Source organism: Natroniella sulfidigena, assembly GCF_023223645.1.
In the GTDB taxonomy this organism is placed as follows: Bacteria; Bacillota; Halanaerobiia; order Halobacteroidales; family Halobacteroidaceae; genus Natroniella; species Natroniella sulfidigena.
This window is the reverse complement of sequence record NZ_JALKBY010000004.1, coordinates 57,672-115,342: the sequence shown is the minus strand read 5'-3', so window position 1 is coordinate 115,342 and position 57,671 is coordinate 57,672. Positions and strand designations below refer to the sequence as shown.

The 57,671-nt window shown below is 35.0% G+C and carries 62 protein-coding genes (2 of these 62 cut by a window edge); all 62 read left to right on the top strand.

Annotated features, from left to right (window positions below):
* Nucleotides 1–983, top strand: the 3' portion of a protein-coding gene (gene cls, locus MWH28_RS04070) for a cardiolipin synthase (RefSeq protein WP_248618009.1). 499 nt of this gene lie to the left of the window's left edge; 983 of the gene's 1,482 nt are visible here — the last part of the coding sequence; its start codon lies beyond the left edge, outside the window; its stop codon occupies nucleotides 981–983.
* A 14-nt stretch (nucleotides 984–997) separates the two neighbouring features.
* Entirely contained in the window at nucleotides 998–2,119 is a 1,122-nt protein-coding gene (gene dprA, locus MWH28_RS04065) for a DNA-processing protein DprA (RefSeq protein ID WP_248618008.1), read from the top strand.
* 15 nt (nucleotides 2,120–2,134) lie between these two features.
* Nucleotides 2,135–2,635: a DUF494 family protein gene (locus tag MWH28_RS04060; protein ID WP_248618007.1), complete on the top strand. Its 501-nt coding sequence runs from the start codon at nucleotides 2,135–2,137 to the stop codon at nucleotides 2,633–2,635.
* 23 nt (nucleotides 2,636–2,658) lie between these two features.
* Nucleotides 2,659–4,734, top strand: coding sequence for a type I DNA topoisomerase (topA, locus tag MWH28_RS04055; RefSeq protein WP_248618006.1), 2,076 nt, complete (start codon nucleotides 2,659–2,661; stop codon nucleotides 4,732–4,734).
* A gap of 33 nt (nucleotides 4,735–4,767) precedes the next feature.
* Nucleotides 4,768–5,292: an ATP-dependent protease subunit HslV gene (hslV, locus tag MWH28_RS04050; RefSeq protein WP_248618005.1), complete on the top strand. Its 525-nt coding sequence runs from the start codon at nucleotides 4,768–4,770 to the stop codon at nucleotides 5,290–5,292.
* 16 nt (nucleotides 5,293–5,308) lie between these two features.
* Nucleotides 5,309–6,697, top strand: coding sequence for an ATP-dependent protease ATPase subunit HslU (hslU, locus tag MWH28_RS04045; RefSeq protein WP_282580118.1), 1,389 nt, complete (start codon nucleotides 5,309–5,311; stop codon nucleotides 6,695–6,697).
* Nucleotides 6,698–6,783: 86 nt separating this feature from the next.
* Entirely contained in the window at nucleotides 6,784–7,563 is a 780-nt protein-coding gene (gene codY, locus MWH28_RS04040) for a GTP-sensing pleiotropic transcriptional regulator CodY (protein ID WP_248618003.1), read from the top strand.
* Between the two features lie 348 nt (nucleotides 7,564–7,911).
* Nucleotides 7,912–8,313 carry a flagellar basal body rod protein FlgB gene (gene flgB / locus MWH28_RS04035; protein WP_248618002.1) on the top strand — a complete coding sequence of 134 codons (402 nt, stop codon included), beginning with the start codon at nucleotides 7,912–7,914 and terminating at the stop codon, nucleotides 8,311–8,313.
* A gap of 2 nt (nucleotides 8,314–8,315) precedes the next feature.
* Nucleotides 8,316–8,741: a flagellar basal body rod protein FlgC gene (flgC, locus tag MWH28_RS04030; RefSeq protein ID WP_248618001.1), complete on the top strand. Its 426-nt coding sequence runs from the start codon at nucleotides 8,316–8,318 to the stop codon at nucleotides 8,739–8,741.
* A gap of 19 nt (nucleotides 8,742–8,760) precedes the next feature.
* The gene (gene fliE / locus MWH28_RS04025; RefSeq protein WP_248618000.1) at nucleotides 8,761–9,051 is read left to right on the top strand and encodes a flagellar hook-basal body complex protein FliE; all 291 of its coding nucleotides are present in this window, start codon (nucleotides 8,761–8,763) and stop codon (nucleotides 9,049–9,051) included.
* 31 nt (nucleotides 9,052–9,082) lie between these two features.
* Nucleotides 9,083–10,651 carry a flagellar basal-body MS-ring/collar protein FliF gene (gene fliF, locus MWH28_RS04020; protein ID WP_248617999.1) on the top strand — a complete coding sequence of 523 codons (1,569 nt, stop codon included), beginning with the start codon at nucleotides 9,083–9,085 and terminating at the stop codon, nucleotides 10,649–10,651.
* Between the two features lie 15 nt (nucleotides 10,652–10,666).
* The gene (fliG, locus tag MWH28_RS04015; RefSeq protein WP_248617998.1) at nucleotides 10,667–11,671 is read left to right on the top strand and encodes a flagellar motor switch protein FliG; all 1,005 of its coding nucleotides are present in this window, start codon (nucleotides 10,667–10,669) and stop codon (nucleotides 11,669–11,671) included.
* A 45-nt stretch (nucleotides 11,672–11,716) separates the two neighbouring features.
* Nucleotides 11,717–12,460 carry a FliH/SctL family protein gene (locus tag MWH28_RS04010; RefSeq protein WP_248617996.1) on the top strand — a complete coding sequence of 248 codons (744 nt, stop codon included), beginning with the start codon at nucleotides 11,717–11,719 and terminating at the stop codon, nucleotides 12,458–12,460.
* Nucleotides 12,453–13,778, top strand: coding sequence for a flagellar protein export ATPase FliI (gene fliI, locus MWH28_RS04005; protein ID WP_248617995.1), 1,326 nt, complete (start codon nucleotides 12,453–12,455; stop codon nucleotides 13,776–13,778). The genes MWH28_RS04010 and fliI overlap by 8 nt, the downstream gene beginning before the upstream one ends.
* 8 nt (nucleotides 13,779–13,786) lie before the next feature.
* Nucleotides 13,787–14,248, top strand: coding sequence for a flagellar export protein FliJ (gene fliJ / locus MWH28_RS04000; protein ID WP_248617994.1), 462 nt, complete (start codon nucleotides 13,787–13,789; stop codon nucleotides 14,246–14,248).
* A gap of 17 nt (nucleotides 14,249–14,265) precedes the next feature.
* Nucleotides 14,266–14,811 (top strand): MotE family protein, encoded by a 546-nt coding sequence (locus tag MWH28_RS03995; protein WP_248617993.1) that lies wholly within the window; start codon nucleotides 14,266–14,268, stop codon nucleotides 14,809–14,811.
* 224 nt (nucleotides 14,812–15,035) lie between these two features.
* On the top strand, nucleotides 15,036–16,493 hold the full coding sequence (locus tag MWH28_RS03990) for a flagellar hook-length control protein FliK (protein ID WP_248617992.1): 1,458 nt from the start codon (nucleotides 15,036–15,038) through the stop codon (nucleotides 16,491–16,493).
* Nucleotides 16,494–16,505: 12 nt separating this feature from the next.
* Nucleotides 16,506–16,979 carry a flagellar hook capping FlgD N-terminal domain-containing protein gene (locus MWH28_RS03985; protein WP_248617991.1) on the top strand — a complete coding sequence of 158 codons (474 nt, stop codon included), beginning with the start codon at nucleotides 16,506–16,508 and terminating at the stop codon, nucleotides 16,977–16,979.
* Between the two features lie 15 nt (nucleotides 16,980–16,994).
* Nucleotides 16,995–17,372, top strand: a complete 378-nt coding sequence (locus MWH28_RS03980; RefSeq protein WP_248617990.1) for a TIGR02530 family flagellar biosynthesis protein — start codon at nucleotides 16,995–16,997, stop codon at nucleotides 17,370–17,372.
* A 202-nt stretch (nucleotides 17,373–17,574) separates the two neighbouring features.
* Nucleotides 17,575–18,894 carry a flagellar basal-body rod protein FlgF gene (flgF, locus tag MWH28_RS03975; protein ID WP_248617989.1) on the top strand — a complete coding sequence of 440 codons (1,320 nt, stop codon included), beginning with the start codon at nucleotides 17,575–17,577 and terminating at the stop codon, nucleotides 18,892–18,894.
* Nucleotides 18,895–19,258: 364 nt separating this feature from the next.
* A complete protein-coding gene (locus MWH28_RS03970) occupies nucleotides 19,259–19,456 on the top strand; it encodes a flagellar FlbD family protein (protein ID WP_345894747.1) in 198 nt (65 codons plus the stop codon).
* Between the two features lie 10 nt (nucleotides 19,457–19,466).
* A complete protein-coding gene (locus tag MWH28_RS03965) occupies nucleotides 19,467–20,273 on the top strand; it encodes a motility protein A (RefSeq protein WP_248618076.1) in 807 nt (268 codons plus the stop codon).
* Nucleotides 20,260–20,982 carry an OmpA/MotB family protein gene (locus MWH28_RS03960; RefSeq protein WP_248617987.1) on the top strand — a complete coding sequence of 241 codons (723 nt, stop codon included), beginning with the start codon at nucleotides 20,260–20,262 and terminating at the stop codon, nucleotides 20,980–20,982. The genes MWH28_RS03965 and MWH28_RS03960 overlap by 14 nt, the downstream gene beginning before the upstream one ends.
* A gap of 3 nt (nucleotides 20,983–20,985) precedes the next feature.
* Nucleotides 20,986–21,438: a flagellar basal body-associated FliL family protein gene (locus MWH28_RS03955; protein WP_248617986.1), complete on the top strand. Its 453-nt coding sequence runs from the start codon at nucleotides 20,986–20,988 to the stop codon at nucleotides 21,436–21,438.
* Between the two features lie 147 nt (nucleotides 21,439–21,585).
* Nucleotides 21,586–22,593, top strand: a complete 1,008-nt coding sequence (gene fliM, locus MWH28_RS03950) for a flagellar motor switch protein FliM (protein ID WP_248617985.1) — start codon at nucleotides 21,586–21,588, stop codon at nucleotides 22,591–22,593.
* Nucleotides 22,586–23,788 carry a flagellar motor switch phosphatase FliY gene (gene fliY, locus MWH28_RS03945; RefSeq protein WP_248617984.1) on the top strand — a complete coding sequence of 401 codons (1,203 nt, stop codon included), beginning with the start codon at nucleotides 22,586–22,588 and terminating at the stop codon, nucleotides 23,786–23,788. Before fliM ends, fliY begins: the two co-directional genes overlap by 8 nt.
* A 16-nt stretch (nucleotides 23,789–23,804) precedes the next feature.
* Complete coding sequence (locus tag MWH28_RS03940; RefSeq protein ID WP_248617983.1) at nucleotides 23,805–24,134, top strand: flagellar biosynthetic protein FliO; 330 nt, start codon at nucleotides 23,805–23,807, stop codon at nucleotides 24,132–24,134.
* Complete coding sequence (gene fliP, locus MWH28_RS03935) at nucleotides 24,124–24,882, top strand: flagellar type III secretion system pore protein FliP (protein ID WP_248618075.1); 759 nt, start codon at nucleotides 24,124–24,126, stop codon at nucleotides 24,880–24,882. The genes MWH28_RS03940 and fliP overlap by 11 nt, the downstream gene beginning before the upstream one ends.
* Nucleotides 24,883–24,900: 18 nt before the next feature.
* On the top strand, nucleotides 24,901–25,170 hold the full coding sequence (gene fliQ / locus MWH28_RS03930) for a flagellar biosynthesis protein FliQ (RefSeq protein ID WP_248617982.1): 270 nt from the start codon (nucleotides 24,901–24,903) through the stop codon (nucleotides 25,168–25,170).
* A 15-nt stretch (nucleotides 25,171–25,185) separates the two neighbouring features.
* On the top strand, nucleotides 25,186–25,971 hold the full coding sequence (gene fliR / locus MWH28_RS03925) for a flagellar biosynthetic protein FliR (RefSeq protein WP_248617981.1): 786 nt from the start codon (nucleotides 25,186–25,188) through the stop codon (nucleotides 25,969–25,971).
* 4 nt (nucleotides 25,972–25,975) lie between these two features.
* Nucleotides 25,976–27,037: a flagellar biosynthesis protein FlhB gene (flhB, locus tag MWH28_RS03920; RefSeq protein WP_248617980.1), complete on the top strand. Its 1,062-nt coding sequence runs from the start codon at nucleotides 25,976–25,978 to the stop codon at nucleotides 27,035–27,037.
* Nucleotides 27,038–27,039: 2 nt separating this feature from the next.
* Nucleotides 27,040–29,115 (top strand): flagellar biosynthesis protein FlhA, encoded by a 2,076-nt coding sequence (gene flhA / locus MWH28_RS03915; protein WP_248617979.1) that lies wholly within the window; start codon nucleotides 27,040–27,042, stop codon nucleotides 29,113–29,115.
* A 1-nt stretch (nucleotide 29,116) separates the two neighbouring features.
* The gene (gene flhF / locus MWH28_RS03910) at nucleotides 29,117–30,199 is read left to right on the top strand and encodes a flagellar biosynthesis GTPase FlhF (RefSeq protein ID WP_248617978.1); all 1,083 of its coding nucleotides are present in this window, start codon (nucleotides 29,117–29,119) and stop codon (nucleotides 30,197–30,199) included.
* A complete protein-coding gene (locus MWH28_RS03905; RefSeq protein WP_248617977.1) occupies nucleotides 30,196–31,104 on the top strand; it encodes a MinD/ParA family protein in 909 nt (302 codons plus the stop codon). The genes flhF and MWH28_RS03905 overlap by 4 nt, the downstream gene beginning before the upstream one ends.
* A 15-nt stretch (nucleotides 31,105–31,119) precedes the next feature.
* Nucleotides 31,120–31,842 carry a flagellar brake protein gene (locus MWH28_RS03900; RefSeq protein ID WP_248617976.1) on the top strand — a complete coding sequence of 241 codons (723 nt, stop codon included), beginning with the start codon at nucleotides 31,120–31,122 and terminating at the stop codon, nucleotides 31,840–31,842.
* A 21-nt stretch (nucleotides 31,843–31,863) separates the two neighbouring features.
* Entirely contained in the window at nucleotides 31,864–32,547 is a 684-nt protein-coding gene (locus tag MWH28_RS03895; RefSeq protein ID WP_248617975.1) for a flagellar brake protein, read from the top strand.
* A gap of 35 nt (nucleotides 32,548–32,582) precedes the next feature.
* Entirely contained in the window at nucleotides 32,583–33,218 is a 636-nt protein-coding gene (locus tag MWH28_RS03890; protein WP_248617974.1) for a chemotaxis protein CheC, read from the top strand.
* Complete coding sequence (locus MWH28_RS03885; RefSeq protein ID WP_248617973.1) at nucleotides 33,208–33,693, top strand: chemotaxis protein CheD; 486 nt, start codon at nucleotides 33,208–33,210, stop codon at nucleotides 33,691–33,693. The genes MWH28_RS03890 and MWH28_RS03885 overlap by 11 nt, the downstream gene beginning before the upstream one ends.
* A 16-nt stretch (nucleotides 33,694–33,709) precedes the next feature.
* Nucleotides 33,710–34,093, top strand: a complete 384-nt coding sequence (locus MWH28_RS03880; RefSeq protein ID WP_248617972.1) for a hypothetical protein — start codon at nucleotides 33,710–33,712, stop codon at nucleotides 34,091–34,093.
* Between the two features lie 12 nt (nucleotides 34,094–34,105).
* Complete coding sequence (locus MWH28_RS03875; RefSeq protein WP_248617971.1) at nucleotides 34,106–34,885, top strand: FliA/WhiG family RNA polymerase sigma factor; 780 nt, start codon at nucleotides 34,106–34,108, stop codon at nucleotides 34,883–34,885.
* A 21-nt stretch (nucleotides 34,886–34,906) separates the two neighbouring features.
* Entirely contained in the window at nucleotides 34,907–36,703 is a 1,797-nt protein-coding gene (locus MWH28_RS03870) for a FapA family protein (RefSeq protein ID WP_248617970.1), read from the top strand.
* Nucleotides 36,704–36,717: 14 nt separating this feature from the next.
* Complete coding sequence (locus tag MWH28_RS03865; protein WP_248617969.1) at nucleotides 36,718–37,023, top strand: hypothetical protein; 306 nt, start codon at nucleotides 36,718–36,720, stop codon at nucleotides 37,021–37,023.
* A gap of 14 nt (nucleotides 37,024–37,037) precedes the next feature.
* Nucleotides 37,038–37,556, top strand: a complete 519-nt coding sequence (locus tag MWH28_RS03860; RefSeq protein WP_248617968.1) for a hypothetical protein — start codon at nucleotides 37,038–37,040, stop codon at nucleotides 37,554–37,556.
* The gene (locus tag MWH28_RS03855; RefSeq protein WP_248617967.1) at nucleotides 37,556–38,188 is read left to right on the top strand and encodes an endolytic transglycosylase MltG; all 633 of its coding nucleotides are present in this window, start codon (nucleotides 37,556–37,558) and stop codon (nucleotides 38,186–38,188) included. The genes MWH28_RS03860 and MWH28_RS03855 overlap by 1 nt, the downstream gene beginning before the upstream one ends.
* Before the next feature lie 223 nt (nucleotides 38,189–38,411).
* Nucleotides 38,412–39,149 (top strand): 30S ribosomal protein S2, encoded by a 738-nt coding sequence (gene rpsB / locus MWH28_RS03850; protein ID WP_248617966.1) that lies wholly within the window; start codon nucleotides 38,412–38,414, stop codon nucleotides 39,147–39,149.
* A gap of 82 nt (nucleotides 39,150–39,231) precedes the next feature.
* Entirely contained in the window at nucleotides 39,232–39,882 is a 651-nt protein-coding gene (tsf, locus tag MWH28_RS03845; RefSeq protein WP_248617965.1) for a translation elongation factor Ts, read from the top strand.
* Between the two features lie 119 nt (nucleotides 39,883–40,001).
* On the top strand, nucleotides 40,002–40,715 hold the full coding sequence (gene pyrH / locus MWH28_RS03840; RefSeq protein ID WP_248617964.1) for a UMP kinase: 714 nt from the start codon (nucleotides 40,002–40,004) through the stop codon (nucleotides 40,713–40,715).
* A gap of 27 nt (nucleotides 40,716–40,742) precedes the next feature.
* On the top strand, nucleotides 40,743–41,300 hold the full coding sequence (gene frr, locus MWH28_RS03835) for a ribosome recycling factor (RefSeq protein ID WP_248617963.1): 558 nt from the start codon (nucleotides 40,743–40,745) through the stop codon (nucleotides 41,298–41,300).
* Between the two features lie 103 nt (nucleotides 41,301–41,403).
* On the top strand, nucleotides 41,404–42,198 hold the full coding sequence (gene uppS, locus MWH28_RS03830) for an undecaprenyl pyrophosphate synthase (RefSeq protein WP_248617962.1): 795 nt from the start codon (nucleotides 41,404–41,406) through the stop codon (nucleotides 42,196–42,198).
* Between the two features lie 6 nt (nucleotides 42,199–42,204).
* A complete protein-coding gene (locus MWH28_RS03825; protein ID WP_248617961.1) occupies nucleotides 42,205–43,017 on the top strand; it encodes a phosphatidate cytidylyltransferase in 813 nt (270 codons plus the stop codon).
* A gap of 12 nt (nucleotides 43,018–43,029) precedes the next feature.
* Nucleotides 43,030–44,085 (top strand): sporulation integral membrane protein YtvI, encoded by a 1,056-nt coding sequence (ytvI, locus tag MWH28_RS03820; protein WP_248617960.1) that lies wholly within the window; start codon nucleotides 43,030–43,032, stop codon nucleotides 44,083–44,085.
* A gap of 303 nt (nucleotides 44,086–44,388) precedes the next feature.
* Nucleotides 44,389–45,543, top strand: a complete 1,155-nt coding sequence (locus tag MWH28_RS03815) for a 1-deoxy-D-xylulose-5-phosphate reductoisomerase (RefSeq protein ID WP_248617959.1) — start codon at nucleotides 44,389–44,391, stop codon at nucleotides 45,541–45,543.
* Nucleotides 45,544–45,545: 2 nt separating this feature from the next.
* Complete coding sequence (gene rseP / locus MWH28_RS03810) at nucleotides 45,546–46,610, top strand: RIP metalloprotease RseP (RefSeq protein ID WP_248618074.1); 1,065 nt, start codon at nucleotides 45,546–45,548, stop codon at nucleotides 46,608–46,610.
* A 16-nt stretch (nucleotides 46,611–46,626) separates the two neighbouring features.
* A complete protein-coding gene (locus tag MWH28_RS03805; RefSeq protein WP_248617958.1) occupies nucleotides 46,627–47,043 on the top strand; it encodes a hypothetical protein in 417 nt (138 codons plus the stop codon).
* Nucleotides 47,044–47,054: 11 nt separating this feature from the next.
* Nucleotides 47,055–47,609, top strand: a complete 555-nt coding sequence (locus MWH28_RS03800) for an HD domain-containing protein (protein WP_248617957.1) — start codon at nucleotides 47,055–47,057, stop codon at nucleotides 47,607–47,609.
* 8 nt (nucleotides 47,610–47,617) lie between these two features.
* Nucleotides 47,618–48,670: a flavodoxin-dependent (E)-4-hydroxy-3-methylbut-2-enyl-diphosphate synthase gene (gene ispG / locus MWH28_RS03795; protein ID WP_282580117.1), complete on the top strand. Its 1,053-nt coding sequence runs from the start codon at nucleotides 47,618–47,620 to the stop codon at nucleotides 48,668–48,670.
* A 95-nt stretch (nucleotides 48,671–48,765) separates the two neighbouring features.
* Nucleotides 48,766–50,472, top strand: coding sequence for a proline--tRNA ligase (locus tag MWH28_RS03790; RefSeq protein ID WP_248617955.1), 1,707 nt, complete (start codon nucleotides 48,766–48,768; stop codon nucleotides 50,470–50,472).
* Between the two features lie 18 nt (nucleotides 50,473–50,490).
* Nucleotides 50,491–51,135 carry a glycosyltransferase family 2 protein gene (locus MWH28_RS03785; protein ID WP_248617954.1) on the top strand — a complete coding sequence of 215 codons (645 nt, stop codon included), beginning with the start codon at nucleotides 50,491–50,493 and terminating at the stop codon, nucleotides 51,133–51,135.
* A 56-nt stretch (nucleotides 51,136–51,191) separates the two neighbouring features.
* Nucleotides 51,192–51,872: an MgtC/SapB family protein gene (locus MWH28_RS03780; RefSeq protein WP_248617953.1), complete on the top strand. Its 681-nt coding sequence runs from the start codon at nucleotides 51,192–51,194 to the stop codon at nucleotides 51,870–51,872.
* A 13-nt stretch (nucleotides 51,873–51,885) separates the two neighbouring features.
* On the top strand, nucleotides 51,886–56,184 hold the full coding sequence (locus tag MWH28_RS03775; protein WP_248617952.1) for a PolC-type DNA polymerase III: 4,299 nt from the start codon (nucleotides 51,886–51,888) through the stop codon (nucleotides 56,182–56,184).
* A gap of 170 nt (nucleotides 56,185–56,354) precedes the next feature.
* Entirely contained in the window at nucleotides 56,355–56,813 is a 459-nt protein-coding gene (gene rimP / locus MWH28_RS03770; protein WP_248617951.1) for a ribosome maturation factor RimP, read from the top strand.
* A 24-nt stretch (nucleotides 56,814–56,837) separates the two neighbouring features.
* Nucleotides 56,838–57,671, top strand: partial view of a transcription termination factor NusA gene (gene nusA / locus MWH28_RS03765; protein WP_248617950.1) — the 5' portion only. Its footprint extends 222 nt past the window's final position; only the first 834 of its 1,056 coding nucleotides appear in the window; it begins with the start codon at nucleotides 56,838–56,840; its stop codon lies beyond the right edge, outside the window.

Sequence of the window (57,671 nt, the reverse complement as noted above, 5' to 3'; positions counted from 1 at the left end):
ATATTATTCGGGATGATCAGATAGGACAAAAATTCAAGGATTTATTGATCAAGAAGGCAAAAGATGGTGTTGAGATAAGGATTATTTATGATAGATTAGGTAGCCATCAGTTAGGTCAAAAATATAAGGGAGAATTAAGAAAAGTAGGAATAGAGATTGAAGCTTATAACGATTTAGTTACTTCTATATTAAGAGGAAAACTCAACCACCGTAATCACCGAAAGAATGTAATTATAGATGGTAAGGTTGCTTTTATTGGAGATGTAAATTTAGGAGATGAATATATAACAGGAAATAAAAGAGAGAGCATTCAAGTTAAAATTGAAGGTGAAGCAGTTAGTTGGATGCAGAAAGTCTTTTTACTTGATTGGTATTATGTTACTGGTGATCAAATTTTAGAAAGAAGATATTTTCCTGAGCAAAATATGAAAAATAGATTGCCAATTCAATTAATTACTACTGGATTTGATACTCCTTGGTCTGAAATGAATAAAAGTTATTTTGCATTGATTACAGCAGCACAAGAAGAGATTTATTTAGTTACGCCTTATTTAGTTTTGAATGATAATATTTTAACTGCATTGCAGACGGCAGCATTGAGAGGGATAGATGTTAATATAATAACTTCTAAAAAGACTGATAGTATATTACTTAGTTGGAGTAATATGTCTTTTTTTAAGAAGTTATTAAAAGCGGGAGTGTCTGTCTATCATTATCAAGATGAATTTTTACACTCTAAAATGTTATTGGTAGATAAGGAGATTTTATCAATTGGCTCTGCTAATTTTAATACAAGAAGCTTGTATCTTGATTATGAGTTGAATATAGTGATTTTTGACCAGGATTTTTCTAACAAAATAATGGAAGAAATAACTTTGAATCTAGAACAAAGTAAGAAGTGGAAGTTAGAGGATTATCAGCAATTGGGGATTTTAGATAAATTGAAGTTGTTAATTGGGAGATTGGTAACACCAATTAATTAATAGGAGGTTGCAATATGGAAGGTAAAGGCTATTGGATCTGGCTAAGTAAAGTTGATGGCTTAGGGCCAAGGCGAATAAAAAAACTATTAGATTATTTTGGTGATGCACAAGGGATTTGGCAAGCAGATAAAGAAATATTTGATAATATAAGTGGGATTGGTAAGGTAGTCAGTCAAAAGATTATTGATTCTAAGAAGAACTTTGATTTTAAATTTGAGCTAGAAAGATTGAATAAATTTGGAATTAAGGTTGTAACTTTACAAGATACATGTTATCCTAGATTATTAAAGGAGATTTATGATCCACCCCCTATTTTGTATTATAAAGGAAGTATCGAAAGAATTAATAAGCCTTGTATTGCTGTAGTTGGTTCTAGAAAATGCACTCAATATGGAAAAAGAATAGCAAGCAAATTAAGTCAAAGATTAGCAGAAAAAGGACTTAATATTGTTAGTGGTTTAGCTTATGGGATAGATACATCTGCTCATCAGGGGGCTTTAAAGTCTGGTATAACTTATGCTATTTTAGGATCGGGAGTAGATGTCATATATCCTAAAAAGAATAAAGGGTTGGCCAAAAAAATAGAAGCTCAAGGGGCAGTTATCAGCTCTTTTCCATTAGCTACTGAGCCAGGGGGTAAAAATTTTCCTGTTAGGAATAGAATTATCAGTGGACTTTGTTTAGGAACGATAGTTGTTGAAGCAACTAAGAAGAGTGGTTCGTTGATTACTGCTAATCTAGCTTTAAATCAAGGAAGAGAAGTTTTTGCTATTCCTGGAGATATAACGAGAAAACAGAGTGTAGGAACTAACCAACTAATTCAAGTTGGAGCTAAATTAGTTCAGGACTTAGATGATATTTTAGAAGAGTTGAATTTGTTAGAAGTTGATAACAGGGATGATGAATCGAATTTAGAGTACAAAAGTAATCCTAAAATAAATGAAACTTTGAATGAACAAGAGCAGATAGTTTATAAAACATTGACAGTTAACTCTCAACAATTTGAATATTTACTTGATGCTGTTGAATTGACTTCTGCTCAATTAAATTCAGTTTTATTAGAACTAGAAGTAAAAGGTATTATAGAACAATTACCAGGAAGAAAATTTAGATTACGAGATGATGTTAAGCTTTGAAAGGGGGGCTATAAAATGAATAATAATGTATTTAAGATAATCAGTTATTTAGTTAAAAACCTATTACATGAAGAAGAATTAGTTGAAGATGAAGAAAAATTGATTACTTTTTTGCGAGATGAAGGTTATGGTTTAGAAGAGATCAATCAAGCCTTTGAATTTATTTTTGCTTCTTCGGAAAGAATAAATTCAACAGATGAATTATTAAGTGGAAAATATATTGAACAACAAGATGATTGTAAACATCGTGTTTTTAGCTTTAGAGAAAAGTTTAAATTTGATCTTAAAATGCAAGGAGTCATCTTAAAATTGAATTGTTTAAATTTAATTGCTGAGGAAGAATTAGAAGAGTTGATTGCTGAGTTGTTTAAGATGCATAATGAGTATCTTAATATTGAATATTTATGGGAAGTATTACAGCAGGTTATTGAAGATGAATTGCGATTAAGCTTTATAGTTCAGCATATTTCAGAATTTGAGGTTATAAACGATTCAGCAGCAGAATACATTAATTAATGTAAGGTTATGGAGGTGAGAAAGTGGCTAAAAAAAAGAATAAATTAGTAATTGTAGAATCTCCTGCTAAAGCTAAGACAATTAATAAATTTTTAGGTTCTGACTTTAAGGTGCAGGCTTCAATGGGGCATGTAATTGATTTGCCAAAAAGTCAATTAGGAGTTAATACTGAAGAAGATTTCAAACCTAAGTACATAACTATTAGAGGGAAAGGAAAAATACTACAAAAATTAAAACGGGGTGCTAAAAAGAGCAAAGAGGTATTATTAGCAACTGACCCTGACCGAGAAGGTGAAGCGATCTCTTGGCATTTAGCACGTGCTCTTGATATAGATGAATCTGCAAAGTGTAGAATTGAATTCAATGAAATTACTAAAAAAGCAGTGCAGAATGCTTTAAAAGAACCTCGTTCGATTGATGAGAATAGAGTCGATGCTCAGCAAGCAAGAAGGGTACTTGATCGACTGGTAGGGTATAAGTTAAGTCCTCTGTTATGGAAAAAAGTAAGAAGAGGATTAAGTGCAGGGCGAGTTCAGTCTGTAGCTGTTAAGCTGATTTGTGAAAAAGAGGAAGAAGTTAAGGCTTTTGAACCACAAGAATATTGGACGGTTGATGTTGAAGTTAAAACTGAAAATAAAGATAAGTTTAAAGCAAAATTATATAGAATCAATAATAAAAAATTCAAGTTAAAGAATAAAGAAGAGACTGATCAAGTAGTCAAAGAGTTGAAGCAGACAGATTTAAAAATTAGTAAGATCAAGGAAAGTAAAAGAAGAAGGCACCCTTCTGCTCCATTTACAACAAGTAGTTTACAACAAAAGGCTTCCACGAACCTCTATTTTAGCACTAAAAAGACAATGTATTTGGCCCAACAATTATATGAAGGAATTGATTTAGGATCTGAAGGGGCGATAGGTTTAATTACCTATATGAGAACTGATTCTACTAGAGTTTCTAAAGAAGCTCAAAATGAATTAAGAGGATATATAACGGATGAATTTGGAGAAAAGTATTTATCCAACCAACCTAAGAAATATAAGACTAAAAATAAATCCCAAGATGCTCATGAAGCTATTAGACCAACATCAGTTTATAGAACGCCTAATAAAATAAAAGAACATTTAAGTAAGGAAGAATATAAATTATACAAATTAATCTGGGAGCGGTTTGTAGCTAGCCAGATGAGCCCTGCTGTTTATAAAACCTTAACAGTTGATATAACTGGAGGAAAATATAAATTAAGGGCCAAAGGATCACAAGAGTTGTTTCCAGGTTTCTTAAAAGTTGATACTACTAGACAAAGTAAAAAGGATGAATTATTACCCGATTTAGCAGAAAAAGAGAAGGTTGATTTAAGTGAAGTCACTCCTGATCAACACTTTACTAAACCTCCACCTCGTTATACTGAAGCTAAATTAGTTAAGACATTAGAGCAAAAGGGGATTGGACGTCCAAGTACTTATGCTCCAGTAGTTAGTACAATTCAAAAGAGAAATTATGTTGAAAAAGAAAATGGAAAGCTGATACCAACTGAATTAGGAGAACTAGTTAATAAATTATTAGTTGAACATTTTCCTGATGTAACCGATGTGGAGTTTACGGCTCAATTAGAGAAAAATTTAGATAAGATTGAAGCAGGAGAAAAAGAATGGGTAGAATTGTTAGGAGAGTTTTATGAACCTTTTGCTGAAAGGTTAGAATCTGCTCAGGAAAATATGGAAAAAGTCGAGTTGGAAGAGGAAGTAACTGATGAAATATGTGAAAAATGTGGTAAAAACATGATTGTTAAGCATGGTAGATATGGTAAGTTTTTAGCGTGTCCAGGATTTCCTGATTGTAAAAATACAAAGCCTATTTTAGTTAAGATGGGCGTTAAGTGTCCTGAATGTGAAGATGGTGATGTTATTGAACGGAAAAGTAAAAAAGGAAGAGTTTTTTATGGTTGTAGTAGTTATCCAGATTGTGAATTTATGACTTGGCATAAGCCAACTAAAGAAGAATGTCCTGAATGTAAGCAGTTTCTTGTTGAAAAAAAGACTAAAAAAGAAACAAAGCAATACTGTATTAATTCAGAATGTGATTATGAAAAAATACTATAAATACTCAATTTAAAAATTGATTAGGGGGATAAAATGTTTGATGCAACGACGGTTATAGCGGTTAAAAAGGGAGAGAATGTTGCTGTTGCTGGGGATGGGCAAGTAACAATGCAGCATACTGTAATGAAACATGGAGCTAATAAGGTCAGACGGATTAATGATGATGTATTAGCTGGGTTTGCAGGAACTGCAGCTGATGCTTTTACATTATTTGAAAAATTTGAAGGTAAGTTAGAGGAAGCTCATGGCAACTTAAAGAGAGCTGCAGTAGAGTTGGCTAAAGAGTGGCGAACAGATAAAATGTTAAGAAAGTTAGAAGCTTTATTAGTTGTAGCTGATCAAAATTGCTTGTTAGTTGTATCAGGAACAGGAGATGTAATTGAACCAGATGATGGAATAACTGCTATTGGATCTGGAGGTTCTTATGCTTTAGCTGCAGCACGCTCTTTGGCTGAATTTACTGATTTAACTGCTGCAAAAATAGCTGAAAAATCTTTAGAGATAGCAGCAGATATTTGTATTTATACAAATGATCAAATTACAGTAGAAGAGATATAAATAAAGGGGGAGCATAATGGAGCAATTTACTCCACAGCAGGTAGTAGAAAGTTTGGATGAATATATAGTTGGTCAAAGTGAAGCTAAAAAAGCGGTAGCAATAGCTATTAGGAATAGATATAGAAGAAAGAAGCTATCGGATAAATTAAAAGAAGAGGTTGTACCTAAAAACATTTTGATGATCGGGCCAACTGGTGTAGGAAAAACAGAGATAGCAAGAAGATTGGCTAAATTAGTTAAAGCACCATTTATTAAGGTTGAAGTAACTAAATTTACTGAGGTAGGTTATGTTGGGCGTGATGTAGAATCGATGATTAGAGATTTAGTACAGACTGCTATTAGAATGGTTAAGCAAGAAAGGATGGAAGGAGTAGAGGATAAAGCAGAAGAGTTGGCTCAAGAAAGAATTTTAGATGCTTTATTTCCTCGTCCTAAAAAGAAAGGTAATAATTTATTCAATAATATGTTTAACAATTTTGCTGAAGAAAAAGAAACTACCGATGAGACTGAGAAAGAAGAAAGATTTGAAAAGCATCGGGAAAAATTACGCCATCAATTAGAATTAGGAGAGTTAGAAGATAGAATAATTGAGGTAGAAGTAGAAGATAATAATTCACAAATGGTTGAAATTTTTTCTGGAGCTGGAATAGAGGAGATGGGGGTCAATTTTCAAGATATCTTTGGCAATATGTTTCCTAATCAAAAGAAAAAAAGAAAGGTAACAGTAAAGGAAGCCAGGAAAATATTGAAAGAAGATGAAGCTCAAAAGCTAATAGATATGGATGAGGTTAGTCGAGAAGCTATTAGTCGAGTGGAAGAATCAGGGGTTATCTTTTTAGATGAGATTGATAAAATAGCTGAAGGTAAATCCGGTTCTAATCCTGATGTTTCTAGAGAAGGGGTTCAACGTGATATTTTGCCAATTATAGAAGGTTCGACGGTGATGACAAAGTCTGGGCCAGTCAAGACAGACCATATATTATTTATTGCAGCTGGAGCATTTCATGTCAGTAACCCTACTGATTTAATTCCAGAATTACAAGGAAGAATTCCAATTAGAGTAGAGTTGAATAGTTTGTCTAAGGAAAACTTCAAAGAAATATTAATCGAACCACAAAATGCTCTAACCAAGCAGTATAAAGCTTTATTAGAAACTGAAGGGCTAGAGATTGAATTTGCTGCTGAAGCAATTGATGAATTAGCAGAAATAGCTTTTACAGTTAATGAGCAAACTGAAAATATAGGGGCAAGAAGATTGCATACTATTTTAGAGAAGCTGTTGGAAGAAATTTCATTTAAAGCCCCAGAAATTTCAGAATCTAAAATAGTAATTGATAGAGATTATGTCAAAGATAAATTAGAAGATGTTGTTAAAGATAAAGATTTAAGCAAATATATTTTATAAGATTTGAAATATCAATAAGACTAATGTATAATTTAACTGTTCTAACAAATAATCAATTAAGAGTAATAAGTTAAGGAGGAAATTTAATGGAAGAATTGTTACAAAAGACTCGCAAAATAAATAGGTTGCTGCAACGTTCTGCAGGACAAGCGGTTGATTTTAGTGAAGTATCTAATGTATTAAGTAGGAGTATCCAGTCTAATATTTATTTAGTTGATAAAGAAGGGGAAATTTTAGGCTATAGCTTAATTAATAGATTTGAGTGCGACTTGATGATGGAAGAAGTTCTTGATAAAGGAGAATTTCCTGTAGATTATAATGAATGGTTGCTAGAACATTATGACACCCAACCTAATTATGAACAACCGAGTGGAATGTGTGTCTTTAAAGATGAAGATTGTATTTTTATGGATAAACTGACTACAGTTGTTCCGATTAATGGTGGAGGAGAACGATTAGGAACCTTAATTTTAGCTCGCTTTGGGGAAAAATTTAATAACGATGATTTGATTTTGGCGGAATATGGTGCTACTGTAGTAGGAATGGAGATTTTACGGCTTAGAAGTGAAAAAGCAGAGAAAGAAGCTAGAAAAAGGGCTGCTGTACACATTGCTTTAGAAACATTATCTTATTCGGAATTAGAGGCTATTGAGCATATTTTTGCTGAGTTAGATGGGACTGAAGGATTATTAGTAGCTAGTAAAATTGCTGATAAAGTAGGAATTACTCGTTCAGTAATTGTAAATGCGTTACGTAAATTTGAGAGTGCAGGTGTAATTGAGTCTAAATCATTAGGAATGAAAGGTACGTATATTAAGATCTTAAATGATCATCTGTTAAAAGAGTTAGAGAAAGTAAAAATATAACTCTAGTAGTTATTAAATATTAAATTAGATAAACTAGATTATAATAGCGTTGGGAATATTCCCAACGCTATTATAATGTGAGCAAAGAATTATTTCATCCATTGGAAGAAGTGGAAAATAAAAACAATGAATACCTACTATATGCTATGTATAAGTAACTACTATTGCAATTTTAAGGCTGAGCTTGATATAATAAGATTATAAAATAATCATACCAAAAGATGGAACTATTACCATCTTAAAATTATGGGGGCTTTTGCAGGATTTTCAGTTAAAAAGGTGAAATGATTAATTAAGTGTGTAATTTTTGTTAAGCTGTAAATTGTAACAAAGGGGGAATAAAATAAAATGTTTAATAATAAAGGCTTTGGAGTCTTAGAAAAGTCATTAGATGGTTTGAATAAACGTCATCAAGTACTCTCTAATAATATATCTAATGTAGATACGCCTGGATATAAAAGGCAAGATGTATCATTTAAAGATGAAATGGCAAAGGCTTTAGGCGGTGAAAGTAAATTAAATACAACTAATACAAGGCATATTTCTGTAGGAGCTTCTGATCTCAATGAGGTTAAACCGCAAGTTCATACTATAGATAGTACTAATGTTAGGAATGATGAAAACAATGTTAATATTGATGCAGAAATGTCTAAGTTGTCCCAAAATACTTTAGAATATCAAACGGTATCACAAAAACTTGCAAGTCAATTCCAGAGATTAGATTCAGTAATTCAAAAAGGAGGTAGATAAAAATGGGTGTGTTTGATGGAATGAATATTAGTAGCTCTGGATTAACAGCACAAAGAGTGAGGATGGATTTGATTTCTAACAATATAGCTAATGTTAATACTACTAGAACAGAGGATGGGGGGCCATATCGTCGTCAAGTACCTGTTTTTGCAAGCAGATTAAAAGATGAAATGGCCAAATTTGATGGTAAGAACCAAGAAGGAGAAGGGGTTAAAATAAAAGAGATTGCTGAAAGTGATGAACCAGCTAGATTAGAGTATAACCCCGAACATCCTGATGCTAATGAAGATGGTTATGTAGAAAAGCCAAATGTCAATATTGTTTCAGAGATGACAGATATGATTTCTGCTACGAGAGCTTATGAAGCTAATGTTACAGCTTTAGATTCAGCTAAGAGTATGATTGAAAGTGCTTTACGGATAGGATAAGAGAAAAAGGAGGAGACTAATGGAGATCAATAATGTAAGTCAACAACAATTATTGACTGGACTAAATAGCGACGATAAAAAACAAGTAGATAATTCTTTTGGAGATATTCTAAAGGATTCATTACATAAAGTTAATAACTTACAACATCAAGCAGACCAAGCAGGGGAAGATTTAGCATTAGGAAAAGTAGATAATGTTCACGAAGTTATGGTATCTGCTCAAAAAGCTAAAACTTCTTTAGATTTAGCTTCTTCGGTTACAAATAAAGCTGTTGAAGCTTATAAGGAAGTAATGAGGATACAGGTGTGAGATATTTAAGCAGTAAGATTGGGGTGTAAATATGGTTGAAAATATTTCAGAAATAAAAGAACAGATTCAGCAACTATTAAATAATCTTGATCAAAAAGCTAAACTCCTAATTATTGCTTCTGCACTAATTACAGTTGTAGGTCTGTTAATTTTGGTTAATTGGGCTAGCAGACCAGAATATGAAGTTTTATTTAGTGATTTATCTGCTCAAGATGCAGCAACTATTGTTGAAAGTTTGGATGAAAAAAACATCTCATATCAGTTAGAAGAAGAAGGTACAACTATTTTAGTTCCGGAGGAGCGAGTTCATAGGTTACGCTTGGATTTAGCTGGAGAAGATTTGCCAACCGGTGGAGTTGCTGGGTTTGAATTATTTGATGAGAATCAACTGGGTAGTACAGATTTTGATCAACAAGTTAATTATATTCGAGCTCTGTCAGGTGAATTGAGTCGAACTATTAAACAGATCAACAATGTCAATTTTGCTAGAGTTCAAATTACTCCTAGTGAGACCAGTATTTATCGATCAGAGGAGACACCGGCTAAAGCCTCTGTATTATTAGGGGTTGATTCTGGACAAAAATTATCACAAGGGAATATAAAATCAATTGCTAATTTGGTAGCTAGTAGTGTAGAAGATTTAAGTGCTGATAATGTTACAATTGTAGATGATGCTGGGAATTTATTATCAGCACAATTAGAAGAGGAAAGCCAATTTGAATCAAGTTATGAACAATTTGAATTGCAGGAGAGTTTAGAGCGTAGAGTTGAAAGAGACTTGGATGTAATGTTGACTAAAGTGTTAGGGATGGATAATTTTGTGGTTAGGGTTAATGCTGAATTAGATTTTGATCAGCATGAAATTGAAAGCAAAAGCTATGAACCGGTTGTGGATGATAGTGGAATTGCTCGTAGTGAGCAGGTAAAAGAAGAGCGAGAGAGTGGAAGAACTGCTGATCCAGAGGGGGTTCCAGGGACAACCTCAAACCTACCAGAGTATGAGGCAACGAATGAAGAAGAAAGTGAACGAGAAAACATAGAACGAATTACTAATTATGAGATTAATGAAACAATAGAGCGATATGTTAGATCACCTGGTGCAGTAGAGCGGATGTCAGTTTCAGTAATTGTAAACCAGGAGATGGATCCACAATTAGAAGAGCGAGTTAACCAAGCTGTCGCATCAGCTGTGGGATATGATGTTGATCGTGGTGACCAAATCTCAGTTACAGGTATAGAATTTGATGATAGTTTAGAACAAATGAGGCAGGAAGAATTGGCTGCAGAAGAGTCAAGAAGGCAGAGAATATTATTATATCTACTTGTTGGAGTAGGGATTTTAATTGCTACATTATTGGTTATATTATATAGAAGAAGAGAACAGCCAGATGAAACTACAGCTACAGAAGAAGTAGAGTCAGGAGAAGTGGGAGAAGAAATCGATTATTTGATTGATGAAGCTCAAGATGAATTTGCTGCTGCAAATTTAAGTGAAGAAGAAAAAGAAAGACAGCGTTTGCAACAAAATATTCGCAATTTAGTTCAGGATCAACCTGAAGAGATAGCTAATTTAGTTAGAAGTTGGTTAGGTGAAGAATAAAAGGGAGGTGAAAAAGTGTCTGAGCTAACTGGAAAGGAAAAGGCAGCTATTTTACTTGTATCTTTAGGACCAGATGCATCTGCTAAAGTCTTTGAACATTTAAATGATGAAGAAATTGAAGATTTAACTTTAGAGATAGCAAATTTAGATAAAGTACCGGCTGAAATAAAAGAGGAAGTATTAGATGAATTTCATCAAATGTGTGTGGCTTATGACTATATCAGCCATGGCGGAATGGATTATGCTAAAGAGGTGTTGGAGAAGGCTTTAGGAGAATCTAGAGCAAATAGTATTATTGATCGGCTGACTGCTTCATTACAAGTTAGGCCTTTTGATGAGTTAAGAAAGACTGATCCTGGTCAAATTTTAAATTTTATTCAAAATGAACATCCTCAGACGATTGCTTTGATTTTGGCTTATTTGGATGCTGAACAGTCTGCTCAAATTATATCTTCATTGCCTCCTGCTAAACAGTCTGAGGTTGCTAAAAGAGTAGCTAATATGGAAAGAATTTCACCAGATGTGATAAAAGAGGTTGAGCGAGTACTAGAACAGAAACTATCTTCTTTAATGACTAATGAGTATTCGAGTGCTGGTGGAATAGATTCGATTGTTGAAATTTTGAACTTAGCTGATCGTTCTACAGAAAAGACAATTTTGGATGATTTAGATAAGGGAGATCCAGAATTAGCTGAAGATATTAGGCAGAAGATGTTTGTATTTGAAGATATTACTTTATTAACAGATCAAGCTATTCAATTGGTATTAAGGCAGATAGATACTGATAATGATCTACCTTTAGCTTTAAAAACAGCCAGTGATGAAGTTGCAGATAAGATCTATAACAATTTATCAAAACGGGCATCTCAAATGTTACGAGAGGACATAGATCATTTAGGGCCAGTTAGAATTAGTGATGTTGAAGAAGCACAACAAAATATTGTTAATGAGATCAGAAGGTTAGAAGAAGAAGGAGAAATAGTGATTAATCGTGGTGGAAAGGATGAGGTAGTTGTCTAATATTATTAAATCTTCTCAGGTTAAGTCTGATAAAAAAAAACTAGGTTGTTAGATGCTTCTGCTAAAAAGGAAAAAACAGAGAAGAAGGATAAAAAAGCAAGAGAAGAGATTAATAAGGCTAAAACTGAAATTGCTATAACAGCAGATGAAACTTTAGAAGAGGCTGAAAAGAAAGCAGAGCAGATAATACAACAAGCTCAACAAGAAGCGGAAAGGTTGAAAGAAGAAGCAGAAAAAGAAGTCGAAGTAGAGGCTGAACAGAGGTTTGAACAAGCTAAAGAAGAAGGTTATCAGCAAGGGTTTGAATTAGGTAAGGAGGAAGGGATTGAGTTAGGACAGCAACAAGTTAATGACAAGTTGAAGGGGTTAGTAGAGAGTTTAGAAGAAGAGATTGAGGTATATCAGCAAGATTTAGCTGAGCGATTGCCACATATCAAAGATGAGTTGATTAAACTAGTGATCAAAATCAGTGAAAAAGTAATTGCTAAAGAGTTAGAGACTGACTCTGAATTAATTGTAGAATTTGTTGAAGCTGGTTTGGAAGTATTACAGCATGAGGAAGAGATTAAGATCAAGGTCAATCCTAAGGATTTAGAGGAGTTGGCCCGCTATAAAAAAGAGTTGCTAGCAGCTAATAATGGCTTAGAAGAGGTTAAAGTTATTACTGATAAAAGTATTGAAAGTGGTGGTTGTGTTATTGAGACCGACTTTGGTGGGGTTGATTTGACTGTTTCTTCTCAGCTAAAAGAAATAGAAGCGAAGTTATTGGAAGTGAATCACAATGAGTAGAGGGTTATTTGAGTTAGATTTATTGACTAATAGCTTAGAAGATTTAACTCCAATTAAACATTTTGGTAAGGTTAAACGGGTAATAGGTTTAATTATTGAATCGGAAGGGCCAAATGTAAGGTTAGGAGAGGTCTGTTTAATCCAATCTGCTTTTGAAGAGAAGGAAGTTAAAGCTGAAGTGGTAGGCTTTAAGGAGAATAATGTCTTGTTGATGCCACTTGGGGATATGAGTGGGATTGGCCCGGATTGTAAAGTCTTTGCTACTGGAGAATCATTGCAGGTTAAAGTAGGTGAATTCTTATTAGGAAAAGTATTGGATGGTTTAGGTAATCCAATGTCTGATTTTAAGTTTCCTGAGTCAGCATTAAAGTATCCAATTAATAATACACCTCCTAACCCACTAACTAGAGAGAGGATTACAGAAAGCCTGTCAGTTGGATTGAGGAGTCTAGATGGTTTATTAACCTGTGGAAAAGGGCAAAGAATGGGGATTTTTGCTGGAAGTGGTGTAGGAAAGAGTACTTTATTAGGAATGATTGCTCGTAATACATCAGCTGATATCAATGTAATTGCCTTAATTGGTGAGCGTGGTAGAGAGGTTAGAGATTTTATTGAACGTGACTTAGGAGAAGAAGGCTTGAAAAATTCTGTGGTAGTTGTGGCTACCTCTGACCAGCCAGCTTTGGTAAGGTTGAAGGGGGCATTAGTAGCTACTACAATTGCTGAATATTTTAGGGATCAAGGTCAAGATGTAATGCTGATGATGGATTCTGTAACGAGATTTGCCATGGCACAGCGTGAAGTGGGTTTAGCAGTTGGCGAACCACCAGCGACCAAGGGATATACTCCTTCTGTCTTTGCTTTATTGCCTAAGCTAATGGAGCGGGCTGGAACTAATGACCGAGGGACGATTACTGGTTTATATACTGTCTTGGTCGAAGGGGACGATATGAATGAGCCGATAGCAGATGCTGTACGAGGGATCTTGGATGGTCATATTGTTTTATCTCGTGATTTGGCAGCCCAAAATCACTATCCAGCAATCGATATTTTAGAGAGTGTAAGTAGGGTGATGAATGAAATTGTTAGTCAAGAGCATAAAGAGGCTGCTCAAAAATTAAGAGAAGTATTAGCTACTTATGAAGAGTCGAAGGATTTAGTCAATATTGGTGCTTATCAGGAAGGTAGTGATCCTGAACTTGATTATGCATTATCTAAGTTAAAACAGGTTAATAACTTTTTGCGGCAAGGTGTTAATGAAGATAGTGACTATCACAAGACAGTACAAGAGTTGATTAATATCTTTGCTGAGGGGTGATTGATTAGATGAAAAAATTTTCTTTTGGCTTACAATCTGTTTTGAATTTAAAGGAACAAGAAGAGACTTTAGTTCAAAAGGAGTTGGCTAAGTTACAGCATAAATATAATCAAGTTAAAAATAACTTGGATAGATATAAAACAAAGAAGCAGAATTGTCAACAACAACTAGAAAGTAGTGAGGTACAGGAGGTTGATCTATCTTCTGCTCTTAGATCTCGAAATTACATTAAATATTTAACTGAAGAGATTGAAGAGTTATGGTTACAATTGGAGTATTGGGAAGATAAGATTAAGCAATGTCGAGTTCGATTGTTAGAGAAGGTCAAAGAAAAGAAGACATTAGCTAAATTAAAAGAACAACAATATGAAGAGCATTTCGAAGAGGTTTTACAAGAAGAACAGAAAATTAATGATGAATTAGCAATTAATTTATTTAACCATCAAGGAAATAAAGGTTCTATTTTTTAAATTAGGAGGAAAAGTTGATGAAAACAAAGATACTCCTAGCTTTAGTTATACTGGTTATCTTAACAGGAGTTACTGTCTTTTTATTGGATATGCTTGAAGTTTATACTTTCGATCAAATTAGAGGCGACGGAATAGATTTATTGAGTGCTCTACCTGTGGTAGGAGATTATTTGACTGCAGAAGAGGAGATTGAACGATTAGAAGAGGAGTTAGCTATTGCTAATTCAGAATTAGCTGAAGTAGAGGATCAGAATCAGCGTCTGTACTTTGAATTAGAAGATAGTGAAGAAGAAGTTGAGCAATTAAACGAGATGATTGATAGTTTAGAAGAGGATTTAGAAAGAGTGGGAGTAGAGCGTGAAGATTATGAGACTAGATTGAATCGTTTGGCAGATATTTATAGTCAGATGAATTCACAGCGGGCTGCTGATTTATTACCGGATTTAGATGTTGGGTTAGCAACTGATATATTAAGTCAGATGGATGAAGAGATAGTAGCTGAGATTTTGGAATTCATGCCTAATGAAGAAGCAGCTCAGTATTCAACACTGTTGTCAGAGTAAAGAATATTCATCCAACTTTAAAATTTAATTTATATTAAAGTAAAGTTGGATGAAAGTAATTAGTAACTAGTGACTAGTAATTAGTAAAAATCAAAATAAAGAAACAAGATAGATATAAGGTTTCACAGTGTTAAGGACTCTTAAGGATTTAAATCTTGAAAGTTTTAACTATCAACTATCAACTGTACACCGTAAACTGTTCTTTTGAAAGGGGGTGAGAAAAGATGCCGATGAATTTGCTAGATGTAATCAGTAGTGGGAATTATCAGCCTCAAACTAGGCAAGCACAAAGTTCTACTGCTAACAGAGATGATTTTTTGTCAGCTTTACAGGATAATTCGGATAGATTATCAAATCAGAAGGCTGAAGCCAACAAACAATCTGAATTTAAAGTTAATGATGATACTAAGCCTGTTGAAAATAAATCATCTAATAAGCAATCTGAATCTAAAGTTGATGATGATAAGAAACTTGAGAGGTTAGAAGAGTTATTAGCAGGCAATGTAGAAGAAATTAGTGAGGAAGAGTTAGAGGAGATTTTGGCATTGCTCAGTGATTTGACTCAACTTTTCAAAAGTGAACTATTAAATAACTTAGAGATTGAAGAGTTAGCAGTTGAAGAAGAACAAGTCCAAGAAATACTTAAGCAACTGGAGGCAGAGTTAGATGGTCAGTCATTACAAGAGCTTGAGCAATTGATGGGTGATGATAATAAGAGGTTACTGGATTTAATTAAACAGTTGGAGTTGGTTCAGGAGAAGTTGGCTGAACAACAGCAAGGTGCAAAAGAAGGTGAGCTTTTAAAATTATCTGAGCAAGAACAGGAAGAGATGCTAAAGTTAAAAGAATTAGCTGCTCAGATGGATGGAGAAGTTCTAGTAACAGAAAAGTCAACTGAGGAAGAATTACTCTTTGCTCAGGATATGCTACAGCAGGCTAGTTTAGCTCAAGCTAGCAAAGAGGTGCAGGAAGGAAGAAGAAGCAAGAATGATGGGACTATGCCACTAGATAGTGAAGGTCAATTAGACATGGAGTTGTTAGAGCAATTTGCTGGAGATGAAGAAGCGTTGGATGAGTTATTGCAGGATGGATCGTCAGATTTGAACTTTTCTGAACAGGAAATGCAAGAATTTGATTTGACAGATCTAAATAATTTGCTAGCTAATAATCAGCAGGTTGAAGGAAAACAGCAGGTAAATAATGTTGATTTTGGTCAGCAGCTTAACCTAGAAAATATATTAGGGCAGATCAGTGAAGAGCTTAAGTTGTTAGGAGCAAATAAGAATCAAAATCAAGTCACTATTCAATTACAGCCAGAGTCTCTAGGGCGATTGAACTTACGGATAGGTTTGAATGATGGGGTTGTCTCTGCACGGATACTTTCTGAAAATGGTGAGGTAAAGGAATTATTGGAAAATAATTTAGCTAAATTACGCTCTGTTTTGCTACAAAGAGATTTAGAGGTAGGACAGATTGATATTCTATCTGCCCAAGCCGGGGAGAACTATGCTGGAAGTTTTGCTGAGCAAGAAGAGGATGGTTCCTTATTTAATCAACAGCAAGAACAAGAGAGTAAGCGAGATTTTAGTCTAGATATGGAAGAGTTGACTGTAGAAGAGATACTAGAAGATATGGAAGAACAGACAAATGTTGAATTGGATGGCGTTGATTATGTAGTTTAAAGGGGGGAGAAAATGGATGCATTACAAGCAACATCTGGAAGTAAAATGCAAACAATGGACAATAACTCAGTAAAAGGGACAGCTAGTGATAATGAGTTTGGATTGACAGAGAGTATGGGCTTAGATCAAGATGATTTAGGCCAAGAGGAGTTTTTAAAGCTCTTAGTAGCACAACTGCAACATCAAGACCCATTAGATCCGATGGATGATAAAGAGTTTATTGCTCAGACAGCTCAATTTAGTTCTTTAGAGCAGATGCAGAATTTAAATTCTAATTTCAGCCAATTCATGGGTTATCAACAATTAAGTCAAGCTAGTAATTTTGTAGGAAAAGAGGTTAAAGTTGTTGATTCAGAAAGTGGTGAATCTGTTGTCGGAGAAGTAGATAGGCTGATTGTAGACAGTGAAAATGGTGAAAAGGGATATCAGGTAGTTATTGAAGAGCAAGAATATTCCTTAGACAGTATACAAGAGGTGCTTTCTTAGAAAGGAGGGGTATAGGTGACCAGAATTTATGGGCAACGTCCGATTACTCCACCTCACTCTAAAAGAAAGCAGACCAATCAAGTTAGAGACAAGAATAAATTTAAAGACTTATTACATAACAAGTTGAAGCAAAGTAGCAAATTAAACTTTTCTAAGCATGCGAAGCAGAGGTTACAGTCACGACAGATTGATTTTAAGGAACAAGATTTAAAGAAATTAGATCAAGCAGTTGAGAAGGCTAAGGATAAAGGTGCTCAGGAGTCATTAATCTTAGTTAACAACAATGCTTATATTGTCAATGTTAAGAATAAAACTGTAATTACTGCTATGGATGAGGAGAGTATGGAGGAAAACCTATTTACAAATATTGATAGTGCAATTGTGATGAAATAATGGCTGGCCCCAAAAGAGCTATGAGTCTTAAGCTGTGAGCAATGAGATTAGTTTTACAATTTTTGCTTCAGGTTGGACTTAGTAGATGAGGGAGGTTAACAGTCGTGGACCGCTAGAAGCGACTGAGAAAAGCATTGAATATTGAATAATTAAAATTAAATAACCATCAATTATTAATTGATAAATGGGAGGTTGGTTATAGATGTTAAGATCGATGTTTTCTGGAGTTTCTGGATTGAATGCACATATGGATAAAATGGATGTTATTGGTAATAACATTTCGAATGTTAATACAACGGGTTTTAAAGGGAGTCGAGCTACATTTAAGTCGATGATGAGCCAGAGGATGCAGGGAGCTTCTGCACCGCAGGATGAACGAGGGGGTACTAATCCGCAAGAGGTGGGATTAGGTACACAATTAGGTAGTATCGATAAGGATATGGGTCAAGGTAGCTTACAGTCAACCGGTCGGAATACTGATTTGGCAGTAGAAGGAAATGGCTTCTTTATGGTAGATGATGGAACTGAAAGATACTATACCAGAGCAGGAGCGATGGACTTTGATAGTGATGGTTACTTGGTCAATAATAACAATGGCTATCGTCTGCAAGGTTGGGAAGCTGATGCTGATGGAGCGATAGATACTAATGCTGATTTAGATGATATAAGTTTGAAACAGTCGATGGATGCCAATGCAACATCTAGAGTTAATTTTGATGGAAATCTAAATAAAGATGTTGATGTATTTGATGATGGTGCAGGTAGTGTAGAAGATATTCTTAATGGTGATGATGATGATTTAAAAAGAGATTTAGCTGAAATATCCCGGAGTATAAATAGTCAAGTTTATGATTCTCAGGGTGGTAGGCATAATTTAGATTTGAGGTTTGTAAAAACTGATGTAGGAGAAGAAGAGACAACATGGAATGTATATGGTAGGATTGATGATGGTGACTTTGTAGAATTAAATGAAAACGATCCGATTATCTTTGATCAAAGTGGAAATGTGGACGAAGGAGATTCAATTGACATAGGAGTTGCTGATTTAGATGAATTAGATATAGATGGAGTAGAAGATCTTGAGTTTACGCTTGATTTTAGCAATATGACTCAGCAGGCTAACGACTTTACAGCCGATGTCGATACCGTCAATGGTTATACCAGCGGTGATTTACAGAGCTTTACGATTGATGGTTCAGGAGAAATCACTGGTTCGTATGATAATGGTAGATCTCAGACGTTGGGTAGGTTAGGCTTAGCTACCTTCAATAATCCATCCGGTCTATCAGAAGAGGGTGATACCTTATATCGAGTCTCTAACAACTCCGGGCCAGCCAATATCGGAACTCCTGGTTCAGGAGGGTTTGGTGAAATTTCAGCTGGTACTTTGGAGATGTCCAATGTTGATCTGTCACGGGAGTTTACTGAATTGATCAGTACACAGCGTGGATTTCAGTCTAATTCAAAAACAATTACAACTTCTGATGAAATCTTACAGGAGTTAGTTAATCTCAAGCGATAATAAAATTTAAGTTTGAGTTTAAGGCTGAGGCTAAGTCGATCATTAAAAATTAAAGGGGCGACTCTACGAGTCCTTTCACCTACGGGTCTAAAAATCAAGACCCTTCGTGAAACTCATACCATATCCATATAGGTTCGTCCCTACATGAACTTTGGTTTTGTCGTAGGAGCAGGTCCCCGTGTCTGCCCGTGAAATTAGATCGAATCTTTTAGTGCTATAGGAATTAGGAATAGGGAATGAGGAATCAGTAAAATCATAAGATTAAGTTCTTTAAGAGTTCTTGAATTAAATGGTTTTGAACTTACTGACTCCTGGTTCCTGACTCCTGATAATTATTGGTATAATTAGATAAGAGGTGATAAAGATCATAAAGTTGAAAAGATTAAATGATTCAGAAATAGTTGTTAATGCTGAATTGATTGAGTCGATTGAAGCAACCCCGGATACTGTAATTACATTAACAACCAATCATCGTCTGATTGTTAAAGAAGATGTAGATGAGATAATAAAGATGATAATTGATTATAAGAGGAGGATCAGATTAAAACCAGAATGGGAATGAGGTGACAAATTTGGATTTTGCAACGATAGGAGGTTTAGTTTTAGGAATTGTTCTAATAGTTTCTGGGATGTTATTAGAAGGAAGTATTCTTATTTATGCAAGTCTTGTTTCAGCTCTAATCGTTGTTGGTGGTACAATGGGTGGAGTAATTATTGCTTATTCTTTTAAACAGTTAAAGAATGCAGCTGCAGCATTGAAGATAGCTTTTTCAGAGCAACAAGATCAACCACGGGATATAATTTCTGTTTTGGTCAGTTTTGCTGAAAAAGCAAGAAGAGAAGGGTTGCTTGCTTTAGAGGATGAAGCTTACCAATTGGATGATGAGTTTTTGAAAAAAGGAATCCAACTAGTAGTAGATGGAACAGATCCTCAACTGGTTAGGAATATATTAGAGACTGAGTTGGACTTTTTAGAACAACGCCATGCTATTAATCGAGGAGTTTTTGCAAAAGGTGGAGAGTTAGCACCTGCCTTTGGGATGATTGGAACATTAATTGGGTTAATTGGAATGTTAAGCCATTTAGATGATCCAGATGCAATTGGCCCGGGGATGGCAACCGCTCTAATTACGACGCTATATGGTGCATTGCTTGCTAATTTAGTCCTTGTTCCGTTGGCCCAGAAGTTAAAGGTTAAGAGTGAAGAGGAGATTTTGATTAGAGAGGTAATGATTGAAGGGATCTTATCAATTCAAGCAGGAGAAAACCCTCGGATTGTAGAAGAAAAATTAAAAGCCTTTTTAGCTCCTAAATCTCGTACTGAACTTGATGAGCAAGAAACTGAGGGAGGGGCGGTGGAGAGAAATGCCGCGACGTAAACGGGATGAAGAGGAACAAGGCGGTAGTAATTGGTTAACTACTTATGGTGATATGATGACTTTATTACTAGCCTTTTTTGTTCTGTTATATTCTTTTGCTGAAGTTGATGTCCAAAAATTTGAGATGGCAATTCAAGGGTTTCAAGGGAGTTTAGGAATCATGGATGGTGGGCGAACAATTTCTAGAAGTGAATTGATAGATGCAGGGATGACCACTGAAGAATTAGGTGCAGAGCAGATGGATGAATTTTATGAACAGGTAGCAGGTTTTATTGCAGAAGAAGGGCTAGAAGAAGATGTTAGATTAGAGATTACAGATAGGGGTTTAACGATTCATTTTACAGGTAAGGTTTTATTTCCTTTAGGAGAAGCAGAAATTAGAGATAGTGCTTATGATATCTTAGAAAAAATAGCTGGATTTATAAAGACGGTTCCTAATGAGATAGCTATAGAAGGACATACAGATAATTTACCAATTAGTAATCCTAGATTTCCTTCTAATTGGGAGTTATCGACAACAAGAGCAACCAATGTAGTTAGATATTTTATCGAAGAGCAAGAGGTAAATCCAGAGCGGTTGTTTGCTGCAGGTTATTCTAAATATAAACCTATTGAACCTAATGATACACCAGAAAATAGAGAGTTAAATCGTAGAGTAGATATTATTATTTTAAGGGCTGATGATGATGAGATTAATGGGGGGATATAAGTAATGAGCGAGGACAAGAAAAGTGGTTTAAACTATAGCTTAATCTTAGGAATATTGATCGCAGTAGTGTTAGCTACCGGAATATCCTACTTTATGATGGTTAATTTAGGAGGTTTTAACCAAGGAGAGGAAACTGAAGTAAGCACTACGGCTAGAGAGTTAGGGCCAATTACTGAGGTAGGTGAATTCTTAGTTAATCTTACTGGAGGAAGAAGGTTTATTAGAGTAAACATTACTGTTGAAGTTAATGAAGATGATGTTGTTGAAGAGATAGATAAGCGTAAGCCACAGATTAGAGACACTATTATCTCTATTTTAAGAAGTAAGGAAGAAGAAGAAGTAACTTCTGATCAGGGAGCAATGGAGATAAGAAGTGAGGTCATGGAAAATATAAATGAGAAATTATTGGAAGGGGAAGTTACTAATGTATTCTTTACAGAATTTGTGATTCAATAAAGGGGTGATATGAATGTCTGATGAAGTTCTATCTCAAGAAGAGATAGATGAATTAATCAAAGCTAAGACAGAAGAAGAGTAATCTCTTTTAATTATAGATTTCAATGATTGTTAATTTTCTTTTTTTATTAAGTAGGGGGTAGATTCATGTCGTCAAATAGAGTTTTATCCCAAAATGAGATTGATTCATTATTGGATGCTGTATCGTCTGGAAAAGTAGAAGCAGATGAGTTAAAGAAAGAAGATGAGGAAGTAGTAGAAGTATATGACTTTAAACATCCTAATAAACTATCTAAAGATCAGTTAAGGACTTTGCGAATGATTTATGAAGGTTTTTGTCGATTATTGACTACTTCGATCTCTACGCAGTTAAGAACGATGGTTAAGTCTGAATTAACATCGATTGAGCAGTTATCTTATGATGAATTTATTCGTTCTTTACCACAACCTACAATTATGTCAGTTTGTGATTTTTATCCTCTTCATGGAGAGTTTATTATTGAGATGAATCCTAAGATAGCATATACTATTGTTGAGAGGCTCTTTGGAGGAAAAGGAGGTTCTTTAAGCAGAAGTAGGGAGTTTACTGATATTGAAGAGGTAGTACTAAAAAAGATCAACAAACGAATCTTAGATAGTTTTAGTGAAGCGTGGGAAAATGTGGTTGATTTAAGACCACGCCTTAAAGAGTTAGAATCTAATCCGCAATTTACTCAAATTGTTCCTAGTAATGATATGGTAATTTTAGCGACAGTAGAAACAGTGATTGGGGATGTTGAAGGATTAATTAATATCTGTATTCCTTATATAGTATTAGAACCAATTGTTTCTAAATTGAGTGCTCAATATTGGTTTTCTACATCAAGAAAAGGCTCAACTACTGAAACTTTAGACAAATTGAAGAAAAGGTTAGGAAAGACTAAATTGCCAGTGATAGCTGAACTAGGGAAAGCAAGTATTACTGTTAAACAGTTGTTAGAATTGAATGTTGGAGATGTTATTAAATTAGATACTAAAGTAGAGGAAGACTTGACAGTACATGTCAGTAACCGTAAGAAATTCAGAGCAAAACCAGGCAAAAAAGGCAGTAATTTAGCTGTTGAAATTAATTCGACGATAGAACAAGATGAGTGGGAGGAGGAAGACGATGAGTGATGAAGTCTTATCTCAAGATGAAATTAGTGCTTTATTAGAAGAAAATGATACAGAAGATCAAGTTGAGCAGAGTGAGGAAGTATCATTGAGTCCCTTAGAGAAGGATGCAATTGGAGAGGTTGCCAATATATCTATGGGTTCTGCTGCTACAGCTTTATATGGTTTATTGGATCAAAAAGTAGAAATTACAGCTCCTGAGGTATCATTAAGTACAATTAATCAATTGGTGGACAGTTATGTTAGACCATGTATTTTAGTTGATGTACAGTATGTAGAGGGATTACAAGGAAGTAATCAATTAATTGTTGAAACAGAAGATGCTGCTATTATTGCTGATTTAATGATGGGTGGGGATGGTACAGAACCGCCAGGCGAATTAAGTGAGTTACATATCAGTGCTGTAGGTGAAGCAATGAATCAGATGATGGGTTCTGCTGCTACATCAATGTCAGATTTTTTTGCAGGTAATAAGATCAATATCTCTCCTCCAAATGCTGAATTATTGGAGTTAAGCAGTGATGATGTTAATTTGAAAGGTATTTCAGGAGATGATCAAGTTGTTCAAGTAGCATTTGATATGCATATTGGAGATTTGATAGATAGCCAAATTGTCCAGATTATGACTATGGATTTTGCTAAGCAGTTAGTGGAGGGGATGATGGGAGAAACTCAAGAGGAAGAGGTAGAAGCTGAAGAAGTAACCTCTAAACCAGAACAATCACAGCAGCCTCAGCAACAGAGTAGTTCACAAGAACCACCAAGCCAGCAACCTCAACAGCAGCAAATGCAACAAACGCAGCAACAACAGTCTCAACCTCAAATGCAGAGACAACCTCAACAAAGACAGCAACAACCTTCATCGATGAGCCCTCAACCAGATGTTGAAGTTGAAGGTGTTGAGTTTGAACAGTTAGGTGGACAGTTAGCTAGTGATTTGAATAATGATCTTAGCTTAATTTATGATGTTCCATTAGAATTAACTGTTAGATTAGGGAAAAGCAAGATGTCAATCAAAGAGATTCTTGATTTAGGTCCTGGTTCTGTAATTGAGTTGGATAGGTTAGCAGGAGAAGCAGTTGATTTATTAGTTAATGGAAAGTTGATTGCTAAAGGTGAGGTAGTTGTAATTGATGAAAACTTCGGCTTTAGAGTTACGGATATTGTTAGTGCTGAAGAGCGATTAAAGAAATTATAAATTAAGGATTGATATTATGTCCTATGGATTGGAAATTATCAAAGTATTGATTACACTAGTAGCTATCTTAGGTCTGTTTTATTTAGTGATTAAATTTTTGCAAGGAAAGAAGGGTTTATTAAATCAGACTGATCAAATCAAGGTGTTAGAGCGTTGTTATTTAAATAGCAACCAGATGTTATATTTAATTAAGGTAGTTGACCAGGTTTGGTTAGTCTCCAGTAGCAAAGAGGAATTAGAATTTATTAAAGAAGTTGACCTAGCTGTTGATTCTTTAGCAGTAAAAGAAGATGTAGGATTATTAAATCTTTTCAAGAAGGGTAAGGATGGAGTTAATGAAGAGTAAGTATTTAGTAATCATCACATTAGTTTTGCTGGTATTAGTCTTAGTACAGAGTAGTGCTTTAGCAGTTACTGAATTTAACTTACCTAATTTAGATGTTCAAATCGGGGAAGGTGCAGAAGAACAGGATTTGGCTACTTCTCTTCAGATTTTAATATTGCTAACGGTATTAACCTTAGCACCGGCAATTTTAATTTTATTAACAGCGTTTACTAGAATTATTGTAGTTTTATCTTTGTTGCGGAGAGGATTAGCAACACAGACTATGCCTCCTAATCAGGTTTTAATAGGTTTGGCAATCTTTCTAACAATTTATGTGATGTCACCTGTCTGGGGTCAGATTAACCAGGAAGCTGTACAACCTTATTTGGCAGAAGAGATTGAACAGAGTGTAGCTTTAGAGAATACTTTAGATCCCTTACGGGAATTTATGTTTAGCAATACAAGAGAGAAGGATATTGCTTTATTTATTAATATGTCAGAGTTAGAACGCCCTGATAATCAAGATGATGTATCGACTTTTATTTTGATACCAGCATTTATTACCAGTGAATTAAGGACAGCTTTTCAGATTGGATTTATTATCTATATTCCATTTATAGTAATTGATATGATTGTAGCTAGTGTTTTGATGTCAATGGGGATGATGATGTTACCACCGGTTATGATTTCTTTACCTTTCAAAGTACTTTTGTTTGTAATGGTCGATGGGTGGTATTTAGTAATCAAGTCTTTAGTTGAGACTTTTTAATTAAGGAGCGAAGAGTAGATGAGCCAAACTTTAGTAATTGAAATTGGACGTAAAGCACTATTGGTAACTATTCAAGTAGCAGCACCAATGTTACTACTAGGAATGTTAGCAGGTTTGATAGTTAGTATCTTTCAGGCAACGACTCAGATTCAGGAGCAGACTTTAAGTTTTATTCCTAAAATTTTGGCTGTTTTATTGGCTTTGATGGTCTTTGGTCCGTGGATGTTAAATGTTTTGTTGGATTTTGTCGGTGAGTTATTTATCAATATTCCCAGCTATGTTGGATAATAAGGTGGAGTAAGCATGGAACAAGTAGAATTATTGACTCAAGTATATCGGTTTAGTTTAATGTTGGCCCGGATAATAGGTTTTTTTGTAGTTGCTCCTATCTTTGGAAGTGAGGTTTTACCACGTAGATTACGAATTGGTTTTGCAGTTTTGATTATTTTTGTCTTATTTCCGACTCTATCGTGGGAAGGGATTGAAGTTCCTGAACAATTACTACTGGCTGCATATCAACTGGTAGTTGAGTTGTTTATTGGATTAGTAGTTGGGTTTTTATTGCAATTGACATTTATTACTGTTCAGTTGGCTGGAATATTTATTGATCGGAAAATGGGGTTTATGATGGCCAGTGTTATGGATCCGTTACATGGGATTCAGGCACCTTTGATAGGACAATTTAAGAATGTATTAGCAACCTTACTTTTTTTAGCGGTCAATGCCCATCATTATCAATTGAGATTATTATCTGATAGCTTCAAACTGGTTCCAGTGACCAATTTTCAGTCAACACCCCAGTTTTTAAGGGCAGTATTGAGGATTATTGGTGATCTATTTCCGTTAGCTTTTCAGATTGCTTTGCCGATTATGGCAATTGTCTTTATTGTTGATCTGGCTTTTGGTCTAGTTGCTCGAACTGTTCCTCAAATGAATGTCTTTATGTTGGGTTTGCCGACTAAGGTCTTTGTTGGTTTGATTATTTTAGGTTTTATTTTGCCTAATTATTTGAGTTTTATGCAGGAGTTATTTATGGAACGATTTAGTGATTTATATCAACTCTTAAATTTAATGATAGAAAGAGGATGAGCTAATGCCTGAAGAAGAAAAAACCGAAGATCCCACCCCCAAACGGAGACAACAAGCTAGAGAAGAAGGTCAAGTGGCAAGTAGCAAAGAGTTAAATAGTGCGTTTACTTTATTATTCAGTTTTATAATTTTATATTTTTTGATGAGATACTTGATAGATCAGATTATAGAATTTACTTACAAATCATTTGCAATTTATTTGACAATGGAGATGACTGCTAATAACTTTTATAATTTATTATTAGAAATAGGATTCTTAGGTTTGAGATTGATAGCACCGATTCTGTTTATAGTTACTGCAGTAGGGGTAGCAATTACCTATTTACAGATCGGTTTTTTGTTTACTCCTAAGACTTTGATTCCTAAAATAAGTAAGTTAAATCCGATTGAAGGGGCCAAACAGCTTCTTTCTAAGCGAACTTTTGTAGAATTAATTAAATCTTTATTAAAAGTAGGAATTATTGCTTATATATCATACTTAACGATTAGGGGTGTATTGGATCAGTATGTTTTATTAACTACAGTTGGCTTAAATCATGCTTTAGAATTAATCGGTGATACGGCTTTTTCTTTGGCAATGAGAGTCAGTGGTTTTATGATTATTATAGGTATTATTGATCTGATTTATCAAAAATGGGAGCATGAGCAGCAATTGAAAATGACCAAACAAGAGGTTAAAGAAGAGCGAAAGCAGATGGAAGGTAGTCCAGAGGTTAAATCGAAGCGTAAACAGAAACAACAAGAGATGGCTATGAGTAGGATGATGCAAGATGTACCGGAAGCGGATGTAGTGATTACTAACCCAACTCATATTGCTGTAGCTGTTAAATTTGATTTGGAAACAATGGAAGTTCCAGTCTTGATAGCTAAGGGCCAAGGAGAGATCGCCCAAAAAATTAAGGAAGTTGCTATAGAGAATGAGATCGAAATTGTAGAGGAGAAGCCTTTAGCAAGAGCATTATATAAGTTGGTCGAGATTGGTGAAGAGATACCATATGAATTATATCAAGCTGTAGCAGAAATCTTAGCTTATGTTTATCAAATGGATGAAGAAAGGAGGTCGTAAGAGTGGCGACACCTTTAGAAAGAATTCAACAGAGTAATTTGGCCCAATATAATGATGTTATCTTTGCAGTAGCAGTAATTATGGTAGTAATAATGTTTATTATTCCTTTACCGACAGCTTTATTGGATCTTTTATTGACGCTAAATATCAGTTTAGGGCTAACTATTTTGTTAGTCTCGATGTATTTAGTAAATCCTTTAGAGCTGTCTGTCTTTCCATCATTACTATTGATAGCTACATTATTTAGATTAGCATTGAATGTTTCTACGACCAGATTGATCTTAGGTCAAGCAGATGCTGGACATGTAATCGAGGCTTTTGGAGACTTTGTTGTGGGAGGAAATTATGTAGTAGGATTTGTTATATTTGTTATTTTAGTTGCAATTCAATTTATTGTAATTACCAAAGGAGCTGAAAGGGTAGCAGAAGTTTCAGCTCGTTTTACTTTAGATGCTATGCCTGGTAAGCAGATGAGTATCGATGCTGATTTAAATTCAGGATTGATTACTGAAGCTGAAGCAAGGCAGAAAAGAGAAGAGATTCGCCAAGAAGCAGATTTTTATGGAGCAATGGATGGTGCCAGTAAGTTTGTGAAAGGTGATGCAATAGCAGGAATTATAATTACTTTAATTAATGTTTTAGGTGGATTAATCATTGGGGTTATTCAACTAGGAATGCCAATTACAGAGGCATTACAGACATATACATTATTGACTGTTGGTGATGGTTTGGTCAGTCAAATTCCAGCTTTATTGATCTCTACAGCAACCGGTATTGTTGTGACTAGAGCAGCTTCGGAAGGGAATTTAGGTCAAGATTTTACTAAGCAGTTGTTGGCCCAACCTAAGAGTTTAGTATTGGTTGCAGTAGTTTTATTTGTCTTAGGGACTTTTAGTCCGTTACCGACATTTCCTTTTTTGTTACTGGCTATTTTAGCAGGGGGCTTAGGTTATCTTCTGTATAACACTTCTGTTCAAGAGGTGCAAGAAGAGGTGGCTGCTGTAGAAGAAGAAGAGGTTGAAGAGTATCGCGAACAAGAGAATATAACTCAACTATTGCAGGTTGATCCAATGGAAGTAGAAGTAGGATATAATCTAATTCCCCTCGTAGTACCTGAACAAGGAGGAGATTTATTGGATCGAGTCTCTATGATTAGAAGGCAGTGTGCTTTAGAGTTAGGAATTGTGATTCCTCCAATTAGAATTAGGGATAATATGCAGTTAGAGCCGACCCATTATCGGGTTAATCTACGTGGAATTGAGATAGCAGAGCATGAAATTTTGGTTGATAAATACTTAGCAATGGATTCAGGAATGGCTACAGAGGAAATTGAAGGGATAGAGACTACAGAGCCAGCTTTTGGTCTGCCTGCTTTATGGATCGATGAAGATGAAAAAGAAAAGGCAGAAATGGCAGGGTATACAATAGTTGATCCTCCTTCTGTAGTAGCAACTCACCTAACTGAATTGGTTAAATCACATGCCTATGAGTTATTAGGACGACAAGAGGTTAAAGAGTTAATCGATAATGTTAAAGAGGATCATTCAGCAGTTGTTGATGAGTTGATTCCTGATCTATTATCGATTGGGCAGGTACAGAAGGTATTACAGAACTTATTAAAAGAAGGGATCTCAATTAGAGATTTAGTTTCGATTTTAGAGGTATTAGCTGATCAAGCAAGAAATACACAAGATACGAAGATTTTGACTGAGTATGTTAGACAAGATGCGTTGGCTCGGCATATTTCTAAACAGTATAAGGATGATAACGGTAATATTTATGTGATTACGTTAGCACCACAATTAGAAGAAAAACTTTCTGAAGCAATGGAGCATACTGATCAAGGTTCTTATTTAGCATTGGATCCTAATACAACACAGCAGATTTTGAATAATTTGGCCCAAGAAGTAGAAAAAGTAAGCAATCAAGGCTATGAGCCAATTGTATTGACTGCTCCAATTATTAGATATCATTTCAAGGAGTTGACTCAACAAATAGCTGCTAATTTGGTTGTATTATCATTTAATGAATTAGAACCTAATCTTAATGTTCAGACAGTAGGGATGGTGAAGTTATAAGATGAAGATTAAAAAATATCGTGGGGAGAATATGAAAGAAGTAGTTGCTAAAGTCAAGTCTGACTTAGGTTCTGACGCTGTTATTCTTAATACCCGTAAATTTAAGACAGGGGGTATTTTTGGATTATTTGCTAAAGAGATGGTTGAAGTTTTAGCTAGTAGTGAAAGAAAAGAAGATGAAAAAAGAGAGAATGGGAAATTAGAGCATGAATTGCAAGAGATGAAAAGTATGATGGATAATTTGATGGGGGAGATGAAGAATAATCGTCAACAAAAACTATCTTTAGCTTCTAATCAAAACTTACAAGAGTTGATTGATGCATTACTAGAGCTTGGAATTAGTCATGATATGGCAAGTGAGTTGGCTAGTAAGGTTGTAAGGCAGTTAGGAGCTTATACTTTAGAGGATCAAGAAATGATTAAAGAGATCTTACAAGAGGAATTAGCAAAGCAACTTGATAATATAGAACCTATTCAACTAGAAGATGGAAGAACGAAAGTGGTTGCTTTGGTTGGTTCAACTGGTGTTGGTAAGACTACTACCTTGGCAAAATTAGCTGCTAATTTTGCTTTGTTTGAAAATAAAAAAGTAGGTTTAATTACGGCTGATACTTATCGTATTTCAGCAGTTGATCAATTAAAGACTTATAGTGAAATTATTGATTTGCCATTAGAAGTTGTCTTTACACCACAAGAATTAGTAACAGCAATTGAAAAGTATCAAGGTTATGATTTAGTATTGATTGATACTGCTGGGAGAAGTCAAAACAATCAAGTTCATATGTCAGAATTAAAAAGCTTCATCAAAAAAGCTCCAATTGATGAGGTTTATTTAGTATTGAGTGCTACAACTAAAATAGTAGATATGATGGAAGTAATTGATATTTATCAAAAGATTGACTTAGATAAATTGATCATCACTAAAATTGATGAAACTAATTCATTAGGAGTTATTTTTGAAATAATGGCCAAGATTGAAAAACCTTTATCCTATGTTACACTAGGGCAAGATGTACCTGAAGATATAAAGATAGCTGAATCTGATGAGTTAGCTGCTGATATTATTAAGGGGTTTGAGTTATGACAGATCAAGCAGAAAAATTAAGAAATTTAGTCCAGAGTATGAAAAATAAAACTAAAGGGAAAAATAAGGATGAATTAACAGAAAATGATGTAATAACCAAAGAAAATTCAGCTTATGTCTATACTATAACAAGTGGTAAGGGTGGAGTAGGTAAATCGAATTTCACCGCTAATTTGGCTTTAGGATTACGGCAAGAAGGTAAGGAAGTAATGGTTATTGATGCTGATCTGGGAATGGCCAATTTAGATGTTATTTTAGGTGTCAGTCCTACTTATAATCTAAGTCATGTTATCAGAGGAGAGAAAAGATTAGAAGAGATAATTGTAGATGGTCCTAAGGGTTTAGCTTTAGTTCCAGGAGGGTCTGGGTTAGAAGAATTAGCCAATTTATCTTCTTATCAGATTAATAATTTAATCAGTTGTTGGAATAAAATAGACCAAGAGTTCGATATTATTTTGATTGATACAGGAGCTGGTTTAACAAATAATGTGACTAAATTTGTTTTAGCAGCAGATGAAGTAATTATTATTTCTACTCCGGAACCGACATCGATTACGGATGCTTATGGAGTAATCAAAGTAATTGCTAAACGTGATCAAGAAGCTACTATTAAACTAGTAGTTAATCAAGCAGAAAATAGTAATGAAGGCAACAAGGTAGCAGACAGACTGGTTAAGACTGCTCGTGATTTTTTACAGCTTGAAATAGGTTTATTAGGGATTTTACCTACTGATAAAGCAGTAACTAAATCAGTCAGAAAGAGAAGGCCATTCTTTTTAGAATTTCCTAAATCACAAGTAGTAAAAAGCATTAATCAAATAGTTGCTAAGTTGTTAGATAAAGAGGTGAAGGAGAAAGAGTCTGGAGGAATTAAGGGCTTTTTTAATAAGTTATTAAATTTTTAGTGGAGGAGGGAAAATGTGAGGAATACTCAAAAGATTAATAATTTTGATCTGAGAAGAAAGTTGAAGATAAATCGGAAAGTTGAGATAGAATTTTTGCACCAACAATATGATGATAAGTATGCTGCTCAAATAGCAGATGTCTTAGATGAGGATATTTTTTTGATTACTAACCCATTTACTGAAGGGAAATCAATTAAGGTTTCTAATGGAACGAGAGGTACCGTTTTTTTGAAAGAGCAAAATGGATTATATAAGATACCTATTAAAGTTATTGGAAAAGAGGTAGATGCTACACCATTATTAAAACTAAAAGTAGCTGGGCAGATCAAGAGAACTCAAGAACGTAAATCATTTAGATTAGAGATTTATGAGGAGACAGAATATGAGTTAGTAGGTGCGGAGTCGTTTCAAGCAGAAAATATTTCTGGGCTTAAAGCGGAAGATGATGACTATAAAGCACTGATTGTTGATATCAGTGCCGGTGGATTGAAGATGAAGATGAAGACTATTAAGAAAGTAGAGGAAGAAGAGATTGTTAGGATTAATCTTGATTTTGCGGATCTTTCAGTCACGAGAGTGTTAGGGCAAGTTGTACGAGTGGTAGAAAAGGTTGAAAATGAAGAAAAAAAGTATATTGCAGGAATAAAGTTTATTAATTTGGCTAAAGAAGATAAGGATAAATTAGTGAAGTGGATTTTTGATAAACAACGTGAACTGAGGCAAAAAGGCTTAATCTAACTGAGTGAGGAGGGGCCAATTATGCTAGAACGGAAGTTATCTATTGGGCAGGAAGTCAGGCTTACTAAAACTGAAGCTGATAACCTTGATTATTGCAAAGTAAAGGTGATTGATTTTAGTCAAGAAGAGATAGAATTAAAAGTATTAGAAGAAGGTGATTTGTTTTCATTAGAAACAGGTCTGAAATTGACTATAGATTGGATAGATAATAATGGTTTGTATAAGATTGAGGCTGAATTAACTTCTTGGGAAGAAGGTTCACAATTGATTTTAGTATTGGAAGTTACGGGCCAACTGCAAAGAATTCAACGTCGAAATTATGTCAGGGTACCGGTAACTGGTGAAGTAAAGTATAGAATAGTAGAATATAATGATATTAAAGATAAATTTAAGGTTAATGGTCTAGATAAGGAATTTAGCAAAGCAGCAATAGTTGATATAAGTGGTGGTGGCTTAAAGATGATCCTAGAAGAGTTGAACGGCTTAGAGGAAGGAACTTTTTTAGAGTTGAAAGTATTGGCCCCTTTGCATTTAGATATAGTCAATGGAGAAGTGGTTCGAATTAGACAAGAAGAGGTTGAGACAGGTGAGATTAAGTATGGTATTGGAGTTAAGTTTTTAGATCTAGCTCAATTTGTGAGGGAAGAGATAGTTGAATGGGTCTTTTCTAAACAGAGAGAACTAAGAAAAAAGGGATTAATTTAGTTGATCTAGAATCTATATACAAGAGGTGATTTTTAATGCTTAATAGTAATAATCTATCTGAATTAGGGCCGTTGCAATTAGATGCTTTAAAGGAAGTAGCTAGTATTGGAGCAGGCAATGCAGCCACTTCATTATCTGCTATGTTAAATAGCAAGATCAAGATGACTGTTCCTAATGTTAACTTGACTCCAATTTCAGATCTCCCTGATATCATTGGTAATGCCGAACAATTAATAGCAGCTATGTTAGTTAGAACTGAAGGGGATATTGATGGAGGAGTTTTATTTACTCTAGTACCAGAAAGTGCTAACTTATTGGTTCAATTACTTGTTGGTCAAGAAGTAGATATTGAAAATGACTTAGGAGAGCTTGAAGCATCTGCTTTAAAAGAGATTTCTAATATTTTGACTGGATCTAATTTGAATGCTTTTTCTCAGATGTTAGAGTTAACAATCAGCCCTTCGGTTCCTTCTTTAGAATTTGATATGGCAGGGGCTATTTTGGAGGTTTGTTTTATAGAATTAGGTCAAATTGGAGATTATGCTTTAGTGATCGAGACAGAGTTTTTAAGTGATATGGAAGATGAGATTAAAGGCAACTTTTTTATAATACCTGACCCAGAATCTTTACAATTTATGCTAGATAGGCTGGGTGTTGCTGGTGAAGAATAAGATTAGAGTTAGGATGGCAGATCTGAAGGTTGGAAGTGAGAAAGATATTATCATTACTTCTGGTTTAGGTTCCTGTGTAGGAGTAACCCTCTATCACAAATTGACTAAAATCGGAGGCATGGCACATGTGATGTTGCCTGAATTTCCTAGCAATCGCAAGCAAGGTAATCCCGCAAAATACGCAGATACTGCCTTAGATATGTTATTAGATAAATTACAGAAAAAAGGAGCTAATCTAAATCGTTTAGAAGCTAAGATGGCTGGTGGAGCTCAGATGTTTAATTTTTCTAGTTCAAATGATAAAATGAGAATAGGAGCTAGGAATATAGAAGCTGTTCAAGAAATTTTGCAGAAAAAAAGAATTCCTATTTTGGGATCTGAAGTAGGAGAAAATTATGGACGAACTATGGAATTACATACTGCAACTGGAGAGGTATTAATTAAGACGGTAAAACATGATGATATAGTTTTATAAAAGGAGAGATTATAAATTGAGCTGGTTAGCTAAAAAATTGGCCTTGGTATTTTTAGTAGTAGCTATTTTTGTGGTTTTAGTGGTAGCTTTAGTTGCTAATTTAAACTGGTTAACAATATTGAAAAGGGCAGTGACAGGAGGAGCTATTTTCAGTTTAATTGGAGCAATTATAGGTCAGTTAATAACTAATAATTTAGATATTACTCAAGAGCAAGAATTGACAGAAGTTGAAGCTGAAATAGCAGCAGATAAGGAGCGGGAGCAGATTGAGGAAGATCCAGAAATGACCCCACTTAACTTTAATGATCTCAGTCAAGATAATCCAAATATAATCAATGATTTAGCAGAAGATTCTGAAAAAACAGCAGCACTAATTCGAAATCTGAAAGAGGAGGAATAAGGGGGGAGTTAGATGATCAGTAGTAAGACCGATGAAAATGTGTTATGGCAGAAGTATAAGCAAGAAAGATCACAGCAAGCTAAGGAAAAGCTGGTTTTGAAATATCTTCCATTGGTCAAGCATATTGCTGGTAAGGTTATTGTCAAGCTACCTGATAACTTTAATTTTGAAGATTTAGTCAATTATGGTGTCTTGGGATTGATGGACGCATTAGAGCGATTTGATAATCAGCGAAATATAAAGTTTTCAACTTATGCAGTACCAAGAATTAGAGGAGCAATCTATGATGAATTGAGAAAGTTAGACTGGGTACCCCAAAGCATTAGACGAAAAGCAAAGAATTTGACTAAAGTCTATATCAAATTAGAGAATGAATTAAAGCGGACTCCTACTGATCAAGAAGTGAGAGCAGAATTAGATTTGACTAAACAAGAATTTAATAAATTATTATCTGAAGTTAATATTCCAGAAAATATTTCATTAGAGCGAATGATTTCGCCACAAGATGGCAATAAGTTGAGGTTAAAAGATTTGGTTGAAGATCCAGAGGGTGTTGGCCCGGAAAATGTCTTTGAATTTAATGAAATAAAACAGGTTTTAGCTGAAGCTATTAACAAATTACCTAAAAAAGAAAAGATAGTAATAAGTTTATACTATTATGAAGATTTGACCTTAAAAGAGATAGGAGAAATTCTGGAATTAACTACAGCTAGAATTTCACAGTTACACACAAAAGCTATCTTTAGACTAAGAGGTCATTTAAGCAGAAAAAAAGATCTGTTAGTAGGATGATGCAAGAGAGGAGGAAGAAATATGTTAATAGTTGAAAAGGTAACAATAGAGGCTAAAAAAGAAGATGAGGCTTTAGAGAAGGCATATGAACTATTTAAAGAGAAGATAGAAGAGGAGTTTAGCAAAGAAGATATATCCTTAGAAGTAGTTGAAGAAAAGAAGTTTTTAGGTCTATTTGGTAGTAAAAAGATTTATCAAGCTGTTTTAGAGATTGAAGAAGGGGTTGATGGAACTTTTGAAGTGAAAATCAAGCCTGGTGGAATCTTTTTACAAGTAGAACCTCCAGAGGGTAATGGAGCAGAGGTTAAAATTGAGATGGTTGAAGAGGTTTTGGAAGAAAAGGAGATTATTGATGCTGATTATGCTGCTATCAGTGAGGCATTAACTACAGATGAAGAGATTAAAATTGCTGAGAGAAAACCAGAATTAGATCGTGATGCCAAAGTTGAGGTAACCATTAGGTCAGATGAGATGGTAGCTTATTTGAATTATTACCCGCCATTAGGAGGAGAAGAGTATACTGTTGAACAGGTAATTGAGCAAGCCAAAGAAGCAGGAGTTGTAGCTGGGTTTAGAAAAGAAGAGTTTGCTGCAGATTTTGATCCTCAACAAAAGTATGAAGAGTATTTAATAGCAGTAGGCAAAGAACCAATTCCTGGTGAAGATGGTAAGATAAATTTTGAGTTTGATCTAGAACAAAAAGAGAAGAATGTTAAACAATTAGATGACGGAAGTGTTGACTTTTATAATTTAAATCGAATCATCAATGCAGAAGAAGGAGAAGTATTAGCTACTAAGAGTCTACCTGTAGAAGGTGAGCCTGGAATAACAGTAACTGGAGAAGAGATTCCTCCTGAACCAGTTGAAGATGTTGAGTTGCCAGAAGGTGAAAACATTGAAATTAGTGAGGATGGACTATCTATTAAAGCGAGTATGGAAGGCCAAGTTGTTTATAATGAAGGAACTCTTAGTGTCTTAGATGTTCACACAGTTAATGGGGATTTAGATTTATCGACTGGTAATATAGAGTTTAATGGTAATGTAATAGTTAAAGGTAATGTTAATGATGGATTGGAGATTAAAGCTAAAGGTAATGTGCAGATTAATGGTAGTGTACATGGTGGAAAGATTGAATCTCAAGGGAAGGTCAATATAGCTAAAGGGTTTATTGGCTTAAATAAAGGAGAGATCAATGCTCAAGGAAGTATTACTGTAAAATTTATTGAAAATGGTACAGTTAAAACGGAGGAAAATTTGATTGTTAAAGATGCAATTATGCATAGTGATATAGATGCTGGAGAAGAGATAATCTTAAATCAGGGCAAAGGGTTGATTGTAGGAGGAAAGGTCAGAGCTGGGAGAGTAATAGATGCAAAGATTATTGGTTCTAGTTTGGCAACTAGTACTGAAGTTTATGTAGGAATTACTCCGGAGTTGAGGGATCGATTTGAAACAAAGGAGGCTGAATACAAGCAAAAACAAGAAACGTTAGATGAAGTTGTTAAGGATATTAGGGTTTTAAAGAAGAAAAAAGAGAAGCTTGATGGTAAATTATCTGATAAGAAACAACAATTACTGAATCAATTGACACGGCAACGGTTTAATCTTGCTGGTGATTTAGAAAAGTTAAAGGATGAGCGTGATAAATTGGCTCAAAAATTGGAGGAAGGAAAAAAAGGTCGAATTAAAATTTATGATACTATTCATTCTGGGGTAACCTTAACAATTGGTACTTATGGAAAGAAGATAACAAAGTCTAAAAGTCATCTGCAATATTATGTTGATGATGGAGCGATTAAGTCTACATCTTATTCATAAGGTGGTGATTGAAAATGACTGAGCCGATTACGCCTAAAACAACTCTTCCTCGATCCTTAAGAATTAATCAACTAGAACAAGAGCGGCAAAACAAACCTGACTCAGATTATAATCAAGTTGCTCAAGAGTTAAAGAAAGAGAATATAAAGCAGGAAAATAGAGTTAACAAATCTGAAGAGACTGAGTATAAGCAAGTTGATGATGAGGATGAAAAGGCTCAAGAGCAAAAGCAGGAGCAAGAAAGTAAAGAAGAGGCCGAAGAAGATGATGAGCAACTGCCCAGTAAGAAACGAGGTTCATATATTGATATTAAAGTTTGACAGGAGGTAATAAGGTGGAGTATCTATTTTTTACTTTAGGGGTTGTAATAATTCTTCTTTCTTTAATATTGACTTATCGGGCTGAGAAAAAGGAAGGGGATTATCATTTGGAATCAGAAGTACTTGCTCAGCTTAGCAAACTACAAGAAGCGATAAACAATAGACAATCAAGTGAGGAGTTTAGTAAATTATTAAATACAAAATTAGATAATAAATCTTTTAAAGAAGAGTTGACCTCAGTTAAGGAGTTAATTACAGAATTAGATGAAGATATTGAGCTGTTGAATGGAAAGATTGAAGGGATCAAAAAAAGAATTGATGTTAATTATATTTCAAACTCAAATTTAAATTCTAGCAAAGTTAAGATTAGTAACAACCAACAAAAAAGAAGCCTTCCAGAGCAAGAAGAATATAATCAAATTCAACGATTATTAGACCAAGGATTAGAACTATCAGAGGTAGCTCAAAAGTTAGATAAAGGAACGCGGGAAGTGGAATTGATCTGTAAGTTGAATTCACGGAGGGAAGAATAATGATTCGGCATATTTTATTAGGGATAGGAATAACTTTAGTGGTCTTTTCTTTAGTATTATTAGGTACTGATTATCAATTCCAACCAAAAGAGTTAGTTGTTGAAGAAAGACAGCCAGTAGAGGATGAAAGTGAGGTAGTTGAGCCAGTAATTGATCAAGATGATATAATAACTGAGGCTAGAGAGTTGGGAATGACTTTTCCTGGGGAGGATTATCAACGACATAATAATGGTATCAACTTGGAACAAGATGTTGAGCTGGAGGAAGTATTAATTGATTTGGAAATGCAAGAAGAGGATGAGGTTAAAGAAGTAGAAGATGATGAAGAAAAAGAGATAGACGAAACAAAGCAAGAGGAGTTAATTACAGAAGCTGAAAGAATATTGGAGCAAGAAGAAGTTGAAGTTGAAGAAAAAGCTGATGAAGAAATAATTGAAATTACAATTCCAGAAGGTATGCCTAGTAGGGAGGTTGCTACTTTATTGATGGAGCAAGAATTAATTGAAGATCGGCTTGCTTTCATTCAAGTTTTAGATCAATTAGATAGCGAAAAGAAGGTTATGGCAGGAACATATCAATTTTCTCCTGACATGTCTTCTTTAAAAATGTTACTAACTTTGTTAGCAAACTGATTCAATTTTCTGTTATTTTAGCTTGGATTTAAATTTGAGCTTGAGGTTGAGAAAAAATATTTAAAAATCTTGATATTATTTGAGGCATGTGGTATACTACTTAATGGTGTATTGAAGATAAAATTAGCACACACATTTTTGGACTTTGATAAAGGTGCCCTTTGGGTCTTATCAAGGGATGAAGAGAATGGAGGATTAAAAACCGAGAGGAGGTGCCGTAGTAATGTCTGTAGTTACGATGAAGCAGTTATTAGAGTCTGGAGTTCATTTTGGTCATCAAACAAAGAGATGGAATCCTAAGATGAAGGATTATATCTTCACTGAAAGAAACGGAATCTACATAGTAGATCTGCAACAAACTGTTAAGTTAGCAGAAAAAGCTTATGATTTTGTTTGTGATTTAGCTAGTGAAGATAAGACTATCTTATTTGTAGGTACTAAAAAACAGGCCAAGCATACGATCAAAAAAGAAGCTGAACGATGTGGAATGCCTTATGTTAATGAAAGATGGTTAGGTGGAATGTTGACTAACTATCAAACAATTCGTAAGAGAATCGAGAGGCTAGAAGAATTAGAGCAAATGGAAGAAGATGGTATTTTCGAAGTCTTGCCTAAAAAAGAGGTTATGGAGTTAGAGAAAGAACGTAATAAGTTGACTCGTTTTTTAGGTGGAATTCGTGATATGAATGGATTACCTGATGCTCTTTATGTTGCTGATCCACGCAAGGAAGAGATTGCTGTTGCTGAAGCAAATAAGTTAGGAATTCCAGTAGTTGCAATTGTTGATACTAACTGTGATCCTGATGTGATTGATTATATGATCACTGGTAATGATGATGCTATTAGAGCGGTTAAATTATTAACTGGTATTATAGCTGATGCTGTCTTAGAAGGTAAGCAGGGTCAAGTTGAGCAAGAAGAGATTGCTAAAGAGCAAGAAACTGAAGTACAAGAAGATTAAAGTAAACTCTAAAGGGCGTGAAATAAGGATGCTTATCGTCCTTATGAAACGCCTTTTTTGAATAACTAAGGAGGTTTAGGTGATGGGAATATCCACAGCAGATATTAAAAAGTTAAGAGAAAAGACTAGTGCAGGAATGTTGGACTGTAAAAAAGCTTTAGAAAAGAAAGATGGTGATTTGGACAAAGCAGTTGAGTACTTGAGAGAAAAAGGAATTGCTGATGCTGAGAAAAAAGCGGGTCGAACTGCTGCGCAAGGATTAGTTCATTCTTACATACATATGGGTGGTAAGATTGGTGTCTTACTAGAAGTCAATTGTGAAACTGATTTTGTAGCTAAAAATGACTCATTTAAAGAATTAGTAAATAATATTGCAATGCAGATTGCTGCTGCTAATCCAAGCTATATTTCTCGTGATGATGTACCAGCTAGTGATATCGAACAAGAAAAGGAAGTACTTAGAAAGCAAGCTGCTAATGAGGATAAACCAGAACATATTATTGAAAAGATAGTAGAAGGTAGATTAGATAAGTTTTATAGTCAAAACTGCTTATTAGAGCAAGAGTATATTAGAGATTCCGACCAAACTATTGAGGATTTATTAACAGAAAAGGTTGCAGAGTTAGGAGAAAATCTCAATATTCGTCGCTTTACTCGATATGAGCTAGGAGAAGGAATTGAAGTTGAAGAAGAATGTTTTGCAGAAGAAGTTATGAGTGAAATTAACAAGTAAAAATTGAATTAAAAAGAGAACACAGTTTGTGTTCTCTTTTTTTACAGTTGATTTGGTGCTTGTAAAAAGGAATTAAAGTTAGTTTCTAGAAATATAAAAAAGGACTGGGGGATGTATTAATGTCAGAAGCAAAGTATTCAAGAGTAATAATTAAATTAAGTGGAGAAGCATTAGCTGGAGAACAAGAATTTGGTATTGATCCGCAATTTATTAATTCAATTGCCCAGGAGATAAAGATGGTTTCAGCTACAGGGGTTGAGGTAGCTATTGTAGTTGGTGGAGGAAATATCTTTAGAGGAGTTGCAGGTAGTGCTAAGGGGATGGATCGTGGAACTGCTGATTATATGGGAATGTTAGCTACTGTGATGAACTCTTTAGCTTTACAGGATGCTTTAGAAAAGTTAGAGCTTGAGACTCGAGTACAGACTGCTATTGCAATGCGCCAAATTGCAGAACCTTATATTAGACGTCGAGCGATGCGGCACTTAGAAAAGAGAAGAGTTGTTATCTTTGCAGCTGGAACAGGGAATCCTTTCTTCTCTACTGATACAACGGCAGCTTTAAGAGCAGCTGAAATTAATGCCGATGCTATCTTGATGGCTAAGAATGTTGATGGGGTTTATGATTCTGACCCAGCAGAGAATCCAAATGCCGTTAAGTTTAAGGAGCTAAGCTATATCGATGTACTAAATCGTGGGCTAGGTGTGATGGACTCGACAGCTGTTTCCTTGTGTATGGATAACAAGATTCCGTTAGTTGTTTTTGGACTGAAGCAGATTGGAAATATAAAGAAGGTTGTCTTAGGAGAAGAGATTGGAACTTTTGTTCGCTAAATTCAAAATTGAGGGGGTTGTTGTGATATGATTGCTCAAGTTGCTAAGGAGACTAAAGAAAAGATGGATCAGGTGGTTGATAAGACAAAACGTGAGTTTAATAAAGTAAGAACGGGGAGGGCTAGACCTTCTTTACTTGATGGAATTAAAGCGGAGTATTATGGTGCTTTAACTCCTTTAAATCAGATGGCAAAGGTATCTGCTCCAGAAGCACGTCAGTTATTAATTAAACCTTTTGATGCTAATGTGATTGATGAGATTGAAAAAGCAATTTTAAAGTCAGATTTGGGATTAACTCCTAATAATGATGGTGATGTAATCAGAATCAATATTCCACAATTGACAGAAGAAAGAAGAAAAGAGTTGGCCCAAGTTGTCAATAACAGAGCTGAAGAAGGAAAGATAGCTATTAGAAATATCAGAAGAGAGGCTAATAGTGACTTAGAAGAGTTAGAAAATGAAGGGGAAATCTCTGAAGATAATTATCATCGTGGGTTGGAAAATATTCAAGAGATAACTGATGAATACATAGAAAAGATTGATCAATTATTAGAAGAAAAGAATGCTGCTATTATGGATGTTTAAGGAGAAAATAAAGTTAGATCAAGGATCTAGAAGACAATAATTTCTTTTGATAGCTTCCCCCTCTAGGAGTGAGGGGGTTATTTTATAAAAGGGAGGTTGGGCTGTGTTAAAGAAATTGATGAAGAAATTAGTCGGTACCAAAGAAGTTACTACTAGTAAACAAAGTTTAGCTGAAATAAAACAAGGGCCAATTCCTGAACATGTAGCAATTATTATGGATGGCAACGGTCGCTGGGCAAAACAAAGAGGCTTACCTAGGACTGCAGGTCATCAATCTGGGGTTGAAAGTTTAAAAGAAATTGTTGAATGTTCTGCTAAGATAGGAATAGATTATATTACAGCTTATACTTTTTCAACAGAAAATTGGAAAAGGCCGCAAAAAGAAGTTAATTTTTTAATGAAGCTTTTTCAACAAGTATTTGAAAAAGAACTTGATAGATTCAATCAACAAGGAGTTAAAGTTAATATTATTGGTTATAAAGATCGACTACCTGACTCTGTAAGAAAAATGGCTGAAGAGGTAATGGAAATAACAGCAGATAATCAAACAATAACTGTCAATATTGCTTTAGATTATGGTGGGAGAGCAGAAATTATTGAGATGGCTAAAGGTATTGCTGCTAAAGTCAAAGCTGAGCAACTAAGTCTTGAAGAAATAGATGAATCTCAAGTGGCTGCAGAATTATATACTGCTAATCAACCTGATCCAGCATTGTTGATTAGACCAGGCGGAGAAGAAAGAATCAGTAATTTTTTATTGTGGCAGATAGCTTATGCTGAGTTGTATTTTAGTCAGACTTGTTGGCCAGACTTTACTGCTGAAACCTTTATAGAGGCGATAGCTGAGTTTCAAAGTAGAGAAAGAAGGTTTGGAGGACTTAAAAAGGGTAGGTGTTAAATTGAAATGTTAATTAAACGAATTATAAGTGCAATTGTAGGTATTCCATTATTGATTTATATTTTTAATCTAGGTGGTGTACCATTTTTGATTTTTAATTTATTTGTTGTAATTTTAGGGCTCAATGAATATTATCAATTAGTAGAAGCAAAGGGGATTGAAATTAATAAGCTAATTGGATATCCAATTGGGATAATATGGGTTTTAATAATTTATCTAACTAATGATTTAAGCTTAATCTATCCTTTAGTATCTGTAGGTATAATTACATTATTATTAAAGCAGATTTTAATTAAGGTTGATCGGTCTGCAATCTTGACTACAGCAGTTACTTTATTTGGTCCGATTTATATTTCAGGCTTATTTAGTCATTTAATCTTATTATATAACCTTGAAGCAGGGGGAGAAAATTGGGGGAGATTTGTTGTTTGGCTACCAATTTTAGCAACCTGGTTGACCGATATGGGAGCTTATTTTGTAGGAATGAATCTTGGTCAGCATAAACTAGCTCCTCAAATTAGCCCGAATAAAACAATTGAAGGGGCAGTAGGAGGATTGGCTGCTAGTATTATAATTACTATAATTTTGGGAAGATACTTATTAGAATTTAATTATCTAACAGGGGTTATATTAGGAGGGACTATAGGAGTGGTGGCTCAATTAGGTGATTTGGCTGCTTCTGTTTTTAAACGTGATGCTCAAATTAAGGATTCTGGAGAATTGATACCTGGTCATGGTGGAATGTTGGATCGACTCGATAGTTTATTATTCAGTTTGCCTATTGTATACTATTATCTACAGTGGGTGATCTTGAAGTGATGGTGAAAGAGGATGAAGAGCAGTTATAAAGTATGGTTGATTTTATTAGGAGTGTCAACTGCTAGTATTATTATTTTAAATTATGTAATTGGTTATGTGCTACCTTTTATTATTGCTGTTGTTGTAGCTAGCTTGATCGAACCTGCTGTTCTTTTTTTGGAAAAGGAAGCTAGATTTTCACGTGGTATAGCAGTAGCTATAGTACTAGCAATTATAATAATCTTTATTAGTTTATTATTGACAATTAGTATTTCTAGATTATTGATTGAATTGGATAAGTTAGTAAATGATCTGCCTGATTATCATAAATTAGGGGTTAGATTTGAGCAACTATTAGAGCAGAATGGAAATTTAAGTACTTTATTTGATGAATGGAAAGTACCAGAGACTGTTAGGCAGACTATCTTTGATAATTTACAAGTTCTTTATAACCAAGCTAAAAACATGATTAACCTCTCTTTTACTTACTTGTTGGGAGTAGTTAGAAGTTTGCCACGGGTAGTGATAACCTTCTTTATTAGTTTTATTGCTACTTTCTTTATGAGTAAGGATAAAGAATTAATTATAGAAAGCTGTTTAGCTCATATTCCTAGTAATTGGAGAGCAAAGATTCGAGCTATGCAACAGGATATTATCAGTTCGATAGTAGGTTTTATTAGAGCTCAATTGATCTTAATTACTAATACAACAATAATCTCTATTATAGGTCTTTTGATCTTGCGAAGTAATTATGCAATTGTAATTGGATTAGTCTGTGGAGTCTTGGATTTAATTCCAGTTATTGGCCCGAGTTTGATCTTTCTTCCGTGGGCTATTTATAATCTTATAATCGGTAATACAAGTTTAGGATTTGGATTATTAATTAATTATGTTGTAATTGCAGTAGTACGTCAGTCAACAGAAGCTAAAATAGTAGGTCAGAATATAGGAGTTCACCCTTTAGCAACTTTGATGGCACTTTATTTAGGGGTTCAATTTTTTGGTGTAGCTGGATTCTTTATTGGCCCCTTATTTATAATTATTTTAAATTCGATCTTTAAATCAGGGGTGATTTCGGTTGTTAAGTAATAGCTAGTAATTAGTGATTGGTGACTAGTTAAAATTAATTGATATAGAGCTTCACAATTGACGGAATGTACAATTTACAATTAAAGATCAAGACCTTAAAAACTTAAGTTCTCTGAAAAACCCTGTGATAATAAGCTTTATTTGATTTTGATTATAAGATTTAAAGGTTTTAATTGTCAATTTTGTAAATTGTACATTGTAAATTGAAGTTAAGCTATTTTGTAATAAGATCGCACTTTAAATTTTATAAGCAAGTTACTAATCACAAGCTACCAACAACTAGTCACAAGTTAGGAGGCTATCATGAAAAAGATAAGTATTTTAGGTTCAACAGGCTCGATTGGAAAACAGACCTTAGAGGTGATTGATAATTTAACAGATGATTTTGAAGTGTTGGCCCTAACAGCCAATCAAAATGTAGAGTTATTGACTGCCCAAGTTAAGAAATATAAGCCCCAATATGCTGTTTTGATGAATGAAGAAGCAGCAACTGAGTTAAAATATAATTTAAAAGATTTGCAAACAGAGGTTTTAGTAGGAAAAAGTGGCTTGATTAAAGCTGCTACTTTAGCTGAAATTGATTTGGTAGTTAATGCAGTAGTAGGTGCTGTAGGGGTTAAGCCTACCTTAGAGGCTATTAAAGCAGGAAAGGATATTGGCTTAGCTAATAAAGAGACATTAGTAACTGCAGGAGAGATTGTAATGAGAGAAGCTAAGCAATATGGTGTATCTATCTTACCTATAGACAGTGAACATAATGCAATCTTTCAGGCTTTGCAAGGAGAGGAGCAAGAGCAAGTTAGCAGAATTATCTTGACTGCTTCAGGGGGGCCATTTCGAGAGGCTAATGCTACAGATTTAGAAGAAGTAACAGTTGAGCAAGCCCTAAACCACCCTAATTGGGATATGGGAGGCAAAATTACAATTGATTCTGCTACTTTGATGAATAAGGGATTAGAGGTAATTGAAGCGAAATGGTTATTTGATCTAGATTTTGAACAGATAGATGTGGTAGTTCATCCCCAAAGTATTGTTCATTCTTTAGTTGAATATCAAGATCATTCAATGCTAGCTGAGTTGGGCCTTCCTGACATGAAAGTACCGATTCAATATGTTTTGACTTACCCTAAACGGAAAGAAAACCGACTGGAGAGTTTAGAGTTGGCCGAGGTTGGAAAGTTAACATTTGAAGAACCAAAGAGGGAATTATTCCCTTGTTTAGATTTTGCTTATCAAGCTGGAAAGATTGGGGGAACAATGCCTGCTGTATTAAATGCCGCTAATGAGATAGCTGTTGCTCAATTTTTAAATGGTGAGCTAAAGTTTATTCAAATTCCACAAATAATCCAAAAGGTTATGGAGGCACATCAATCAGTTAAGAATCCAACTTTAGATGATATTTTAGCAGCTGATAGTTGGGCTAGAGAGCAGGCAAGAAAAGAAGGTGATAGAAATTGATTATGACGATTATTTCTTTTATAATTGTATTGGGTGTTTTGGTCTTCTTTCATGAATTAGGACATTTTTTGGTTGCTAAGCATGTAGGAGTTCAAGTTGAAGAGTTTGCACTCGGCATGGGGCCTAAACTGATAGGAAAGCAAGTTGGAGAAACACTCTATTCGATTCGAATTTTGCCTCTAGGTGGATTTTGTAAGATGACTGGAGAAATGCCAATTGATGATGATAGTGATCCAGAAGAGGTTGAGCGTTATCAAGAGGCTGTTCGGAAGAATAAGTGTTTATTCCAAAAATCAGTTTGGGAACGAATTGGAGTTATTAGTATGGGTTCAATTATGAACTTCATATTAGCTGCTTTGTTATTTGCGTTAATCTTTAATATTTTCGGTGTTCCTGTTGATAGCTCCTCTAGTACTGTTATTGGGCAGGTGATTCCTGAACAGCCAGCTTATCAAGCTGGATTAAGAGATGGTGACAAAGTAGTAGCAGTTAATGAACAACAAGTGGAGACTTGGGAAGAGTTATCCGAGTTTATTCATAATAATCCGGGCCAACAACTCAGCTTAGAGGTTGAGCGTAATGGGCAACTTCTGGAATTGGAAGTAACTCCAATTAAGGATGAAGAACAAGGAAAAGGAATCATTGGGATTATTCCGATTCTGACTAGAGAACCTGTCAATATCCTTAGTGCATTGTGGCTTGGGATTAAGCAGACAGGATTATATGTAGTAGCTATAATTGTTGGTTTATATCAGATGATTACAGGGCAGATAGCTGCTGAAGTATCAGGGCCAGTTAGAATTGCTCAAATGGTAGGAGATGCAGCACAAACCGGAATGTTACGAGTGATGAATCTAGCAGCAATAATCAGTGTCAATTTAGGAATTATGAATTTGTTGCCTATTCCTGCTTTGGATGGAGGACGATTGGTCTTTCTAGGTTATGAAATCATTACTGGAAAGCCGGTCGATCAAGAAAAAGAAGGGATGGTTCATTTAATAGGTTTCATCTTATTGATGGTGTTATTTGTAATTATTATGATTCAAGATTTGAGGACAATTATTTGATCTAGAGGTGATAAAAGTGGCAAAACAACAGACTAGACGTGGAGGTAAATGGTTAGATCCCAATAATGTTAGTGGACGTAGAGCAGAGAGGTATTGTGCTATTTGTGGAGCAGAAGCTACTGAAGTTAGGATTTTAAAACATGAAAATATCTGTGAAGATTGTGTTAAAAGGTTAAGAGAGGAAAAAGATGGCAAGTATGCTTGTAAAGCTTGTGGGAAGATAGCTCCTAAACAGCTAGAAGAAAATAATGGTTACTGCAAGGAGTGTGTTTGTAAAATTTGCGGGAAACCTGATCCTGAATTTGCTAGGAAGCATGATTTTTGTGAAGCTTGTTTTGAATTGATTGGAACTGATTGTCGCAGATGTGGAAAGGAAGCTCGAGCTCAAGTTAAGCGTAATGATGGATTATGTGATGAGTGTGCTGATAGATAGGAGGTGGATATGTGTTAGATGAATATATAACCTTAGAAACCTTATTAACAGATAGTATAGCCAAAAAGCACTTGCCTAAAGCAGGTTATTGTCATGCTGTCAATACAGCAGAGAATGCTTTTGAGCTAGCTATAGATCGCAAGATCTGTGTTGATTTAGCTACCAAAGCTGGGTTATTACATGATATCGGTCATACTAATTGGGAAAAGCAAGGTGAATGGGATTATCAATCTTATAATGAATTTGATATTCATACAATCAAAGGAGCAGAGCGGGCCCATGAATTATTAATCTTTAAAGGGGAAGGTTTAGGTAAAGCAAGAGAGATTGCTTTGGCTATTCTTTTTCATAGTAATTCAAGTCCGGTTAATCAAAATGTAAAATTAACCCCTTTACAACAGATAGTTTCAGATGCAGATGATATGGATAAGCAAGAAGGTGGTTCCCACCATAATGCTAGAATTTCTTTTGCAGAAGCGTTACAAAGAATTAGAAGACTTGATATGTTAGTTTATCGACAGACACGCCACTGTAGCAATGATTGTGAAGAATGTGATTTAAAGTAGGTGATATGATGAAAAGAAACCAAACAAGATCGGTACAAATAGGGGATGTAGAGATTGGTGGGACTGCCCCTATTTCAGTACAATCAATGACTAATACTGATACATGTGATGTAAAGAAAACAGTTGCTCAGATTAAGCGTTTAGAAGAGGCAGGGTGTGAGCTGGTTAGGGTAGCGATTCCTGATCAAATTGCAGCAAGCAAAGTTGCCCAAATTAAAGAAGAGATTGAGATTCCTTTGATTGCAGATATTCACTTTAATTATAAATTGGCTTTAGAGGTATTAGAGCTAGGAATAGACGGTTTGAGAATCAATCCTGGGAATATAGGTAGTGAAGAAAAGATTGAGTTGGTTGCTAAGAAGGCGTTAGAATATCAGGTTCCAATTAGGGTTGGAGTCAATGCTGGCTCCTTAGAAAAAGAGTTATTACAAAAGTATGGTCATCCTACAGCAGAAGCAATGGTAGAGAGTGCTTTAGGAAATATTGAGTTATTAGAGAAGTTTGGGTTTGAAGAGATCATTATTTCTCTGAAAGCCTCCGATGTAATGATGACTTTAAAGGCCTATCAGTTAATAGCTCAAGAAGTTGACTATCCGCTACATGTTGGAATTACTGAAGCAGGTACAATAAAATCAGGGACGATCAAATCTGCAGTAGGAATAGGAGCTATTTTGGCCCAAGGTTTAGGAGATACAATCAGAGTTTCTTTGACTGGAGATCCAGTTGAAGAGATCAAGGTTGGTTTTGAGATCTTGAAGGCACTCAATTTGAGAGAGCAAGGGGTTAATTTGATCTCTTGCCCTACCTGTGGTCGATGTGAAATAGAGTTGGTTGAGATTGCTAATCGGGTTGAAGAAGAGTTGGTAGATTTAGATAAATCGATAGAAGTAGCTGTCATGGGTTGTGTTGTTAATGGCCCTGGTGAAGCACGTGAAGCTGATTTAGGTATTGCTGGAGGTAAAGATGTTGGGTTGATCTTTAAAAAAGGAGAAGTTATTAAAAAGGTTCCTGGGAAGGATCTAGTAGATCAACTATTAATTGAGATAGAGAATTTGGAATAGTTTTGTAATTGACAATTTTAACTAGGACTGATAAAATTCAAATTGTTTGATTCGTTTTGAAAAGAGAAGCTTGATAACAGAGGAGGCAGAAAATTATGAAGATGTCACAGATGTATATTCCTACTTTAAAAGAGACCCCAGCTGATGCAGAAGTTGTGAGCCATCAACTGATGTTACGAGCTGGTTTAATGAGAAAATTAAGTTCAGGTGTTTATACATATTTGCCATTAGGATATAGAGTAATTAAGAAATTTGAAGATATTGTACGTCAGGAGATGAATAAAGCAGGAGCACAGGAGTTATTATTACCAGCTTTGCAACCTGCGGAATTATGGGAAGAATCGGGAAGGTTAAAAGATTATGGTCCTGAATTGATGCGATTAGAAAATAGGCAAGGTAGAGAATTTTGTTTAGGGCCAACCCACGAAGAAGTAATTACTGATCTAGTAAGGGATGAAGTTAGATCATATAAGGATTTACCGTTAAATTTATATCAGATTCAAACTAAATATCGTGATGAGATCCGACCGCGATTTGGAGTGTTACGTGGTAGAGAGTTTATTATGAAAGATGCTTATAGCTTTGATACAGACCAAGCAGGTTTAGAAGAAAGTTATCAGCAGATGTATGATGCTTACGAAGAGATCTTTACTAGATGTGGATTAGACTTTAGCCCTGTTAAAGCAGATACAGGTACAATTGGAGGGGACGACTCTCATGAATTTATGGCATTTGCTGAAGCAGGGGAAGATATAGTTGTTTATTGTGAAGAGTGTGGTTATGCTGCTAATTTAGAGTTAGCAACTTCTCAGGTTGAAATCAAAGAGAGTGTTGAAGACTTAAAAGAGTTAACAGAAGTTGATACTCCAGGTAAAACCTCTATGGAAGAGTTGGTTGCAGAGTTAGATCTTCCACTAGAGAAGATGATTAAAGCCTTGATTTATCAAACTGAAGATGAAATAGTACTAGCTTTAGTAAGAGGTGATTATGAGCTTAATGAGATTAAGCTAGCTAATTTATTAGATGTAGTCAATCTTGAATTAGCAGGTGAAGAAATTTATGAAGAATTAAATACAGTCAAAGGGTTTAGCGGGCCAATTGGACTTGACAGTCAGGTTAAAATAATTGCTGATGAGTTGGTAATGAAATTAACTAACGCTGTAAGCGGAGCTAATAAAGCAGATACACATTATCTCAATGTCAATCCAGAACGTGACTTTACAGTAACTGAAGTTGCTGATATTCGCAGTGTTAAAGAAGGAGAAGGCTGTGTAGAATGTGGTGCTGAGCTTAATTTAACTCCTGGGATAGAGGTAGGCCAAGTATTTAAATTAGGGACTAAGTATAGCAAGGCTTTAGAAGCTACTTTCTTAGATGAAAACGGAAGAAGTCAGCCATTAGTGATGGGTTGTTATGGAGTTGGAATTACTAGAACAGTGGCTGCAGTAATTGAGCAAAATTATGACCAATATGGTATCAAATGGCCTAAGGCTTTAGCTCCATATCTAGTTCATTTATTACCGTTAGGAAATGACGAACAAGTAGCCGATAAGACAGCTGAATTATATGAGCAATTATCAGCAGCAGGAATTGAGGTATTAGCTGATGACCGAAAAGAAAGAGCAGGAGTTAAGTTTAATGATGCTGATTTAATTGGTTGCCCAATTCGAATTACAATCGGTTCTCGCTCTTTAGCAGATGGTAAGTTAGAAGTTAAGTTAAGACAGACAGGAGAAGAATTAGAGATTGAGGCTGATCAAGCTTTGAGTGCGATTGAAGATTTGATAGCTCAGTTGAAGTAATTAGGAGGTTAGTTATTAATGCAAATTACTGCTGTGATTCCTGCTTATAATGAAGGAGGTACGGTTGGCCAAGTAGTAACTCAAGTTAAAAGGCATCGATTGATCGATGAAATTATTGTAGTTAGTGATGGTTCAACTGATGATACAGCTTCTAAAGCTACAGAAGCTGGAGCTAAGGTCATTGAATTTGATCAAAATCGGGGTAAAGGAGCTGCTATGCAGGTTGGCATAGAAAATAATAATAGCAACATAATTCTCTTCTTAGATGCTGATCTATTAGGACTGACAGTTGAGCATATCGATCAATTGTTACTGCCAATAATTAATCAGCAGGCTGAAATGACTATAGGAGTCTTTGCTGATGGTAGGATGGTTACTGATTTGGCCCAAAAAATTGCTCCTTTTTTGTCAGGACAAAGAGCAGTAAAGCAGAGTGTATTAGATGGTATTTCAGATTTGAATATGACTAAATTTGGTGTAGAGGTAGCTTTGACCCAATATATTAAAAAACATGATATTAAGATTAAAGAAGTTGAGCTTCATGATCTATCCCATGTATTAAAGGAAGAAAAGTTGGGTGTTGTAGAGGGGTTTAAAGCTAGACTTAGGATGTATTGGGATATAGCTAAGAATTTTTCTTGGTTTAAAAATAAGATAAAGTAAATCAGATGTTGCTTGTAAATACAAGCAACATTTCATCTTTAGGGGGGAGATAATAGTTGGAAGGAATAGAAATTATTTTACGTTTGTTATTGGCTTGCTTGTTAGGAGGATTGGTAGGCCTAGAAAGGGAGAGAAGTTATAGACCGGCAGGTTTTAGAACTTATATTTTAGTAGCGGTAGGTTCGGCTTTGATTATGACAGTTTCCTTAAAACTCCCATTATTATATGAAGGGGTATTGTCTAATCCAGGTGATCCTGGTCGAATTGCAGCTCAAGTTGTTAGTGGTATTGGTTTTTTAGGAGCAGGAACTATTATTAGGGAAGGTTTTTCCGTGACAGGATTGACGACTGCTGCTGGATTGTGGACAGTTTCTGGGATTGGTTTGGCTGTAGGAGCAGGTTTTTACTTGAATGCAGTAATCACTACTGTCTTGGTAATGTTGACTTTGACAATTTTGAATCAAGTTGAATTAAGGATGTATAATGATAAAAAATTATGTTCATTACGGATTAAGATTTTTGATCAGCCAGGCTCATTAGGTAAGATTGGTTCTGTGTTAGGTGAAAATGGAATTCAAATTACTGATGCTAGTATAGAGAAATGTTATAAGGAAGCGAATAATGTCTATATTAATTTAAAGGTTCAAAAAACAAATAAGGTTGAACCGAATCAATTAGTTGCACTTTTGACCGACTTATCAGGTGTGATCAATGTTAAGATTAATGATTTAGGTTAAGGGAGAGATAAGAATGGCTAAAGTAGTAATTAAGCCCAAAGATAATGATTGTATTTTTAAAGAGCGATTAAGAGAAGAATTTACCAGTCAAGAGCTAGTCAATAAGATAAAAATCATGCGGATTGAAGTTGATCTTGATAATAATTATTGTCAAGTTAAATTCAAACTCCCCCAAGGTTTTGAAATTGCAGAACAATTGGAGCAATTAGGGGCTGAATTAATTTCTAAGGGGGAGTTTAAGTATCAAGTTGAGTATTATGATCCTGACCTACCTTTGGACTTAATTTTGACTGAAGAATGGGAGCAGATAATTAAGAAGATCAGAGAACGGTTGCCACAGACTAATGGCTGGCTTTCGCTAACTCGTTGGCGAATAGAGGATCAGTTATTGATTGTAGAAGTCAAAAATAAGATGGCAGTTGAAGCATTAGAGAAGAAGAACTGTCATCATATCTTAGCTGAAATAATTGAACAAGAGTATAATCAGCAAGTCAAAGTTGAGTTTGGTTTAGGTGATTTCAGAACTGAATTAGACCAGATTAAAGATGAACAAACTAAAGAAAATGATGATTATATGAAGAGGTTGGCTAAATCTGTTGCTCAAAGAGAAAAAGTAGAGGCTAAATCTACTTCAACCGGAACTAGGAGTTTAAATCAAGTTTGGCTGGGAAGTAAGATAACTGGTCAACCGACTGCTATTGAAGAGATTGTAGGAGAAGAAAGAAAGATAGTCATTGCTGGAGAAGTATTTAATTTAGAGATTAGAGAATTAAAAAGTGGTAGAAATTTAGTTATATTTTATCTAACGGATAGTACCGATTCAATTACAGTTAAAGTCTTTGAAAAGCAAGGAGGGGCTTTAGCTAAAAATATTTCCAAAGGATGTTGGGTTAAAGTAGAAGGGCCAGTTAAGTATGATAAGTATGATCATGAATTGAGCTTGATGGCTAATTCTGTCATGCCGATTGTTCATGAAGAAAAGAAAGATGATGCTTCACAAAAGAGAAGTGAATTGCATTTGCATACAAAGATGAGTGCAATGGATTCAGTAGTTGATGTAGGAGAGGTAATTAAGAGAGCTGATGAGTGGGGGCATCCAGCAATTGCAATTACTGATCATGGAGTAGTACAATCCTTTCCACATGCCCATAGTGCTGCTGCAGATAGGGATATTAAAGTGATTTATGGTGTAGAAGCATATTTGGTCGATGATGGAGAGCCGATAGTCTTAAACCCAACTGAGAAGGAGCTAGCAGAAGAGAGTTTTGTAGTTTTTGATTTGGAAACGACAGGCTTCAATCCTCATTCTGATCAAATTATAGAGATAGGGGCAGTTAAACTAGAGGGTGGAGAGGTAGTTGATACTTATCAAACCTTTATCAATCCAGAAAGATCTATTCCAGCTAAAATTACTGAATTGACAGGGATTACAGATCAGATGGTGGAGTTGGCCCCTCAGTTAGAAGTAGCAATTGAGCAATTTTTAGATTTTATTGGGGAAGCTACTTTAGTAGCTCATAATTTGAGTTTTGATTTAGGATTTATTGAAGATAAATTACGAAGGCTAGGAAAAAATAAATTAACTAATACTGCTTTAGATACCTTGAATTTATCCCGAGCTTTATTACCAGAGTTAAAAAGCTATAAATTGAATAAATTAGCCAAAAAATTTGATAAAGACTTAGAAAATCATCATCGAGCTATTGATGATGCAACTGTAACTGCTGAAATATTTACAGAGTTAATCGAATTAACCCTTGAACAAGAAATTTCTGTTTTATCAGAGGTCAATCAATTGACAAGTAAGATTGATTATAAGCGAGTTAGACCTTATCATACTACTATTTTAGTCAAAAACCAAGTAGGTCTTAAAAATCTTTATCAATTGGTTTCAAATGCTCATATTAATAATTTTCATCGTGTACCGAGGATCTTAAAGAGTGAGTTATTAGAGAAGAGAGAAGGGTTAATTATTGGTTCTGCTTGTGAAGCAGGAAAGCTATATAAAGCAGTATTGAATGGGAAACCTGAACAGGAATTGATGGAGTTAGCTAAATTTTATGATTATCTTGAATTACAACCGATTGGTAATAATAAATTTTTATTAGCTCAAGGGACGGTTAAATCTTTAGAGGAATTACAAGAGATTAATAAGAAAATTTATCAGTTAGGAAAGAAGTTAGGTAAGCCTGTAATTGCTGCTGGTGATGTTCACTTTTTAGATCCTAAAGATAGTATCTATCGCCAAATTTTAATGGAGGGACAAGGGTTTGATGATGCAGACCAGCAAGCACCTTTATACTTTAGAACGACTGGTGAAATGTTAGATGAGTTTGATTACTTTGAACCAGAGGTAGCTCAACAGTTAGTGATTGATAATCCAAATCAGATAGCAGAATCGATTGAAGAGATTAAACCGATTCCTGATGGCCTATTTACTCCAACTATTGAAGGAGCAGAGGATAAGATTAGGTCGATGACCTATAATAAAGCTGAAAGGTTATATGGGAGTCCACTACCAGAAATTGTAGAAAAGCGGTTGGAGAAAGAGTTGGATTCGATTATTGGGAATGGTTATGCGGTAATCTATTTAATTTCTCAAAAGTTGGTTAAGAAATCATTGGATGATGGCTATCTGGTTGGATCACGTGGTTCGGTTGGTTCTTCTTTAGTAGCTACGATGACCGATATTACAGAAGTAAATCCCTTAGCACCACATTATAGATGTCCAGAATGTAAATATAGTCAATTCTTTACCGATGGTTCTGTAGGAGTGGGGGTTGATTTGCCAGATCAAGAATGTCCTGAATGTTCTAGTCAGTTAGTTAAAGATGGTTTTGATATTCCTTTTGAAGTCTTTTTAGGGTTTGAAGGAGATAAAGTACCAGATATAGATCTTAACTTTTCAGGGGAGTATCAACCTCAAGTTCATGACTATACAGAAGAGTTATTTGGAGCAGAATATGTCTATCGAGCAGGAACTATCTCTACAATTGCTGATCGAACTGCTTATGGTTTTGTTAAAGGACATGCTCAAGATAATGATCTACCGCTTAGAAAAGCTGAGATCGATCGTTTGGTTGCAGGTTGTACAGGAGTAAAGAGGACGACAGGTCAACATCCTGGAGGCCAGATAGTTGTACCACAAGATAAGGAAATTTATGATTTTACACCGATTCAAAAGCCAGCTAATGATATGGAGACTGATACACTAACGACCCATTTTGATTTTGATTCGATCCATGATAATCTGCTGAAGTTGGATATTTTAGGTCATGATGATCCAACCAGTATTCGGATGTTACAGGATCTGACCGGTGTTGATCCTAAAGAAATTTCCTTAGAAGATGAAGAGACTATGGGTATCTTCTCCAGCATTGAACCGTTAGGTGTTAGTCAAGAAGAAGTTGGGGTTAAATTGGGTACTTTAGGTATTCCAGAGTTTGGAACCAGTTTTGTTAGAGGGATGTTAAAGGAGACTAAACCGACTACTTTTGCTGAATTGGTAAGAATTAGTGGGTTATCCCATGGAGCAGATGTTTGGTTGAACAATGCTCAGGATTTAATTAAAGAAGGAGTAGCAGAGTTATCAGAAGTAATCTCTGTTCGTGATGACATCATGAATTATCTATTACAAAAGGGGGTAGAGCCTTCTACAGCTTTCTGGATTATGGAGCATGTTCGTAAAGGAAAAGGATTGACAGAAGAAGAAGAGAAAGCGATGAGGGATAATGATGTACCTGAGTGGTATATTAAATCTTGTAAGACGATAAATTATATGTTTCCAAAGGCTCATGCTGCTGCTTATGTGATGATGGCCTTTCGGATTGCTTATTTTAAGGTACATCACCCGGAAGCTTTTTATAATACTTACTTTACTATTAAAGCTGATGATTTTGATGCTCAGATTGTCTTACAAGGGAAAGAATTTATAAAGAAAAAGATCAATGAGATTAAAGCTAAAGGTAATGATGCCACAGCAAAAGATAAGAATACTTTAAAGGTCTTACAGATAGTAATTGAGGCAATGGCTAGAGGAATTACCTTCAAAACAGTCGATATTTATCAATCTAAGGCTAAAGAATTTCAGATTACTGATGAAGGTTTATTACCTCCTCTAATCAGTTTGCAAGGTTTAGGAGATAGTGCAGCAGATAGCTTGGTTCAAGCTCGTCAAGGAGAAGAATTCACGTCAATAGAAGATTTGGTTAATAGAACTGGTTTGAGTAAAACAGTAATTGAAGTTTTAAAGGAGATCGGTGCTGTGGATGATTTACCAGAGACTAATCAGCTATCTCTCTTTGGAATATAGTTTGCAAAAAGGTTAATAATATGCTAAAATGTAATATATATTTGTTGATATCTGTACTAACGGAGTGGGTAAAGCACCCACTCTTTAATTATGCAATTAAAATTAATTAGCTGAATAAGAATAAATAGTACTAAAAATTGGGAAAATAAAGTTCGAGGGAGGGAAAAACTATGGGAAAGAATGTAGAAAGTGTTGTAACAGAATTGGCAGAACCGATAGTAGCAAGCTATGATTTGGAGTTGGTTGATGTAGAATATAATAAAGAAGGGCCGGATTGGATTTTGAGAGTCTTCGTTGATAATATAGATGGAGTGTCTTTAGATGACTGTCAACAGGTGAGTCGAGATTTAAGTGAACAACTGGACTTAAATGATCCAATAGAACAATCTTATCTGTTAGAAGTATCATCACCAGGGATTGACCGACCGTTAAAAACAAAGCAAGATTTTGAAAGGTTTAGTGGAGAGTTGGTTGAAATTTCTACATATGCACCGGTAAATGGAGAAAAAGAGCTGACGGGTAAATTACTTGGTCTTGAAGAGGAGAATGTTAAGATTAGTTTAGATGGTGAAGAATTGAGTATACCACTTTCCAAAATTGCTAAAACTAAGTTGGCAGTTGAATTTTAAGGGATAAGGGGAGGAATTAAAAAGATGAATGTTGAGTTGATACAGGCATTAAATGATATTGAGAAAGAGAAAGGGATTCCAAAAGAAATGCTGCTTGATGCTATTAAAGCGGCATTGAAATCGGCTTACAAGCGTGATTTTGGTTCCGCTGGAAATGTTGAGATAGACATAGAGGAAGATACTGGTGAAGTAAGTGTTTACTCTACTAAGGAGGTTGTTGAGCAGGTAACTGATCAAGAAGAGGAGATCTCATTAGTTGAAGCTCAAAAGAAGAACCCTAACTATGAATTAGGAGATCAAGTAGAGTTAGAAGTTACTCCTGGTAATTTCGGTCGAATTGCAGCTCAGACAGCTAAACAGGTTGTTATTCAGCGAATTCGTGAAGCAGAGCGGGATATTATTTATGAAGAGTTTTCTAACCGAGAAAGGGATATAGTAACTGGAATTGTCCAACGTGAGCATAAAAAGAATATAATTATTGATTTGGGAAAGACGGAGGCAATCTTAATTCCACCAGAACAGATACAAAATGAAGAATATGAGCAGGGAGATCGAATTAAGGTTTATATTGTTGAGGTTAATGAGACTACTAAAGGGCCAAATATTTTGGTCTCTAGGACACATCCAGGATTGTTAAAAAGGTTATTTGAGTTAGAGGTTCCTGAAATCCATGATGGAGTTGTAGAGATAAAGGCTGTAGCAAGAGAAGCTGGTTCACGTTCTAAGATTGCTGTTCATTCTACTGAGGAAGATGTAGATGCAGTCGGTTCTTGTGTTGGCCCTAATGGTTCACGGGTACGAATTATCGTTGATCAATTAAATGGGGAAAAGGTTGATATTGTGCAATGGAATGAAGAT

Excerpts from the sequence above, each read along its gene's own strand:
- fliQ (WP_248617982.1), top strand. The coding sequence starts at position 24,901 with ATGAGCCAAACTTTAGTAATTGAAATTGGACGTAAAGCACTATTGGTA.
- MWH28_RS03785 (WP_248617954.1), top strand. The coding sequence starts at position 50,491 with ATGCAAATTACTGCTGTGATTCCTGCTTATAATGAAGGAGGTACGGTT.
- fliF (WP_248617999.1), top strand. The coding sequence starts at position 9,083 with ATGGTTGAAAATATTTCAGAAATAAAAGAACAGATTCAGCAACTATTA.
- MWH28_RS04060 (WP_248618007.1), top strand. The coding sequence starts at position 2,135 with ATGAATAATAATGTATTTAAGATAATCAGTTATTTAGTTAAAAACCTA.
- MWH28_RS03825 (WP_248617961.1), top strand. The coding sequence starts at position 42,205 with ATGTTAATTAAACGAATTATAAGTGCAATTGTAGGTATTCCATTATTG.
- MWH28_RS03890 (WP_248617974.1), top strand. The coding sequence starts at position 32,583 with ATGCTTAATAGTAATAATCTATCTGAATTAGGGCCGTTGCAATTAGAT.
- pyrH (WP_248617964.1), top strand. The coding sequence starts at position 40,002 with ATGTCAGAAGCAAAGTATTCAAGAGTAATAATTAAATTAAGTGGAGAA.
- MWH28_RS03960 (WP_248617987.1), top strand. The coding sequence starts at position 20,260 with ATGCCGCGACGTAAACGGGATGAAGAGGAACAAGGCGGTAGTAATTGG.
- MWH28_RS03790 (WP_248617955.1), top strand. The coding sequence starts at position 48,766 with ATGAAGATGTCACAGATGTATATTCCTACTTTAAAAGAGACCCCAGCT.
- MWH28_RS03865 (WP_248617969.1), top strand. The coding sequence starts at position 36,718 with ATGACTGAGCCGATTACGCCTAAAACAACTCTTCCTCGATCCTTAAGA.
- MWH28_RS03905 (WP_248617977.1), top strand. The coding sequence starts at position 30,196 with ATGACAGATCAAGCAGAAAAATTAAGAAATTTAGTCCAGAGTATGAAA.
- fliY (WP_248617984.1), top strand. The coding sequence starts at position 22,586 with ATGAGTGATGAAGTCTTATCTCAAGATGAAATTAGTGCTTTATTAGAA.
- ispG (WP_282580117.1), top strand. The coding sequence starts at position 47,618 with ATGAAAAGAAACCAAACAAGATCGGTACAAATAGGGGATGTAGAGATT.
- flgC (WP_248618001.1), top strand. The coding sequence starts at position 8,316 with ATGGGTGTGTTTGATGGAATGAATATTAGTAGCTCTGGATTAACAGCA.
- rseP (WP_248618074.1), top strand. The coding sequence starts at position 45,546 with ATGACGATTATTTCTTTTATAATTGTATTGGGTGTTTTGGTCTTCTTT.
- codY (WP_248618003.1), top strand. The coding sequence starts at position 6,784 with ATGGAAGAATTGTTACAAAAGACTCGCAAAATAAATAGGTTGCTGCAA.
- rpsB (WP_248617966.1), top strand. The coding sequence starts at position 38,412 with ATGTCTGTAGTTACGATGAAGCAGTTATTAGAGTCTGGAGTTCATTTT.
- fliI (WP_248617995.1), top strand. The coding sequence starts at position 12,453 with ATGAGTAGAGGGTTATTTGAGTTAGATTTATTGACTAATAGCTTAGAA.
- hslU (WP_282580118.1), top strand. The coding sequence starts at position 5,309 with ATGGAGCAATTTACTCCACAGCAGGTAGTAGAAAGTTTGGATGAATAT.
- flhF (WP_248617978.1), top strand. The coding sequence starts at position 29,117 with ATGAAGATTAAAAAATATCGTGGGGAGAATATGAAAGAAGTAGTTGCT.
- ytvI (WP_248617960.1), top strand. The coding sequence starts at position 43,030 with ATGAAGAGCAGTTATAAAGTATGGTTGATTTTATTAGGAGTGTCAACT.
- fliM (WP_248617985.1), top strand. The coding sequence starts at position 21,586 with ATGTCGTCAAATAGAGTTTTATCCCAAAATGAGATTGATTCATTATTG.
- dprA (WP_248618008.1), top strand. The coding sequence starts at position 998 with ATGGAAGGTAAAGGCTATTGGATCTGGCTAAGTAAAGTTGATGGCTTA.
- fliE (WP_248618000.1), top strand. The coding sequence starts at position 8,761 with ATGGAGATCAATAATGTAAGTCAACAACAATTATTGACTGGACTAAAT.
- MWH28_RS03815 (WP_248617959.1), top strand. The coding sequence starts at position 44,389 with ATGAAAAAGATAAGTATTTTAGGTTCAACAGGCTCGATTGGAAAACAG.
- fliJ (WP_248617994.1), top strand. The coding sequence starts at position 13,787 with ATGAAAAAATTTTCTTTTGGCTTACAATCTGTTTTGAATTTAAAGGAA.
- MWH28_RS03995 (WP_248617993.1), top strand. The coding sequence starts at position 14,266 with ATGAAAACAAAGATACTCCTAGCTTTAGTTATACTGGTTATCTTAACA.
- MWH28_RS03940 (WP_248617983.1), top strand. The coding sequence starts at position 23,805 with ATGTCCTATGGATTGGAAATTATCAAAGTATTGATTACACTAGTAGCT.
- flgB (WP_248618002.1), top strand. The coding sequence starts at position 7,912 with ATGTTTAATAATAAAGGCTTTGGAGTCTTAGAAAAGTCATTAGATGGT.
- MWH28_RS03985 (WP_248617991.1), top strand. The coding sequence starts at position 16,506 with ATGGATGCATTACAAGCAACATCTGGAAGTAAAATGCAAACAATGGAC.
- tsf (WP_248617965.1), top strand. The coding sequence starts at position 39,232 with ATGGGAATATCCACAGCAGATATTAAAAAGTTAAGAGAAAAGACTAGT.
- MWH28_RS03775 (WP_248617952.1), top strand. The coding sequence starts at position 51,886 with ATGGCTAAAGTAGTAATTAAGCCCAAAGATAATGATTGTATTTTTAAA.
- MWH28_RS03870 (WP_248617970.1), top strand. The coding sequence starts at position 34,907 with ATGTTAATAGTTGAAAAGGTAACAATAGAGGCTAAAAAAGAAGATGAG.
- MWH28_RS03990 (WP_248617992.1), top strand. The coding sequence starts at position 15,036 with ATGCCGATGAATTTGCTAGATGTAATCAGTAGTGGGAATTATCAGCCT.
- flhB (WP_248617980.1), top strand. The coding sequence starts at position 25,976 with ATGCCTGAAGAAGAAAAAACCGAAGATCCCACCCCCAAACGGAGACAA.
- fliP (WP_248618075.1), top strand. The coding sequence starts at position 24,124 with ATGAAGAGTAAGTATTTAGTAATCATCACATTAGTTTTGCTGGTATTA.
- rimP (WP_248617951.1), top strand. The coding sequence starts at position 56,355 with ATGGGAAAGAATGTAGAAAGTGTTGTAACAGAATTGGCAGAACCGATA.
- MWH28_RS03895 (WP_248617975.1), top strand. The coding sequence starts at position 31,864 with ATGCTAGAACGGAAGTTATCTATTGGGCAGGAAGTCAGGCTTACTAAA.
- MWH28_RS03875 (WP_248617971.1), top strand. The coding sequence starts at position 34,106 with ATGATCAGTAGTAAGACCGATGAAAATGTGTTATGGCAGAAGTATAAG.
- MWH28_RS03955 (WP_248617986.1), top strand. The coding sequence starts at position 20,986 with ATGAGCGAGGACAAGAAAAGTGGTTTAAACTATAGCTTAATCTTAGGA.
- MWH28_RS03855 (WP_248617967.1), top strand. The coding sequence starts at position 37,556 with ATGATTCGGCATATTTTATTAGGGATAGGAATAACTTTAGTGGTCTTT.
- fliR (WP_248617981.1), top strand. The coding sequence starts at position 25,186 with ATGGAACAAGTAGAATTATTGACTCAAGTATATCGGTTTAGTTTAATG.
- frr (WP_248617963.1), top strand. The coding sequence starts at position 40,743 with ATGATTGCTCAAGTTGCTAAGGAGACTAAAGAAAAGATGGATCAGGTG.
- hslV (WP_248618005.1), top strand. The coding sequence starts at position 4,768 with ATGTTTGATGCAACGACGGTTATAGCGGTTAAAAAGGGAGAGAATGTT.
- flgF (WP_248617989.1), top strand. The coding sequence starts at position 17,575 with ATGTTAAGATCGATGTTTTCTGGAGTTTCTGGATTGAATGCACATATG.